At 64.3% G+C, this 56,117-nt stretch carries 56 protein-coding genes and 2 pseudogenes (2 of these 58 running past the window's edge); 29 read left to right on the forward strand and 29 right to left on the reverse strand.

All coding sequences use genetic code 11. From position 1 onward, the window contains the following. From ABIB29_RS17410 to ABIB29_RS17420, 3 genes are all read left to right on the forward strand, one after another. Positions 1–593 carry the 3' portion of a DsbA family protein gene (locus ABIB29_RS17410; protein ID WP_354174063.1) on the forward strand. Its footprint begins 103 nt before the window's first position, so only the last 593 of its 696 coding nucleotides appear in the window; its start codon lies beyond the left edge, outside the window; the stop codon is at positions 591–593. A 74-nt stretch (positions 594–667) separates the two neighbouring features. Continuing rightward, positions 668–1,276, forward strand: coding sequence for a hypothetical protein (locus ABIB29_RS17415; protein ID WP_354174064.1), 609 nt, complete (start codon positions 668–670; stop codon positions 1,274–1,276). Positions 1,277–1,440: 164 nt separating this feature from the next. After that, complete coding sequence (locus ABIB29_RS17420) at positions 1,441–2,046, forward strand: copper resistance CopC family protein (protein ID WP_354174065.1); 606 nt, start codon at positions 1,441–1,443, stop codon at positions 2,044–2,046. 77 nt (positions 2,047–2,123) lie between these two features. On the opposite strand, the gene ABIB29_RS17425 is transcribed toward ABIB29_RS17420, so the two are convergent. The 6 genes from ABIB29_RS17425 to ABIB29_RS17450 form a co-directional block, all read right to left on the reverse strand. Further along, the gene (locus ABIB29_RS17425) at positions 2,124–2,582 is read right to left on the reverse strand and encodes a hypothetical protein (protein ID WP_354174066.1); all 459 of its coding nucleotides are present in this window, start codon (positions 2,580–2,582) and stop codon (positions 2,124–2,126) included. 178 nt (positions 2,583–2,760) lie between these two features. Further along, positions 2,761–4,251, reverse strand: coding sequence for a multicopper oxidase family protein (locus tag ABIB29_RS17430; protein ID WP_354174067.1), 1,491 nt, complete (start codon positions 4,249–4,251; stop codon positions 2,761–2,763). Further along, positions 4,251–4,523, reverse strand: coding sequence for an SHOCT domain-containing protein (locus ABIB29_RS17435; RefSeq protein WP_354174068.1), 273 nt, complete (start codon positions 4,521–4,523; stop codon positions 4,251–4,253). Before ABIB29_RS17435 ends, ABIB29_RS17430 begins: the two co-directional genes overlap by 1 nt. A gap of 154 nt (positions 4,524–4,677) precedes the next feature. Further along, positions 4,678–5,559: a F510_1955 family glycosylhydrolase gene (locus ABIB29_RS17440; RefSeq protein ID WP_354174069.1), complete on the reverse strand. Its 882-nt coding sequence runs from the start codon at positions 5,557–5,559 to the stop codon at positions 4,678–4,680. Between the two features lie 77 nt (positions 5,560–5,636). Next, on the reverse strand, positions 5,637–6,281 hold the full coding sequence (locus tag ABIB29_RS17445) for a DUF305 domain-containing protein (RefSeq protein ID WP_354174070.1): 645 nt from the start codon (positions 6,279–6,281) through the stop codon (positions 5,637–5,639). 136 nt (positions 6,282–6,417) lie between these two features. After that, the gene (locus ABIB29_RS17450) at positions 6,418–6,894 is read right to left on the reverse strand and encodes a hypothetical protein (RefSeq protein WP_354174071.1); all 477 of its coding nucleotides are present in this window, start codon (positions 6,892–6,894) and stop codon (positions 6,418–6,420) included. 241 nt (positions 6,895–7,135) lie between these two features. On the opposite strand from ABIB29_RS17450, the gene ABIB29_RS17455 reads away from it, so the two are divergent. Together ABIB29_RS17455 and ABIB29_RS17460 are read left to right on the forward strand one after the other, a co-directional pair. After that, entirely contained in the window at positions 7,136–7,552 is a 417-nt protein-coding gene (locus tag ABIB29_RS17455) for a universal stress protein (RefSeq protein ID WP_354174072.1), read from the forward strand. A gap of 48 nt (positions 7,553–7,600) precedes the next feature. Continuing rightward, positions 7,601–8,035 carry a hypothetical protein gene (locus tag ABIB29_RS17460; protein WP_354174073.1) on the forward strand — a complete coding sequence of 145 codons (435 nt, stop codon included), beginning with the start codon at positions 7,601–7,603 and terminating at the stop codon, positions 8,033–8,035. A 68-nt stretch (positions 8,036–8,103) separates the two neighbouring features. Here ABIB29_RS17460 and ABIB29_RS17465 read toward each other — a convergent pair whose 3' ends face one another. Next, positions 8,104–8,439 (reverse strand): heavy-metal-associated domain-containing protein, encoded by a 336-nt coding sequence (locus tag ABIB29_RS17465; protein WP_354174074.1) that lies wholly within the window; start codon positions 8,437–8,439, stop codon positions 8,104–8,106. 736 nt (positions 8,440–9,175) lie between these two features. Here ABIB29_RS17465 and ABIB29_RS17470 point away from each other — a divergent pair. Further along, positions 9,176–11,749 carry a heavy metal translocating P-type ATPase gene (locus ABIB29_RS17470; RefSeq protein ID WP_354174075.1) on the forward strand — a complete coding sequence of 858 codons (2,574 nt, stop codon included), beginning with the start codon at positions 9,176–9,178 and terminating at the stop codon, positions 11,747–11,749. Positions 11,750–11,761: 12 nt separating this feature from the next. Continuing rightward, entirely contained in the window at positions 11,762–11,974 is a 213-nt protein-coding gene (locus ABIB29_RS17475) for a hypothetical protein (RefSeq protein ID WP_354174076.1), read from the forward strand. Between the two features lie 213 nt (positions 11,975–12,187). Here the strand turns inward: ABIB29_RS17475 and ABIB29_RS17480 are convergent, their stop codons facing one another. Together ABIB29_RS17480 and ABIB29_RS17485 are read right to left on the reverse strand one after the other, a co-directional pair. Beyond that, on the reverse strand, positions 12,188–12,559 hold the full coding sequence (locus ABIB29_RS17480; protein ID WP_354174077.1) for an ArsR/SmtB family transcription factor: 372 nt from the start codon (positions 12,557–12,559) through the stop codon (positions 12,188–12,190). Continuing rightward, positions 12,556–13,806: an MFS transporter gene (locus ABIB29_RS17485; protein WP_354174078.1), complete on the reverse strand. Its 1,251-nt coding sequence runs from the start codon at positions 13,804–13,806 to the stop codon at positions 12,556–12,558. Before ABIB29_RS17485 ends, ABIB29_RS17480 begins: the two co-directional genes overlap by 4 nt. 236 nt (positions 13,807–14,042) lie before the next feature. On the opposite strand from ABIB29_RS17485, the gene ABIB29_RS17490 reads away from it, so the two are divergent. Next, a complete protein-coding gene (locus ABIB29_RS17490; RefSeq protein ID WP_354174079.1) occupies positions 14,043–14,219 on the forward strand; it encodes a hypothetical protein in 177 nt (58 codons plus the stop codon). 211 nt (positions 14,220–14,430) lie between these two features. Here ABIB29_RS17490 and ABIB29_RS17495 read toward each other — a convergent pair whose 3' ends face one another. Then, complete coding sequence (locus ABIB29_RS17495) at positions 14,431–15,711, reverse strand: MFS transporter (RefSeq protein WP_354174080.1); 1,281 nt, start codon at positions 15,709–15,711, stop codon at positions 14,431–14,433. Continuing rightward, positions 15,708–17,102 carry an MBL fold metallo-hydrolase gene (locus tag ABIB29_RS17500; protein WP_354174081.1) on the reverse strand — a complete coding sequence of 465 codons (1,395 nt, stop codon included), beginning with the start codon at positions 17,100–17,102 and terminating at the stop codon, positions 15,708–15,710. The genes ABIB29_RS17495 and ABIB29_RS17500 overlap by 4 nt, the downstream gene beginning before the upstream one ends. A 107-nt stretch (positions 17,103–17,209) precedes the next feature. On the opposite strand from ABIB29_RS17500, the gene ABIB29_RS17505 reads away from it, so the two are divergent. The 6 genes from ABIB29_RS17505 (at position 17,210) to ABIB29_RS17530 (ending at position 25,210) form a co-directional block, all read left to right on the forward strand. Then, on the forward strand, positions 17,210–17,890 hold the full coding sequence (locus ABIB29_RS17505; protein WP_354174082.1) for an ArsR/SmtB family transcription factor: 681 nt from the start codon (positions 17,210–17,212) through the stop codon (positions 17,888–17,890). A 74-nt stretch (positions 17,891–17,964) separates the two neighbouring features. Continuing rightward, positions 17,965–18,315, forward strand: a complete 351-nt coding sequence (locus ABIB29_RS17510) for a DsrE/DsrF/TusD sulfur relay family protein (RefSeq protein WP_354174083.1) — start codon at positions 17,965–17,967, stop codon at positions 18,313–18,315. 348 nt (positions 18,316–18,663) lie between these two features. Beyond that, positions 18,664–19,236 carry a recombinase family protein gene (locus ABIB29_RS17515; protein ID WP_354174084.1) on the forward strand — a complete coding sequence of 191 codons (573 nt, stop codon included), beginning with the start codon at positions 18,664–18,666 and terminating at the stop codon, positions 19,234–19,236. Positions 19,237–19,416: 180 nt separating this feature from the next. Further along, positions 19,417–19,695, forward strand: coding sequence for a hypothetical protein (locus ABIB29_RS17520; protein ID WP_253033799.1), 279 nt, complete (start codon positions 19,417–19,419; stop codon positions 19,693–19,695). Positions 19,696–19,904: 209 nt separating this feature from the next. Further along, complete coding sequence (locus ABIB29_RS17525; protein WP_354174085.1) at positions 19,905–24,800, forward strand: helicase-like domain-containing protein; 4,896 nt, start codon at positions 19,905–19,907, stop codon at positions 24,798–24,800. 119 nt (positions 24,801–24,919) lie between these two features. Continuing rightward, positions 24,920–25,210 carry a helix-turn-helix domain-containing protein gene (locus tag ABIB29_RS17530; protein WP_354174086.1) on the forward strand — a complete coding sequence of 97 codons (291 nt, stop codon included), beginning with the start codon at positions 24,920–24,922 and terminating at the stop codon, positions 25,208–25,210. A 336-nt stretch (positions 25,211–25,546) separates the two neighbouring features. Here the strand turns inward: ABIB29_RS17530 and ABIB29_RS17535 are convergent, their stop codons facing one another. Further along, complete coding sequence (locus ABIB29_RS17535) at positions 25,547–25,846, reverse strand: hypothetical protein (protein WP_354157463.1); 300 nt, start codon at positions 25,844–25,846, stop codon at positions 25,547–25,549. Positions 25,847–26,069: 223 nt separating this feature from the next. On the opposite strand from ABIB29_RS17535, the gene mobC reads away from it, so the two are divergent. From mobC to ABIB29_RS17555, 4 genes are all read left to right on the forward strand, one after another. Beyond that, complete coding sequence (gene mobC / locus ABIB29_RS17540; protein WP_354174087.1) at positions 26,070–26,462, forward strand: plasmid mobilization relaxosome protein MobC; 393 nt, start codon at positions 26,070–26,072, stop codon at positions 26,460–26,462. 2 nt (positions 26,463–26,464) lie between these two features. Then, positions 26,465–28,105: a relaxase/mobilization nuclease domain-containing protein gene (locus ABIB29_RS17545; RefSeq protein ID WP_354174088.1), complete on the forward strand. Its 1,641-nt coding sequence runs from the start codon at positions 26,465–26,467 to the stop codon at positions 28,103–28,105. A 30-nt stretch (positions 28,106–28,135) separates the two neighbouring features. Next, positions 28,136–29,365, forward strand: a complete 1,230-nt coding sequence (locus ABIB29_RS17550) for a hypothetical protein (RefSeq protein WP_354174089.1) — start codon at positions 28,136–28,138, stop codon at positions 29,363–29,365. A 305-nt stretch (positions 29,366–29,670) separates the two neighbouring features. Then, positions 29,671–30,507, forward strand: coding sequence for an alpha/beta fold hydrolase (locus ABIB29_RS17555; RefSeq protein ID WP_354174090.1), 837 nt, complete (start codon positions 29,671–29,673; stop codon positions 30,505–30,507). 794 nt (positions 30,508–31,301) lie between these two features. Here ABIB29_RS17555 and ABIB29_RS17560 read toward each other — a convergent pair. Both ABIB29_RS17560 and ABIB29_RS17565 read right to left on the reverse strand, forming a co-directional pair. After that, entirely contained in the window at positions 31,302–32,285 is a 984-nt protein-coding gene (locus tag ABIB29_RS17560; RefSeq protein ID WP_354174091.1) for a M56 family metallopeptidase, read from the reverse strand. Further along, positions 32,282–32,647 carry a BlaI/MecI/CopY family transcriptional regulator gene (locus ABIB29_RS17565; RefSeq protein ID WP_354174092.1) on the reverse strand — a complete coding sequence of 122 codons (366 nt, stop codon included), beginning with the start codon at positions 32,645–32,647 and terminating at the stop codon, positions 32,282–32,284. The genes ABIB29_RS17560 and ABIB29_RS17565 overlap by 4 nt, the downstream gene beginning before the upstream one ends. A 153-nt stretch (positions 32,648–32,800) precedes the next feature. On the opposite strand from ABIB29_RS17565, the gene ABIB29_RS17570 reads away from it, so the two are divergent. After that, entirely contained in the window at positions 32,801–33,502 is a 702-nt protein-coding gene (locus tag ABIB29_RS17570; protein WP_354174093.1) for a thioredoxin-like domain-containing protein, read from the forward strand. 157 nt (positions 33,503–33,659) lie between these two features. Then, entirely contained in the window at positions 33,660–34,382 is a 723-nt protein-coding gene (locus tag ABIB29_RS17575; RefSeq protein ID WP_354174094.1) for a DUF4396 domain-containing protein, read from the forward strand. Between the two features lie 27 nt (positions 34,383–34,409). On the opposite strand, the gene ABIB29_RS17580 is transcribed toward ABIB29_RS17575, so the two are convergent. After that, positions 34,410–34,862: a cupredoxin domain-containing protein gene (locus tag ABIB29_RS17580; RefSeq protein WP_354174095.1), complete on the reverse strand. Its 453-nt coding sequence runs from the start codon at positions 34,860–34,862 to the stop codon at positions 34,410–34,412. Positions 34,863–35,005: 143 nt separating this feature from the next. Here ABIB29_RS17580 and ABIB29_RS17585 point away from each other — a divergent pair, with 143 nt between their 5' ends. Then, complete coding sequence (locus ABIB29_RS17585) at positions 35,006–35,710, forward strand: hypothetical protein (RefSeq protein ID WP_354174096.1); 705 nt, start codon at positions 35,006–35,008, stop codon at positions 35,708–35,710. A gap of 813 nt (positions 35,711–36,523) precedes the next feature. Here ABIB29_RS17585 and ABIB29_RS17590 read toward each other — a convergent pair. Together ABIB29_RS17590 and ABIB29_RS17595 are read right to left on the reverse strand one after the other, a co-directional pair. Further along, a complete protein-coding gene (locus tag ABIB29_RS17590; protein ID WP_354174097.1) occupies positions 36,524–37,111 on the reverse strand; it encodes a sigma-70 family RNA polymerase sigma factor in 588 nt (195 codons plus the stop codon). 692 nt (positions 37,112–37,803) lie between these two features. Beyond that, positions 37,804–38,400, reverse strand: a complete 597-nt coding sequence (locus tag ABIB29_RS17595; protein WP_354174098.1) for a TetR/AcrR family transcriptional regulator — start codon at positions 38,398–38,400, stop codon at positions 37,804–37,806. 889 nt (positions 38,401–39,289) lie between these two features. On the opposite strand from ABIB29_RS17595, the gene ABIB29_RS17600 reads away from it, so the two are divergent. After that, the gene (locus ABIB29_RS17600) at positions 39,290–39,970 is read left to right on the forward strand and encodes a haloacid dehalogenase type II (RefSeq protein ID WP_354174099.1); all 681 of its coding nucleotides are present in this window, start codon (positions 39,290–39,292) and stop codon (positions 39,968–39,970) included. 237 nt (positions 39,971–40,207) lie between these two features. Here ABIB29_RS17600 and ABIB29_RS17605 read toward each other — a convergent pair. The 8 genes and pseudogenes from ABIB29_RS17605 to ABIB29_RS17640 form a co-directional block, all read right to left on the reverse strand. Continuing rightward, a pseudogene (locus ABIB29_RS17605) lies at positions 40,208–40,564 on the reverse strand (ester cyclase); the annotation flags it as partial. A gap of 12 nt (positions 40,565–40,576) precedes the next feature. After that, positions 40,577–41,020 (reverse strand): cupredoxin domain-containing protein, encoded by a 444-nt coding sequence (locus ABIB29_RS17610; protein WP_354174100.1) that lies wholly within the window; start codon positions 41,018–41,020, stop codon positions 40,577–40,579. 47 nt (positions 41,021–41,067) lie between these two features. Beyond that, positions 41,068–41,712: a hypothetical protein gene (locus tag ABIB29_RS17615; protein WP_354174101.1), complete on the reverse strand. Its 645-nt coding sequence runs from the start codon at positions 41,710–41,712 to the stop codon at positions 41,068–41,070. A 43-nt stretch (positions 41,713–41,755) separates the two neighbouring features. Beyond that, a complete protein-coding gene (locus tag ABIB29_RS17620; protein WP_354174102.1) occupies positions 41,756–42,436 on the reverse strand; it encodes a class F sortase in 681 nt (226 codons plus the stop codon). 24 nt (positions 42,437–42,460) lie between these two features. After that, on the reverse strand, positions 42,461–43,231 hold the full coding sequence (locus tag ABIB29_RS17625) for a hypothetical protein (RefSeq protein WP_354174103.1): 771 nt from the start codon (positions 43,229–43,231) through the stop codon (positions 42,461–42,463). A 181-nt stretch (positions 43,232–43,412) separates the two neighbouring features. Then, entirely contained in the window at positions 43,413–43,886 is a 474-nt protein-coding gene (locus tag ABIB29_RS17630) for a hypothetical protein (protein ID WP_354174104.1), read from the reverse strand. Next, positions 43,883–44,278, reverse strand: a complete 396-nt coding sequence (locus ABIB29_RS17635; protein WP_354174105.1) for a cupredoxin domain-containing protein — start codon at positions 44,276–44,278, stop codon at positions 43,883–43,885. The genes ABIB29_RS17630 and ABIB29_RS17635 overlap by 4 nt, the downstream gene beginning before the upstream one ends. A 569-nt stretch (positions 44,279–44,847) precedes the next feature. Continuing rightward, a complete protein-coding gene (locus tag ABIB29_RS17640; protein WP_354174106.1) occupies positions 44,848–45,954 on the reverse strand; it encodes an ATP-binding protein in 1,107 nt (368 codons plus the stop codon). A 387-nt stretch (positions 45,955–46,341) separates the two neighbouring features. On the opposite strand from ABIB29_RS17640, the gene ABIB29_RS17645 reads away from it, so the two are divergent. Both ABIB29_RS17645 and ABIB29_RS17650 read left to right on the forward strand, forming a co-directional pair. Then, positions 46,342–46,563, forward strand: coding sequence for a hypothetical protein (locus ABIB29_RS17645; RefSeq protein ID WP_354174107.1), 222 nt, complete (start codon positions 46,342–46,344; stop codon positions 46,561–46,563). 233 nt (positions 46,564–46,796) lie between these two features. Further along, a complete protein-coding gene (locus ABIB29_RS17650) occupies positions 46,797–47,099 on the forward strand; it encodes a DUF4193 domain-containing protein (RefSeq protein ID WP_354174108.1) in 303 nt (100 codons plus the stop codon). Positions 47,100–47,171: 72 nt separating this feature from the next. Here ABIB29_RS17650 and ABIB29_RS17655 read toward each other — a convergent pair whose 3' ends face one another. Beyond that, a complete protein-coding gene (locus ABIB29_RS17655; protein WP_354174109.1) occupies positions 47,172–47,885 on the reverse strand; it encodes a hypothetical protein in 714 nt (237 codons plus the stop codon). A 346-nt stretch (positions 47,886–48,231) separates the two neighbouring features. Next, a complete protein-coding gene (locus tag ABIB29_RS17660) occupies positions 48,232–48,912 on the reverse strand; it encodes a hypothetical protein (RefSeq protein WP_354174110.1) in 681 nt (226 codons plus the stop codon). Between the two features lie 517 nt (positions 48,913–49,429). On the opposite strand from ABIB29_RS17660, the pseudogene ABIB29_RS19995 reads away from it, so the two are divergent. Both ABIB29_RS19995 and ABIB29_RS17670 read left to right on the forward strand, forming a co-directional pair. Further along, positions 49,430–49,609, forward strand: a pseudogene (locus ABIB29_RS19995) (IS1595 family transposase); the annotation flags it as partial. Positions 49,610–50,047: 438 nt separating this feature from the next. Beyond that, on the forward strand, positions 50,048–51,817 hold the full coding sequence (locus ABIB29_RS17670; RefSeq protein ID WP_354174111.1) for an alpha/beta fold hydrolase: 1,770 nt from the start codon (positions 50,048–50,050) through the stop codon (positions 51,815–51,817). Positions 51,818–52,133: 316 nt separating this feature from the next. Here the strand turns inward: ABIB29_RS17670 and ABIB29_RS17675 are convergent, their stop codons facing one another. Continuing rightward, positions 52,134–52,574 carry a hypothetical protein gene (locus ABIB29_RS17675; RefSeq protein WP_354174112.1) on the reverse strand — a complete coding sequence of 147 codons (441 nt, stop codon included), beginning with the start codon at positions 52,572–52,574 and terminating at the stop codon, positions 52,134–52,136. A 5-nt stretch (positions 52,575–52,579) separates the two neighbouring features. Then, the gene (locus tag ABIB29_RS17680; RefSeq protein ID WP_354174113.1) at positions 52,580–52,738 is read right to left on the reverse strand and encodes a hypothetical protein; all 159 of its coding nucleotides are present in this window, start codon (positions 52,736–52,738) and stop codon (positions 52,580–52,582) included. 322 nt (positions 52,739–53,060) lie between these two features. Here ABIB29_RS17680 and ABIB29_RS17685 point away from each other — a divergent pair, with 322 nt between their 5' ends. The 3 genes from ABIB29_RS17685 to ABIB29_RS17695 form a co-directional block, all read left to right on the forward strand. After that, positions 53,061–53,615: a DUF4365 domain-containing protein gene (locus ABIB29_RS17685; RefSeq protein ID WP_354174114.1), complete on the forward strand. Its 555-nt coding sequence runs from the start codon at positions 53,061–53,063 to the stop codon at positions 53,613–53,615. Continuing rightward, positions 53,615–54,811, forward strand: a complete 1,197-nt coding sequence (locus ABIB29_RS17690) for a hypothetical protein (RefSeq protein ID WP_354174115.1) — start codon at positions 53,615–53,617, stop codon at positions 54,809–54,811. The genes ABIB29_RS17685 and ABIB29_RS17690 overlap by 1 nt, the downstream gene beginning before the upstream one ends. Positions 54,812–55,120: 309 nt before the next feature. Further along, a protein-coding gene (locus ABIB29_RS17695; protein ID WP_354174116.1) for a DUF4062 domain-containing protein crosses the window boundary here: on the forward strand, positions 55,121–56,117 show its 5' portion. Its footprint extends 80 nt past the window's final position; only the first 997 of its 1,077 coding nucleotides appear in the window; its start codon is at positions 55,121–55,123; the stop codon falls past the right edge of the window.

Below are 56,117 nucleotides of genomic sequence, written 5' to 3' on the forward strand. Positions count from 1 at the left end.
TGATCTGGTACGCGGTGTTCACCGCCGCTAAACCCGCACCGGCACCCCCGCAACCGGCGGCCGCCGCGGAACTGGTCCGCTCGGACAGCCACCGCGTCACCTCACCCGTCACGGAGAAGGCCCAGCTCGTCGAGTTCCTGGACTTCGAATGTGAATCATGCCGCGCCGCCTATCCCCTTGTCGAAGAACTCAAGAAAGAGTACGGAGACCGGATCACGTTCGTGAACCGGTACTTCCCGCTCCCGGGACACCGGAACTCGGGCACCTCGGCCCTGGCCGTGGAAGCTGCGGCGCAGCAGGGCCAGTACGAGCAGATGTATGCCAAGATGTTCGAAACACAGCCCCAGTGGGGCGAAAAGCAGGACTCCCAGGCACCGCTGTTCAGGACCTTCGCGCAGGATCTGGGACTGGACTTGGCCAAGTATGACGCCGCGGTGGCGGATGAGAAGACTATTGACCGGATCCGTAAGGACGTCGCCGATGGCAGGGCGCTTGGCGTGACCGGAACGCCCACGTTTTTCCTCAACGGTGAGAAGCTGGTCCTGAGTACCGAGGCAGACTTCCGTCAGAAGCTGACCGACGCCGCCAAGTAGCAGCAACAGGTCAGGGTGTCCGTGGAGGACGCCACCGTGGTCAACGGGTCCACATCGGAGAGGAGCGGCGTGCCATGACACGACAGCGTGCGCCGTTCCGGCTGCTGCGCACAGCAGTTGTCGCTGCGGCGGTCATCTCTCTGGCCGCGGGAGCGCACGTCCTGGCCGGCGGGCAGCTGCCACCGGCTACCCTGATGGCCGCTTTGACGGCCTTGACTGCCCTAGGTGTGGTCCTCGTGACCAAATGGGAAATGACGGCGCTGTCCCTGGCCGCGATTCTGGCTGCCGGGCAGGCAGTACTGCACGAAGCCTTCTCCACCCTCTCGGGCCCGGCGGGCCCGACGTCGAACGCCCCGCTGCTCCACGTTCATGAAACGGTCGTCCGCGCCCCGGCGGCCTCGGCAGGGTCGGAACTGCACCGGCACCTGCCGGCTGACCTTGATTCGCCCATGTTGACGCTTCACGTGATCGCAACTCTGGCCACCGCGGTCCTGCTGGCCAGGGGCGAGGCGGCGCTCTGGGCCCTGGCGGCCTGGCTTCGCCCGCTGGCGGGCATTTCCGTAGTCCGGATGCTGTTCCTGCCGAGTCAGCCCCTGCCTGCTCCGCGGACTGTCACGCTGCGCCGATGGAGGGTTCTGCGTCGGCCTCCGCTGCGCGGACCTCCTGCCGCCGCCTGCCCCTAACGGCACAGCGAATTCCCTTCGGCCCAATCCGGTCGTCACCACTGGTGGCGACCGAACGGATCCTGGCACGCCCGTTCAGCGGACGGGCCAGATTTGTGGCCCCTGTGCCGTGGTGCAGCTTAGCTGCGATGACCCATGTCTCCCACGGAAGAACAGAACTGACAATGAATGCACGACTGACCCTCAAGACGCGCCTCCGGCTGGCAGCCGTGGCCACGATCATGATCCCCGCGGCCGCAATATCCTCGCCGGCCTTGGCGCACGACGCACTCTCATCCACGAGCCCGGCCCAGGATTCCGTTGCAACTATGGCCCCGGAAACCGTGACCCTGACACTTTCGGAACCGCCCGCGAACTCCGAGAACCTGAATCTGAGCACCATCACCGTTACCGACGGCGCCGGGAAGACCATCAGCGATGGCAAAGTCACCGTTTACGGCCCGATGCTCTCCACCAACCTCGACGCGGGGACGGCCGGAACGCACACCGTCCTGTGGCGAACCGTGTCATCTGACGGACACCCCATCGAAGGAAAATACTCCTTCACCGTCCAGCCCGCGGCCGGCGCCGGAACCCTCACGCCTTCGGCGGCGCCTACTGCCTCGCCGTCGGCTTACCCTTCAGCGGCCACGGCTCCTGCACCAACCTCAGTCCCGCCGCCCAATAACGACAACGCCCCGCTCGTTCTCGGGATCGCGGCGGCCATCCTGGCCGCCGCCATTGGCGGAGGGCTGGTCCTGCGCAACAGACGCAACAACCCCCAGCCGTAGTTCAACGCCCGTGTCCTATGGCCCCCGCCATGGGACACGGGCAGGATCGGCTCGCGCAGGCGGTTCGGGCGACGGCGTCAGACCACGGGGACAGGACTGCGACGGGAACGCACCATCCGCAACGCCATGGCAGTGACGGCGGCGCCGGCCATGACAACAAACGACACCACTCCGGCGGTAAACAGCGCAGGGGCGAATCCGGGAGGCGGCACGGACGAATCTGCCGCGACAATAATGGCCCCCCAGTAAGCAGCCGTGCCTGCCAGCCAAAGTGCCCCCGCTGCGCTGGCCACCCAGGACAAGCGCGCGAACCACCGCACCCCGCTTCGGTAGGAAAGGGCCACGGCGACCAGGATGACGCCGGCGACGGCGAGCAGCTGGGCGCCCAGAAGATACGGTCCCGCCACCAGGCCGACGGGCACGCACAGTCCGCCAATCATGAACAGCCGCCGGGCACCCAGCGGCATCGCCCCGGGCCTGTCCTGAACTGCAGCCGCCCCCAAACTATTCCGGGCAGTTGTGGTTTCTTCTGTCATGGCAGTACCTGTTCCTGGCTGAACTGCCCCGGCTTTACGCAACGGATGCAGGTGATGGCACGACCAGGTTCGTTCGGACGTTGTCCGGGCCGCACTCAAGACAGTACAGGCTTCGCTTGATCGACCGTCCGGGCATCGCTAAACCCGACGTCAGGCCAGGGTGCCTCAATGAGACGTCTCACCGGACTTCGAGGGCACCCATCATGCCGAGGTCCTCGTGGTCCAGGATGTGGCAGTGGTAGGCCGAGCGGCCGCGGAAGTCCTTGAATGCCACCCTGACCTTCACGCGCCCGTTTGCGGGTACGTTCACCACATCCTGCCAGATGGGGGTGTTCGTCTCTGGGCCGTTTTCCTCGATGATTTGCATCGGCCAGACGTGCAGGTGGAAGGGGTGGTCCATGGGGCTGGTGTTGGTCAACGTCCATTCCTCCACATTCCCGGCCGCTACCGTGGTGTCTGTTCTGGCCTCGTTGAACTCCCTGCCGTTGATGGTGAAACGCATCATGCCCCCGCCCCCGCCCCCGCCTTCGCCCATGCCGATGCCCATGCCCATGCCGGCGGCCAGGACGATCTGACGGCGGGCCGCGACGGCGGCTGACCGAAGGTCGCCCAGCCCCTGTTGAGCAGGCACGGCGGTCAGGGATGCGACCGGTTCGCCGGCTACCCGGAGGGTGGCCAGTGCGGCGCCGTCCGGCTGATCTGGAGGGTTGCGCGCTCCGGATCCCGGACCCATCATTCCCGGCATGCTTCCCCGGCTCTGGTAGAGCGCGCGCAGCACGGAGTCCCCGGCCGTGGTGGTCACGAGGAGGTCCGCCCGGTTTCCCGGCGTCAGGAGAAGTTCATCCACGCTCTTGGGTGTCGGGAAGCGGCCGGAGTCCATACCGAGGAGCTGCAGCTGCTGTCCGTCGAGTCGCAGACGGAGGTAGCGGGACACGCAAGTGTTGATGATGCGCCACCGTTCGCGTTGTCCGGGGCGGGCGCTGAATTGCGGGTTGCTTTGACCGTTGACGAGGATCAGTTCACCTTCCCGGCCCATCATCCGTTCCATCTCCGGGACTTCCGGGATGTTCCCCAGGCCGTCCAGAGTGGTGTCCGAAATGACCAGTACCCGCTCCGCACTTGCCTCGATGGGTTCAGGGTCCTCAACGATGATCGCTCCGAAGAGGCCAGCGAAGATCTGATCGGCGACCATGCCGTGGTGGTGGGGGTGGTACCAGTACACGCCGGGGGGATGGTCCTCGGGAAGTTTGTATTCGTAGTCGAAGGTGCTGCCGGGTTCGACCGAGACGAAGACGTTGTCTCCGTTGCCCTCGGGGGAAACGTGGAGGCCGTGCACGTGCAGGTTGGTGGCCTGGGTCAGCTTGTTGACGAGCCCGATCTTCAGTACGTCCCCGGCGCGTACGCGTAGTGTCGGGCCGGGGATGCCGTCGTTGTAGCCAAGGGCTGCGGCCTGACGGCCTGCCAGCAGAATCTGTCCGGGTGCGGCTTCGAGCCGCACCTGCAGCTGGCCGTTGGTGCTTCGTTCCTCCGGAGGCTGGGTCAGGTCGCTTCCCGTAACGGGAGTCTGCTGCGACGACAGGGTCCAGATCAGCCCGGCACCGCCGGCCGCTGTCCCCGCAATGCCGAGCCCGCCCAGCAGCACCGCCTTGCGGCGGCTGATGGGCTTCACTATGGTCCCTCACCGAGCACTTTGAGTTGCTCGCGGTATTGGTCTGCGGTGAGTTCTCCTCTCGCAAAGCGCTCGTCGAGGATCTGGCGGGCCCTGCTCCCTCCGGCGGGCGGCGGCCCGCCTGGCCCCGGGGGGCCCGGAGGTCCGTATCCATTACGGACGCCGCCGCCAAAGACTCTTACCGCAAGCAACACCAGCAGCGCGATCCCAATGAGCAGCAGAGGAATCCAGAGCCACATCCATCCCATGCCTTGTCCGTAACCCCACATCATGATTTGTGCCTTTCGTTTCTAAAGTTACTTCCGACTCTTCGCGCGGCCTCGGCTGACAGCTAGAGTCCGAGGTCCCGGTCCACTCGGGCCGGTTTTCTACGCACCGCAACAGTCGGCAGCAGGCCTCGGTGCAGGGCCTGCAGTGTTCGTGCGGTCAGGAGGCGTCGGCGGGCCCGAACGTGACTCCTCCGTCGGTGGAGATGACGACCCCGCTGGCCGTGGCGGCCCAGATGGTGGGGTTTGTCTCCACGCCCTTAACTGCTGCCACAGCCTGGACCGTGTCGTCGATTTTGCCCTTTCGGGTCCAGGTCGCGCCGGCATCTGCCGAGGTGTGGACGGTCCCGTCGGGTTCGATTCCGACCGCCTCGGCGGGGCTGGCGAAAGCGGCGAACTGGACCACTGGTCCGGAGTCCACCGTGTTCCAGGTTTTACCGCCGTCCGTTGAGCGGTGGATCCCCTGTGGGGTGGTTGCCAGGACAGTGTCGCTGGTGGGGTTTCCGGCAAGGATGGCCGGGACGAAATCCGCGGCCGCCGCGGTCCAGGTTTTCCCGTCCGGGCTGGTGCGCAGTGCGCCGTCGAAGCCGACGATTCCGGATTTGGTCGCGGTGAGCGCGTGGAAGTCGGATTCACCCTGACGGGAGAGCGTTTCCCAGGTTTTGCCGGCGTCGGTGGATCTGATCAGCCCGAGCGGGTCGGCCAGGTCGGAGCCCTCTCCGGGGTGTCCGGAAGCGTAGAGGACGCCGTGGTCGGTGCCGCCGGTGAAACCCATCAGGTCGTTGGTGGGGCCGATTTTGGCGGCGGGCTGTTTCGTGATGTCGAACAGGCCATCGTGGGTGGCCAGGAGCACCTGGCCGGTTGTGCTGATGCTCAGCCCGTGAACGTGGGCGTCCGGCAGGGGGCTGCTGCCGTTGCTGATTGCGGGGGAGGTTCCGGCCGCGCCGGAGGGCGGGCTGCAGGCGGACAGGGCAAGGACGAGGCCGGCGCCGGCTGCCAGAACAGCTGTGGCGCGGACCCGGGGGCGGGAGGGATTGGACATGGGGGCTCCAGGGATTCAGGTGGGGAAAGGCAGGGTTGGGCGCCGGCCCGCGACGGGCCGGCGCCTAGGGGAACCGGTCAGAGGGTGGCCAGCAGGTCCTGCATTTCCTTGATTTCAGCTTCCTGGGCGGTCACGATGTCTTTGCTGAGTTGAATCGCTTCGGCGTTCTTACCCTGGGATATTTCGGTCTGGGCCATCATGACGGCGCCTTGGTGGTGGGCGATCATCCCGGTCAGGAAGAGCTTGGCCGCTTCGGTGCCCTGGGCGGCCTCGAGCTTGCTCAGATCGTCATCGCCCATCATCCCGTCGCCCATGCCATGGCCGGAAGCCATCTGGGCCGGTTCGTTCCAAGCCTTGAGCCAGCCCGTCATCTGCTCGATTTCGGGGGCCTGCGCGGCCTTGATCTTGGTGGCGAGGGCGGTGATCCGGGCATCCATGCCCTGTTTCTTGAGCATCATTTCGCTCATTTCGACGGCCTGTTCGTGGTGCGGAATCATTCCCTGGGCGAACATGGTGTCGGCCTCGTTGTGTTCGGTAGCGGCGGCCGGTGCACTGCTGGACCTCATCCCCGGGCCCTGGCCCATTCCTGGCGTCGAGCTGGCGGAGGACGCAGGGCTGCTGGAGGTGGCAGACGGTGCGGAGGGGCCGGTTGAGCAGCCCGCGAGGGCGAGTGCCGCAGCGATGGCGGTCGCGGAAAGGGTCAGAAACTTCGTGTTCATCATGGCTGTTTAAGTCCTTCAAGACATCAGGGGGCACGTGGGCGCCAAGGGGTGTGTGCATCAGTGATGCGCCCGGCTCAGAGGAAGAGAGTCAGGCAAGGGGCGTGCGCCGGTCAGGTCACAGCGCGGGGCCCTGTTTTTACGTTCGGCTGATGCAGAGCTCGCCCGGTGAAGGACTCCCGGGGAGATAGGACCACAGCGCGCTAATCGCGCTCTGCGTCCCTGCGTTGGTGTTGCTGGCGATGATTCCGGTGCCGGGCAGCGGTGCGGTCAGGGAGGCCGTCTTCGCCGACGGGGTGCAGGCGGCGGTCATGGACTGCATGCTGGTGCAGGTGTTCGAGTCCGTGCACTGCACGGTCCGGGCACCCGCTTCGTCCTGTGCTGCGGGCGTTTCCGGGGCGGAGGATGGTCCGGGAGGATGAACTCCGGTGTGACCGGCGGGGGATGCGTCGTGATGGGCGCCGGCGGTTGCTGCCGCCGTGGCCGGGGAGTGCATGGCATGGGTGGCGGTCATGACGTGCATACCGAAAATCCCGGCCATGAGGGCCAGGACCGCAGTAAGCAGGCCCGCACGGCGGAGGAACGCGATCGCGGTGGCGTGTGCCGGTGCGGTCATGACGGTCCTCCCTTCCTGTGGCGGGCTATCTGTTTCAAGGCTACCGGCCCTGCGGCAGGGCACGTACCGGTACAACGATCCTGTAAGGGACTTTGTTTCTGTCGCCGGCCGGTGCACGTGGTCGGGACGTTCGATCTTGCGGGTAAAACCCTGCGGGGACCACACTAAGGGCAACAGTTGCGGGACTTGGCGGAGGGCGGCGCTCATGGGCGGCGACGGTGTATTCAGTATCGTGGCCGGGGTGGACGGTTCTGCCCCGTCGCGCCTTGCCCTGGAATGGGCAGTCACGGAGGCCCGGTTGCGCAACGGCCAGGTCAGTGCCGTGACCGCCTGGGAGTTCCCGCCCACAACCGTTGGCATGGAAGGCATGGTCTGGGACCCGGAGGTCTTCCCTCAGACCGCACGTCAGCTCCAGAACGAGGCCCTGAAGCGTGTGGACAGCGAAGGCGTGACGGTGACCGGGGACGTTGTCCAGGGAAACGCGGCCGCCGTGCTCCTGCGGGCCGCGGAGAACGCTGACCTGCTGGTTGTGGGTTCCCGTGGTCTCGGAGGATTTGCCGGATTGCTGCTCGGCTCCGTGTCCACCCAGGTCCTCCATCACGCCCCCTGCCCGGTGCTCGTGGTCCGGAACCGGTCCCGGACCGCAGGCGAGGAATGAGTTACCCGTTGGCCCGCAAGGGGAACCTCTTCGGCGAAAGCAGTGGCCGTGACCGGTGACCACTCCTCCGACCTGCATCCGCCGGCCGGTCCCGACGGCGGAGCCGTTCCGGGGCGGACCGTCCGGGGCAGGTTCCACGCGCTGTGGCACACGGTGGTCGGAGCGGTGGGCCTGATCATGGGCCTCCTTCCACACGTCCTGCACCACATCGGACTGCTTGCCGGAACCGCGCTGGTGGCCGGATCCGGTGGCACCGCACTGTTCGGGGCACTCGGGCTTCTGGCATCCATTCCCATGCTGGTCCGTCTCTACCGTCGGTTCGGCAGCTGGATCGCGCCGGCGCTGGGACTGGCCGTCTTCGCCGCCATGTTCTCCCTGTCAGCGTTTGTCATCGGCCCGGCCATCAGCGGCACCGGAGGCGACGTGACGCCGGGCCCGGTACCCACCCCGGGCCACACAAGCGAGCACACCGGAGGCCACTGAACACCCAGGGAAATCCCTGGACATCCGGGAGACATGGTCCTCGCCGGGGCCAAGGGACTGTGGAGACGCTACTTCGCGCCGGTCAGGGCGTAGCCGGAGGAGCGCACGGCCTCAGTCAGCGCCTCGAGGTTGGCGGTGCCGGTGACGCTGAGGCGTGACGTGCCGCCCGGGACCAGGTCGACGGCCGCTGACTGGACCCCGGATACCCGGGACACGGCCTTCTCGACGGTCTGGACGCAGGTCAGCCCTTCCAAGACGTACTGCGCATCGGACGCCTGAGCCTCTGACGTTCCGGCGGCCGAAGCTGCAGCCTGTGTTTCGGCCGCGGGGGCGCAGCAGCTGCAGCCGTGTTCGGAAGTGGAGGCCAGGGGGAGCTGGGTTCGTGTTTCGGTTGTTCCGCACATGTCAGTTTTCCTTCGAAGCGAGGGATACAGGGGGCTGTTGTGGTTGAACGGCTGTAGCGGCCTGGGGCCCGGACAAACCACGTCACTGACAACACTCAAAGGATACCCCCTGGGGGTATAAGTCGCAAGAGTCAAGGGTGCCGTCCGGCTGTCCCTATCCCCGGAGGGCGCAGCGTTCCTGGCGTTGTTCAAAGGAGCCGCGGGCTCCCGTTTGACCCCTGAGGCCAGGCTCGCGCCCGTCATCCGGTTTAGCGTCCTGCCGTTCCTCATGGGGAATGAGGCAACCTGACCCCGGCCGGCGAGGCCAAGGCGGGGGGAGCAAAGACTCTGATGCGGCAGGCCGTGCGGGTTGATAGTGAACCAGCGGCGCCCGTGCCCCTGCGCGCCGTCAGGAGGCAGCGATGGGCGTTTGGGGCTGCATCCTGGTAGGGCGCCAGGGACGCCGAGCGTCATCCGCCGCCATGTCAAGGCAGAGACATTGACGCATACCCCTAGGGGGTATATGTTCGGCTTAACCGGAAAACGACGTCCCGGGCGAAAGCCCTTACGCAATGAAGGTCCGGCTACGGGTGGACAGAGCTCGCAGCCCTCCCAGGATTCCCTCATTGCCAAAGGACTCACCTTGCCTTCCGACCCCAGCCCCGCACCCGATCACCAACCGGCACCGGCCAACGGCCGCAGCCTGCCTGCTGATGAGGCCGTCCCGCCGGGCAGCGCCGGCGTAGAAGGAGGAGCGGTGACTGCGCTTCTGAAACGCACCGTCGTGGAGGTCCGCGGCCTGCAATGGGCTACTTCCAAGGCAGTCGTGGAACACGTCCTGCTGCAGCGGCCCGGAGTCGCCGCCGTCGACGCGAACCCGGTCGCCCAGACCGCGACCGTGAGCTTTGACCCGTCCGTGACCTCCGTGCAGCAGATCTCCGGATGGATCCGGGACTGCGGATACCACTGCCGGGGCGAATCGGTCCCCGACCACGTCTGCTACCCGATGGAAGACACCACGCGCACTCCCGGGACGAGGCATGACACCGCCGGCAAGGCCGGCGCCGGCCAGCCGTCCGGGCACGTCCACCCGGGTGCAGCACCTCCAATGGAGCATGTGCACCCGACGGAGCCGGATCACCAGACCATGCACCCCGGGCATGCGCCGGAAACGGCGGAACCCCACCCCGGGAATGCCCAGCCTGCAACGGTCAGCCATGCTGAGCACGGTCCGGGCCCGCACGGTGCGATGCCCCGGACCCCGCAGGACACGATGGGCCACGGCGGACACCACGCCGGAATGTCGATGGATGACATGGTCAAGGACATGCGCAACCGCTTCCTGGTCGCAGCCATCGTGTCAGTAGGGGTGACGCTCTGGTCCCCGATGGGCCGGGACATGTTCGGCTTCACCGCGCCGACCCCGTTCGGGCTCCGTGACGACGTCATGGCCCTGATCCTGTCCCTTCCGGTCATTTTCTACTCGGCCTGGATCTTCTTCGACGGCGCCTACCGGGCGCTGAAGGCCCGCACGCTGGACATGATGGTCCTGGTCGCGATCGCTGTGGGCACCGGATGGCTTTACAGCGTCTGGGTCACCTTCACCGGCGGCGGTGAAGTGTTCTACGAAGCCGCCACCGTCCTGACCTCCTTCGTGCTGCTGGGCCACTGGTTCGAGATGCGCGCACGCGGCGGGGCGAACGAGGCCATCCGCACGCTGCTCGAGCTGGCCCCACCAGTCGCGGTCGTCATCCGCGACGGCGACACGGTCGAGATCCCCACCTCCGAGGTCCAGACCGGGGAACTGCTGCTGATCCGGCCGGGATCGAAAATCCCTGTTGACGGGCAGGTCGAGGACGGCCAGTCGGAGGTCGATGAGTCCATGGTCACGGGCGAGAGCCTTCCGGTGACCAAGACCATCGGCTCGGACGTCATCGGCGCCTCCATCAACACCACCGGCACGATGCGGGTCCGGGCCACCAAAGTCGGCTCCGACACGGCCCTGGCGCAGATCGTGGCCCTCGTCCAGGAGGCCCAGAACTCCAAGGCACCAGGCCAGCGGCTGGCCGACCGGGCCGCGTTCTGGCTGGTCCTGGTCGCACTGATCGGCGGAACCCTGACGTTCGCGGCCTGGCTCGCCCTCGGCGCCGGAGTCGAGACGGCCCTGCTGTTCGCCATCACCGTTGTCGTGATCACCTGCCCCGACGCGCTGGGACTTGCCACGCCGACGGCCATCATGGTCGGCACCGGCCTAGGCGCCAAACGCGGCGTTCTGTTCAAGAACGCCACCGCCCTGGAAGTCTCTGCCAGGATCGACACCGTCGTGATGGACAAGACCGGCACCCTGACCAAGGGCGAACCGGAAGTCACCGACGTCGTCGTGGAGGGGATCGGCGAAAACGAACTCCTGGCCTTGGTCGCCGCGGTGGAGCAGGAATCCGAACACCCGCTTGCCGCGGCTGTGGTCCGGCACGCCCGCGAACACGGCGCACCCTCCCTGGCGGCCTCGGACTTCCTCAACGTTCCCGGGCACGGTGCCGGCGCTACCGTGGACGGGCGCCGGGTGCTGGTCGGCAACCGCAGACTCATGGCCAACGAAGGCATCGACCTGGGCCCGCTGGCCGCGGTGCGCGATGAACTTGCAGACACCGGACGGACCGCCGTCCTCGTCGCCGTCGACGGCAAGGCCGCCGCGGTGATCGCGTTGGCCGACGCCGCGAGGGAAACCGCGGCCGCCGCAGTTGCGGCCTTGCACGAGGCCGGGATCGAGGTCGTCATGCTCACCGGAGACAACGAAGCGACCGCCCGGAGAATCGCCGGCCAGCTCGGCATTGACACCGTCATCGCCGAGGTGCTCCCCGGAGACAAATCGGCCAAGGTAGCCCAGCTTCAACAGGCAGGGAAGAAAGTCGCCATGGTCGGCGACGGCGTCAACGACGCCCCGGCCCTGGCCCAGGCCGACCTCGGCATCGCGATCGGCGCCGGCACCGATGTGGCCATCGAAACGGCCGACCTCGTCCTGATGCGCTCGGACCCGCTTGATGTGCCCATCGCCCTGCGGATCGGCAAAGGCACCCTGCGCAAGATGCGCCAGAACCTGGGCTGGGCCGTGGGATACAACGCGATAGCGCTGCCCATCGCAGCAGGGGTCTTCGCCTTCGCCGGCTTTGTCCTCAGCCCCGAGATCGCGGCCCTGTCGATGTCCGGGTCCAGCTTCCTGGTCGCCGTCAACGCCCTGCTGCTCAAGAGGCTCAGGCTGCCCCGGCCGGAAACACCCGAGGCCACCACCGCGCACGCTGACCGGCCGCTGGCCCCGGCCGGGAACCGCTAGGCGACCGCGGCCATGGACCTCCGCCTCATCTCCCGGGTGCTGTTCCTGCGGGCCGCATGGCGGAGGCGGGACCACTGGGACGCAGCCCAAATCACTGCCCACCAGGACCAGGCCCTGCGGGAGCTGCGCCGCGCAGCCTACGCCGGCTCAGAGTTCTACCGGCGCTATCACGCCGGACTGCACGATGCCCCTCTGAGCCAAGCTGCCGTCCGTGACGAAAACTGACCTGATGGACCAACGTCCACGAGGCCGTCACGACACCGGACCAGAGCCTGGCGGATCTGGAGAACCATTTTCGGTCCCTGACGCAGTCTGGATGTGGGGCCGCGGAGGTTTCCGGCGCTGCGGCGAGTTCCAGAACGGCAGCGGTACCGCGCCGGAGCGAGGGAACGGCAAGGGTGCCACGGCCCGTACGGGAGTGGCACCCGGCGGCAGGGGTCAGTCGTGGGTGGGTTCGCCGGTGATCCGGTGGTCGGCGTGGTTGATGGTTTCGCGGATGAGCCGGACGAGGTGTCCGTCGTGGAGGGAGTAGATGACGTGGCGGCCGTCTTTGCGGGTGTCCACGAGTCCGCTGAGGCGCAGTTTGGCCAGGTGCTGGCTGGCCACGGTCCGCGGCACCCCGGCTGCCGCGGTGAGTTCGGTAACGGTCTTGGGGCCTTCGGCGAGCTGCCAGAGCAGGTGCAGGCGGGTCGGTTCGGCGAGCATCCGCAACGTCCCGGCGGCGGTTTCCAGCAGTTGCGGTCCCGGGGTGACCGGATGGACCAGGGACGGAACGTCGGGGGCGGGTGCGCTGTCAGGTTGACTGCTCAACGTGCTGCTCCTTCTCTCTCCGCTTCCTTGGCTGCTGCGGCGTCGCGCCGTGGCCAGGACAGGAATGCACCTGCACTGCCTATCATCGCAATAATTGTCAGCGCCACGGCAGCCCAGCCCAAACCGGCCATCGCCCCAACCCACCCGGCAAGCGGATACGTCAGGATGTAGCAGGCGTGGGAGAGGGAGAACTGGGCCGTGAACACGTATGGCCGGGTCTCCTCCGTAGACGCCTCCTGCAACAGGCGCGCGGAGGGTGTGAGGATGGTGGAGTTCGCGGCGCCGAGCAGGAACCACAGGCTCAGCAGCAGCCACCAGCCCGACCCGGGGACGCCCAGCAGCGTCAGCGCCGCCGCGCCGGCCAGGACAAACGGAATGACGGCGGCGCCGGTGAGCATCACGGCACGGTCACCGAACCGGTCCAGGACCCGTGGCGCAGAGAGGGCCACAATCATCGACCCGACGCCGAAGCAGGCCAGGGCCAGCGCCAGGTCCGTGTCGGGACGGTGCAGGACGTCCCGGACGTAGACGACCGTGTTGACCAGGACCAATGCCGTCGGCGCCGCGACAACGAGGTTCAGGGCCAGCAGGGACCGCAGGCGGCGGTTCCGCCAGAAAATCCGGGTACCCAGGGTCGTCCGGTGCCACAGCGACGTCTGCGGCGCCACGGAAACGGTGACACGCGGCAGGACGGTGATCGCGACCATAAACGCTGAGAAGACGAACCCCGCGACGGTGCCGATGAAGAGGTTGTTATAGCTGACCAGGGTCAGCAGCAGTGCAGCGATGGCCGGACTGACCAGGGCCTCCATGTCATACGCGAGCCGGGACAGTGACAGTGCCCGCGTGTAGTCCCGCTCATCCTTCAGGATGGTCGGAATCAGGGACTGGAACGCAGGGGTAAACGTCGCCGACGCACTCTGCAGCAGGAAGATCACGATGTAGATCTGCCACACATCGGTGATGAACGGCAGGCACAGCGCCATCACGGCACGGATCAGGTCCGCCCCGATCAGGACCCGCTTCTTCGGCCACCGCGCCACGAGGGCATTGATCACCGGGGCCAGACCCACATAGGCCAGCATCTTGATCGTCAAAGCAGTACCGAGCACCGCGCCGGCACTGCTGCCGGCCAGATCGTAAGCCAGCAGCCCCAGAGCGACGGTGAGCAGTCCGGTGCCGATCAGGGCCACGATCTGCGCGGCGAACAGCCGCCGGTAAGCCACATTCCGCAGAACAGACAACATCAGCCAAACCCCTTAGGTACATATGTGCACGTATATGCACTCATCATAGACGATTGCTTTCATCCCACTCGGCCGACGTAAGTTCCAGACACGGGGAGGCATGCCTTTATCTACCCGTCGCCCGAATCCGGGCTCAGGTCAGGCCACCAGGTGCCGAGCGTGGAAAGGGTGCAGGGGCTGTTCCGCCGTGAGCGCATGCGCACCATGAGGATCCGTACTACTCCCATGCCCACCTGATGACCGCGCGCGAGTTGGAGGCCCTGCTGCGCGGGGCAGGTTTCACTCCGGAGGACTCCCGGCAGGTCCTCGTCGGTCCCGACGGCGCACCCGTGGTGCGGCCCGGTGCCGGGGAAGGGTTGTTCTGCGTGCTCCGGGCCCGCGCTGCGGGTGCGGCAAGTCACGTCCAGGGATAGCGAACAAAAGGACGGGCCTCTCACCGGTGCCACTGCAATGCGATCCCCGTGACCGGGGCCGGCAAGCCGTTCGGTCATTGCCTGCTGCTCATCTTCGAGAGAACGCCGCCATACATAAATGGCCGATAGTCACACCGCTCCACTGCGCAGTGTGTTTTGCCGTCAGACTCTGGTCTGTGGCGTTTCAGCGCGGGAAACGCGGGTCATGGACTCAGGCGGCAGGGTGGTGGTCGGTGCCTCGCATACGGACGGCCACGAGGAGACCTGACAGGGCTGTGAGTCCTGCGACGACGCCGACGGCGGCCGGGATGCCGTACGCGTCGGCGATGATGCCGGAGAGCAGCGCGCCGACGGCGAAGCCGCCGTCGCGCCACAGCCGGTAGATGCCGACGGAGCGGGCCCGCCATTCCGGGTGCGCGACGTCGCCGATGGCCGCGAGCAGCGTGGGGTACACCATCGCCGTGCCGAGGCCGAGAAGGACGGCGGCGGCCAGCCAGATCCCGAAGTCCTGGCCGACGGCGATCATCGCCAGGGCGGCGGCCTGGAGGAGCATGCCGCCGACGATCAGCCATTTCCGGCCGTATTTGTCCGACATTGCGCCGGTGACGAGCTGCGCTGCGCCCCAGACGGCGGGGTAGACGGCGGCGAGGATGCCGATCTTTTCGATGGTCAGTCCGGCGGCGGCGAACAGGACGGGGAACAGTCCCCAGGCCAGGCCGTCGTTGAGGTTGTTGACCATGCCGGCCTGGCTGACCGAGGACAGTGACTTGTCCCGGAAGCTGGTGAGGGTGAAGATTTCCCGGTTGCTCAGTTGCCCGTGGGCGTTGGCGTGGGCCGACGTATGGTTGGCGGCTTCCAGCTTCGCGTGGCCCCGGGTTTCCTTCACGGCGAAGACCGAAAGGCCAAGACCGAGCGCGATGTAGGCGGCGCCGAGCAGGAACGGTCCGGGCCGCAGGCCGTAGGTGGCGGCGATGTAGCCGGTGGCCAGGGCGGTGCCGGCGACGCCGAGGTAGCCGGCCGCTTCATTCAGGCCCATGGCGAACCCGCGGCGCTCCGGACCGACGAGGTCCATTTTCATCATGACGGTGGTGGACCAGGTGAGGCCCTGGCTGATGCCCAGGATCACGTTGGCCGCCACGATCCAGCCCCAGGAGGGTCCAAAGATCAGCATCAGCGGGACGGGCAGGGCGATGACCCAGCCGGCGACCAGGACGGGTTTGCGGCCGAAGCGGTCCGAGAGGGTGCCGGCGAAGTAGTTGGTGGCGGCCTTGGCGAGGCCAAAGGCCAGGATGTAGGTCAGCGCGGACGTGTAGAGGTCGAGGTGGAATACCTGCCCGGCCAGCAGCGGCAGGACGGTGCGTTCCTGGCCCAGGGTGCCGCCGACAAGTGCGTTGACGGCGACCAGGAGCACGAACTGGGCCAGGTTCTGCCGCAGGCCCAGCGTGATTCCGGTGCGGCCTGGTTTTCCAGTGGTGGTGCTGTGGTTGCTCATTTGGCCGCCGCCAGATCCGTACCGGTTTCGACGGCGCCGCCCGTTGCGGCCGCCCAGTCGGCGGGTCCGCCATTGAATACTGCGATACCGGTGCGACCGGATCCGGCGAGGATGCTCGCCCCGCCCATCGCGCGTTCGCCATGCCCGCACATCACGATGACCGGCCCGGCCGGTACAGCGGCGAGATTGTCGGCGAGGTAGCCGAGTTCGATGTTGACCGCACCCGGGACGTGCCCTGCCGCGTATTCACCGGACTGGCGGATATCGAGGACTGTTTCCCCGGCCTGCAGGCGTTCGATCATTTGCCCGGGCTCGAGCAGGGCCACTTCTTCCGTGCCGGTGTGTGCCCGGGTCCAGGCGGGGTAGCCGCCTTCCAGTTCCCCGGCAAGGGTGTCGAATCCGACCTTAGCGGCGGCGGTGGCGATGTCGGTCGGGTCCTGTTCCGGGGAACGGACGATGACCACGAGCCGGTCCGGGGTGGCGAGCCATCCGAGCCAGGTGGCGAAGACCGGACGGAAAGGGATCGAGAGGGAGCCTGGGACGTGGCCGGCGCCGTAGTCTGCCGGCTGGCGGGCGTCGATGACCTGCGCGCCGTCCGCGATGAGCGCCGCAACGGCAGCCGCGGACAGGGGCGCGAGGCGGGGCTGTTCGTGCAGGACGGCCGGGCCGCGCTTGTTGATTTCCCCCAGCCGGAGGAAGTACTCGGGAAAGGTCCCCAGCGTTCCCAGCAGGGCATCGACGAAGGCGTCTTCGCCGTGGACTTGCAGCAGCGGGTTGGTGGCGCGTTCGGCGCCGATGGTGGTGACCCGGTCACCGCTGCCGCCGGCGGAGCAGAAGGAGCCGGCTCCGTGGGTGGGCCAGACGGGGGTGGTGTCAGGGAAATCCATCAGGCGCTGCAGGGACCGGTACTGTGCCCGGGCCAGGGGTACCGTCATGTCCGGGCTGACCAGGTCGGTGCGCCCGGCGGTGCCCACCATCAGGGACCCTCCCGTGAAGATTCCGGCCAGGACCCTGTCGTCCAGCAGCAGGTACGACAGGTGCTCGGGAGAGTGCCCCGGGGTGTGCAGAGCCTGCAGGGTGAACCGGCCCATGTCAACGCTTTGCCCGTCGGTGAGCCCGGTGTGGGCGAAGCCGAGGTGACCGACCTCTGGGGCCAGCACGGTGGCGCCGTCAATCTCGGCGAGCTCGGCGACGCCGGAGATGAAATCGGCGTGCAAGTGGGTTTCCACCGCGTAAGCGATGCTCAATCCGCGTCGGGACGCTTCGGCGCGGACCTGGCGCAGGTCACGCTCCGGATCCATGACAAGAGCGCGGCCCTCACCGAGGTCGAGCAGGTACGTGGAGTTGCCCAGTCCCTCGTCCACGACGGGGATCAGATTCAAGGGGCCCATGGTTCTCATTCCTTCCGCACCGGGGCGTTTCCCGGCGGTGGACTGGTATTCCAGATATACATGGAATAGTATTTGTTCCAGTATTACATGGATCTTTGGAGGAGCAAGTGGGAGACAAGGCCAGGAAATCGGAACTCTTCGAAGAGTTCGCCCGGGTAGGCAAGGCCCTTGCCAACGGCAAGCGGCTGGAACTGCTGGACCTGCTGAGTCAGGGGGAACGGAGCGTGGAGACCCTTGCGGCCGCCGCCGGGCTGGGGCTAAGCACGGCCTCGGCGCACCTGCAGGCCCTGCGCCAGGCCGGACTGGTGACCACCCGGCGGGACGGCAACCGGATCCACTATGACCTCGCCGGCCCCGATATCCTCCAGCTCTACAGCCTGCTCCGGTCAGTTGCACAGGAACATGTGACGGGGGTCGAATCCAAACGCATCGCCTACCTCGGGCTGGAAGGCGCACGGGCCGACGACGAGGAAGTCACGCGCGAAGACCTCCTGACCCGGGCCGGCGCGGGAACGGTGACAGTGCTCGATGTGCGCCCCGACGAGGAGTTTGGTGCTGCCCACATCCCCGGGGCCCTCTCCATCCCGCTCGAACAACTCCGCGACAGGCTCTCCGAACTACCCGAGGACGGCGAAATCGTCGCCTACTGCCGCGGCGCCTACTGCGTCCTGGCCTATGAGGCGGTGGACCTGCTGCGTTCCGCCGGCCGCAGCGCCTCCCGGCTGAACGAAGGAATGCTGGAATGGAGACTCCGCGGACTGCCGGTGGCAACAGGCCGGGCAGCCTGAGACCGGTGGCGCAACAACCCGAAGCCATCCTTGCCACCCGGTACACAAATTTAACGAACGCAAAAGTCTCCCCCATGAAGATCCTGATGATCATCAACGGTGCCGCCTACGGCCAGGACGCCACCTACAACGCGCTGCGGCTCGCCAAAACCCTCGCCCGGCGCGATAACGCTTCCCTGCAGATCTTCCTCATGGGCGACGGCGTCACCGCCGCCATGGCAGGACAGAAAACCCCGGACGGCTACTACAAACTGGACAGGATGCTGACCGACACGGCCCGACACGGCGCGCAGATAGGATGCTGCAGCACCTGTATGGACGCCCGCGGCATCACCGACGAACTTCTCATACCGGAAGCCCGGCGTTCCACCATGAACGAACTCGCCGACTGGACCATCGAGGCGGACAAAGTACTCGTCTTCTAGGTCGTATTCAGAGTCGAAAGCCATCGAAGCAACGCTTGCCCGCCTAGCCTGACGCGCTCAATTCATAATTCGCAGGGCCCCCGATTTTCTGCTCAGGAGATTCTCCGTAGCCTGACCAGGCGCAGGCTGATCCCGGCGGCGAACATCAGGGGTCAGGGCTCGATTTACCTAAGGGAGCACCGTCTTAACCTGAGTGCAGACGACTTCTGAAACTGACACCAAAAATTCGGTTTTGCCAGTGCTAGGCTGTGTCAGAACTCGACTACGAAATCTACGGGCCAGCTGTTGGTCAAAACTCCGTGGGTGACGGTTTTTGAATGACGGAAGGGGAGTGCGTTGGCTACGTTGATGGGTTACGCCCGAGTGAGCACTACTGAGCAGTCGGTGGACTTGCAGCTGGATGCGTTGAACGCTGCCGGGTGCTTCCGGATCTGGACAGATTTCGCGTCCGGTGCGACGGCGGAACGGCCGCAGTGGCAGGAGTGCCTGGACCACCTCCAGCCGGGGAACATCCTGGTGGTCAACGATTTATCCCGGCTCGGCAGAAACACGGCCGACCTCGCCGGCATCGTGAAAACGCTGGCCGACCGGCACATTGGCCTCCGGTCACTGACGGAGACCTGGCTGGACACCACCACGTCCCAGGGCGTGCTGATGTTTCACTTCTTCTCCGCCATCGCCGAGTACGAGCGGAACCGCCTGCGTGAACGGACCATGGCCGGCCTTGCAGCGGCGAAAGCCCGCGGCCGCGTCGGCGGGCGGCCGACCAAAATGACGCCGGACAAGGCAGCCACCGCGCACCGGATGCGTGGCGAGAGGCGGACGATCAGCGCCATCGCCAAGACCATTGAAGTCAGCGAGGCCACCGTGGTGCGTGAGCTCGCGCGGCAGCGGAAGAGCCTGCAGGTACCGCAGGGGTAGGGGTGCGGCTGTTAATCCTCCGGTGCCTTCGCTAGCGTGGAGGCAAACGGAGGGGGACGGCGCACATGGCACCGAGGAAATCTAAGAACCACATTGAGGGTCAGCTGAGTCTGGAGTCTTTGTGGGCCGAACCGGAAGAGGTAGTCAATGAACGAGCACGGCAGACACGCCATGGAAACCATGAAGAATCACGACCCGGAGAGCTTCGCGCAGATAGCGGACCCCGAGACACACTTTTCGACTTTGGGGGAGGAGATCCAGCAGGCGATCTGGGACCTCAGCGAACAGCTGACACCAACCAGGGGATCGGAACCGCCGCTGGAGTACATCGGGCTGGCGAACATGGCCAAGCTCCGGGCACGCGAAATGGTGTACCAGGAGATGATCTACGCCAGCCTTCCCGCGGAGCCGGAGGAGATGGAGCCGACCTACGGGGCCCAGGAGGACGAGGAGAGCTAGAGGCCGAACCTCAGCCGGAGTCGGCAGCGGTTGCGGCGGCCGGACGGTTCCGCCCAGCATCCCAGACTGACCTTGCCCCCTCGGGACAGAAAGCCCGCTTCGCAGCAAACGTAGAAGCAATCCGCATCGTCCGGGAGCTGGAGGACCAGCAGAGGCCGGCCACCGAGGCAGAACAGCGTTCCCTGGCGCGATGGTCCAGCTGGGGAGCGGTGCCCCAGCTGTTCGATAAGGCCGAATGGGCGGCCGAGCGCGCCCAGCTGCAGGAAGTCCTGAGCGAGCGCGAGTACGCCGCAGCGTCGCGGACCACGACGAACGCGTATTACACCGACGCCGCCCTGGTGAAGGAAATCTGGTCCGCCGTCGACCGGCTCGGCTTCACCGGGGGAGAGGTGCTGGAACCCGGATCCGGCGCGGGAACGTTCATTGGTTTGGCCCCGGAAGGCGCCCGGATGACCGGCGTGGAGCTTGATCCGCTGACAGCCTCAATTTCCCGAGGCCTTTACCCAGGCGCGACGATCCGCAGCGAGTCCTTCGCGGACACCCCGATCAAGACCAACTCCTTTGACCTCGCCGTCGGCAACGTCCCGTTCAGCAAGAACACGCTTTACGACAAGACCCACAACGCCGACTCCCGGCACTCCATGCACAACCACTTCATCCTCAAGAGCCTGGCCGCAGTGAAACCCGGCGGCTACGTCGCCGTGCTGACCTCCAGCTTCACCCTGGACGCAACCAACCCCACCTCGAGGCGGGAGATGAGCGCCATGGCGGATCTGGTGGGAGCCGTGCGTCTGCCTACCGGCGCCCACCGGCGAGCAGCGGGCACCGAAGCACTCACTGACCTGCTGCTGCTGCGCAAGCGCGAGCCTGGCCGGGAACCTGCCAACACGGACTGGGAAACTGTCGGGCCCGTCATCATCGACGGCCGCAACGTGAAGATCAACAACTACTTCGATCTGAACCCGCAAAACGTCCTCGGGCAGATCACCGTTGGGAACGGCATGTACGGCGAGGAAACCGTCAGCGTCAAAGCTGACGACCTCGCCGCCGTCCCGCAGCTGCTCGCCCAGCGGCTCGACGCCGTTGTCCAGGAAGCACTGGACCGCGGCCTGAACCACGCCCCTGCCCAGCTGGCCCCGGGGAAAACCCCAGCCGCACTCCTGCCGTCCACGGGGCAGGAATGGGACGGCACCATCACCGCCCAACAAGACGGAACCTTCACTGTTGCCCGTGCAGGGGAACAGGTTCCGTTCCCGGTACCCAAAGCACACGCAGCGGAGCTAAGCGACCTGTTGGGGATGCGGGACGGCGCACGCGCCCTGTTGGAGATGGAAGCTTCAGACAGCGAAGACACCCCGGCGATGGCGGCCCAACGAACCGCCCTGGCTGACCAGTACACGGCATATGCCGCCAAATATGGACCGCTCAACCGCTTCACGGAATCTGTCCGCACGGACAAAGAAACGGGCGAAGACATCATCACCCGCCGTGCAGCACCCGCCGTGCGGATCCTGCGCCAGACGGACCCCTTCGGCACTCTGCCGCCGGCCCTGGAGAGCTTCAACGAGGAGACGCAGACCGCGACACCCGCAGCTCTGCTTCAGCACCGACAGGTGGTGGCCCGCAAGCCACTCGTGGGTGCGGACACCGTAGACGAAGCCCTTGCCATCGCCCTGGACACCTACGGCGCCCCGGAGCTGGAACAGATCGCGGACCTGCTGGGCGTCACGGAAGAGGAAGCCCGCGAGCAGCTGGGCACGCTCGTGTTCGATGACCCGGAAACCGGCAAACTCGTCACAGCACCGGAATACCTGTCCGGGAACGTCCGGACCAAGCTCGAAGCTGCCCGCGCTGCGGCGGTCGAGGACGAGCGCCTGAGCGTGAACGTCACCGCACTGGAGGAAGTCCAACCGCCGAGGGTCGGCATGGAAGACGTCGAGGCGCGCATCGGTGCGGTCTGGATCTCCCCCGAGGAACACCAACGCTTCGTCCAGGACATCCTGGCCGATCCCAACGCCAGCGTGACCAGCGTCGGCAGCGGCATCTGGCGGGTCAAAGCCAACCGGGGAACAGTCCGTTCCACGAACGAGTGGGGAACGGGCCGCCGGCCCGCCCCGGACCTGCTGCAAAGCATCCTGGAACAAAAGAGCATTCAGGTCGAGGACAAGAACGAGGACGGCAAACCCGTCGCCAACCTCGAAGAAACCGAAGCAGCCCAGGAAAAGGCCGAGGCCCTGCAGGAACGTTTCGCCGAGTGGGTCTGGGAAGACCCCGAGCGTGCCAGCCGGCTCATTGACGAATACAACCGCCGCTTCAACTCCCTGGCCCTGCGCGACTACACCAAGGAAGGCGGCCGCCTGACCCTTCCGGGGCTCGCCAAGTCCTTCACCCCGCACCCGCACCAGCGCACCGCCGTGGCCCGCATCATCTCCGAACCGGCTGTGGGCCTCTTCCACGAAGTCGGGGCCGGCAAGACCGCCGAAATGGTGATTGGAGCGATGGAACTCAAACGCCTGGGCATGGCCTCCAAGCCCATGGTTGTCGTCCCGAACCACATGTTGGAGCAGTTCACCCGTGAGTGGCTGGAACTGTACCCGCAGGCCCGCCTGCTCTCGGCAGGGTCCGATGACATCAAGACCAACAGCGGAGACCTGGCCGCGCGCAGGCAGTTCGTCGCCCGCGCCGCGGCGAACGACTGGGACGGAATCATCATGACCCAGCAGGCCTTCAAGAGCATCGGCGTGAAAGCCGAAACCATTGAGGCCTACCAAGAGTCGATCATCGCCGACGTCCGGCAGACCATCGTCAACGCCCAGGCCGAAGGCGAAGACCGGACCACGGTGAAGAAGCTTGAAACGAAGCTCCAGGCCGAAGAAGAGCGCATGAAGAAGCTCATGGACACCGCACCGGACCTTGGACTGACATTCGAGGACACCGGGGTGGACTACCTGTTCGTGGACGAAGCCCACGACTACAAGAACCTGCGCACGGTCACCAATATCAAGGGCGCAGAAATCGCGGGCTCCATCCGGGCCACCGACATGCACCTGAAGCTCGAATACCTGCGCAGCACCCACGGGGAACGTGTCGTCACGATGGCAACCGGCACACCGATTGCCAACTCCATCACCGAAGCCCACGTCATGCAGCGCTACCTGCGCCCGGACCTGCTCCAGGCCGCCGGTGTGGAGAACTTCGACGTCTGGGGAGCGACATTCGGGGAAACCGTCACCGCCATCGAGATGGACGCCGGAGGGCGGCTGAAGAACAAGCCGCGTTTCGCGAAGTTCAAGAATGTCCCCGAAATGCTGCGGTCCTTCCACGTCTTCGCGGACGTGAAGCTCTCCGAAGACCTGACCTACCTCAAAAAACCGGACCTCGCCCGCCGCACCGGCGACGGGGAACGACAGCCGGAACTGGTGCTGATCCCGCAGCCGCCCGAACTGGCCGAATACATGAGGGGCCTCGCTGACCGGTTGGACTCCCTCTCCGGCTGGGCTGAGAAGGGCGCGGACAACGCCCTTTCTGTCTACAACGACGGCCGCAAAGCAGCGCTGGACCTGCGCATGGTCGGCATCGAACCCGAATCCGGGACGAAGCTGGACCATGTTGTGGCCAAGACCCTGAAAGTCTGGGAGGAGAACCGGGAGAACGAGTACGAAACCAGCTTCGAATCCGGGATCCCTTCGGCCAACAAGGGTGCGCTGCAGATCATTTTCTGCGACCTCAGCACGCCCTCCAAGAACACCGGTCCCGACGGCAAACCGGTCTGGACCGCCTACCAGCAGATCAAGGACCAGCTCGTTGTCGGAGGCATCCAGGCAGATCAGATCCGGTTCATCCAGGACGCGCCCAAGCCCGAGCAGAAAGCCCAGCTGTTCTCCCAATGCCGTACCGGGGAGGTGGCCGTGCTGATCGGCTCCACCGCCATGATGGGAACCGGCGCTAACGTCCAGCTCCGCGCCAAAGCGATCCACCACGTCACGTGCCCCTGGCGGCCGGCTGACTTGACCCAGCGCGACGGGCGCATCATCCGTCAACGGAACGCCAACGCGGAAGTCCACAACTTCCAGTACGCCACGGTCGGCAGCTATGACAGTGCCGCCTGGGACGGGATCCAGCGCAAGGCCACCATGATCCAGCAGGTTCTCCGCGGACGCCTCGACATCCGCGAGATCGAGGACGTTGGAGACCTTGCCCTCAACGCCGCACAGATCAAGGCAGCGACCAGCGGCAACCCTCTGGTGATGGAGAAGATCGAGGCCGACGCCGCCCGGACCAAACTCGAACGGCTCAAACGCGCCCACGAGAAAGGACAGAGCACCCTCTCCTGGACCAGGGCCGCGGCCGCAACCAGCATCACCAAAGCCGAAAACAAGCTGCCCGCACTGCAGGCAGCTCTCCCTCGCATCACCCCGACCGCAGGGGATGCCTTCACCGCGACCATCGACGGCAAGAGCTACACCAAACGCCCGGAGGCCGTCGCGGCCATCTCCGAATGGGTTCGTACTCACACGCCGGAGTACGGAAACTACTACCGCCAAAAGCAGGACCACGGCACGATGGCCACCCTCGGCGGCCACGAGTTGCAGGTCCGCAATGCGGCGGACGACTCGCGGCTTGGTTCTTACCAGGACCTCGCTGTCACCCTCAGAGACGTGCCGGCACCACCGCTTGTCTTTACCCGGCTGGAGCTGCTGGAAGGAAGCGCCGGGATTATCACCCGGCTGGAAAACAAAGTGACGGGGCTTCCCGATTACGAAGCCCAGCTGCGCCAAACCATCACGGAAAAGCAGGCGGTGCTTGCCGACGTCGAGAGCCAGGCTGGGAAACCCTTCAAGTACGAGGCCAAACTCGTCACCGCCCGCGCGAAGTGCGCGGAACTGGACGGGAAGCTCAGGGCATCCATTGAGCCACCGAAGCAGAACTCCGCCGACGCGCCTGACGTTGCGGATGTCGTCGATCCTGCACTGGCACGCTTTAGAAAGCTTCACGACGCCAGCTTCCCTACAGGCCCCAGCCCCAGTCGGCCATCACCGGCGTCAACCCAGGCACCTTCAACCAGACACCCACACCACGAGAGAAGCGGAGGGCTGGAACGATAGATCATCCGTCCGTCAAGAGCTGGGCTGGAATGACTCCGGAAGCTCCACGGCGACCGGATCCTCTGCCGCGGACATCACGCCAGGGACGAACTGCAACACCGGAACGAGGTGGACTGAGAATGCCGAAACGGACAGAGGACGTGACCGAGGAACCTGCGTCGACGACGGTACCGGTGTTCCCCAGGATGCTGACCCTGGAACAAGTTCAGGAGGTCCTGAACGTCAAAAGTGCACTGGTCTATTCGCTCGTTCGCAGCGGTGAGCTCCCCGCCGGGCAGTTCGGTGGACGGGGTGTGTGGAGGGTCCGGGAAAGTGACCTTGCGGAGAACATCGAGGCCGCGTTCGCGAAGACCGCAGAGCGCATCGCGGCCGGTCAGATCAAGGATGACGACGTCACCGCGGAAGACTAAAAGAACACGGATACGACGAAGGCCGGCACCTCGAAAAGGTGCCGGCCTTCGTCGTATCTGCCCACCGGAGCCGCATCTGGTCTATGGCTGAAAAGAGCCAGCCACAGCGCCCTGCCGACGTCGGAAGCGGCATGTCTTGGACCATGGGAAACGTTGCCGTTGGTGACCGGCCAGTTTCCAGGCTGTGCATGGCCGCCGGTCCCGCTGGTGAGGTGCGAGGCAGAGGTTCCCTGGCGGTTGTGTGCAGCCGATCAGCTGGGTCCCGTCGTCCCCATGTGTGCGGGAAAAGCAGCGGAGCGATTGGGCTTTTGCCGTGCCCATGGGGGCGAGGGGCTACTACTCAGGTCCGCCGGCAACCGGAACGGACTCCTGCGTGGTTTTCCGGCCACGCGGACGCCCGCCGGCCTTCTTGGCCGGAGCGTCCAGACCGAAGCCCCGCAGGTCCGATTCGGTCCAGTCTGCGCGCAACGCTGCCTGATAGTCCTTGGCATACTTCTGCTCAGCTGCGGCAAGCAGCTGGGCGGCCTCCTGAACCTCAACTCCGCTGGCGGCGGCCCTCTTGACGGCGTTCACTTTGGTGTCCCTGGCGGCGTCGATCTTCGCGGCGGCTTTAGCGGCAATGTCGTTGATATCCATACCCAAACCCTATCGGGCACGACCGACACCCCCAAAGCAGGTTTTCGGTGATCAAGCGCGAAAGGCGAAAGAACCCTCAAAGAAGACGGTTCGGAGCAAGCTATACACTTACACGGGTGTAAGTGGCATGTCGCGCTCGACACTGGCGGTCGGGTGCGGCACACTGGTCGGTGTGGTCCCCGGTTCGGGGTCGCTGCGCTGGGCCTTTGAAGGGATGAATTGAATGTCGGATGAGGGATTCACTCACCGTTTCAATCTGTCGCGCCGACGTCGGGAGAACACTCCCGCCGGCAGCAAGAAGCGCCGTGACCTGTGGGTCACTGTTGAAGAGGAAGCCGCGCTTGTCGCGAGGGCTGAGCGCGAGAAAGTCACTGTCCCGAACCTGCTGCTTACATCGGCATTGTCCGAGACCCAGGAAACGACTACCGAACGGCGTGCCGCCATCGCGGAACTGATGTCGCTGCACAATCTCCTGGCCCGTTCCTCCAACAACATCAACCAGCTCGCACGCCAGGCCAACGCTATGAGCGAGTTCCCCGACGAGGCGCACGAAGCGTTGAAGCACCTCCGGTCAGTGGCAATGCGGATCGACCGCACCATTGAGGGGTTGATGTAGGGATGATCCCGAACATCACCCGCGGTTCGCGCATGGGCGGGCTCATGGTTTACCTAGCGTCGACGGATGCCAACAAGACCAAGAACGCACACTCCGATCCGCACCTGGTGGCCGGCGATGCTGCGATCATGGCGTGGTACGACGACGGTGTCCTGGACCGTGACGATGCGCTTGCAATTGCCAAGCATCTTGACCAGCCGCGCAGGGCATATGACGTATCGGTTCAGATCAAGGACATGCAGTGGGATCTGGCCAAGAAGGAGCGCGTCCACGTCGGCTACAAGGACGCCAGCGTGTGGCACTGCTCGCTGAGTCTGCGCGCCGAAGGGGGCGCATTGACGGACCAGCAGTGGGGCGATATCGCCAATGATTTCGTGGACTCCATGGGCTTCACTGAAGCCAGCGGAAAGGCCCGCTGCCGGTGGGTTGCGGTCAACCACGGCACGAGTGAGAACGGCAACCACCATATCCACCTGGCCGTCTCCCTGGTCCGCGAAGACGGCACCAAAGCATCTACCCACGGCGACTACAAACGAGCACAGCAGACCTGCCGGGAACTGGAGGTCAAGTACGGGCTGGAACAGCTCTCCACCGTGCACGCCACCCGTGGCTACGACCGGGCGGAGAAGGCCACCGCTGTCCGGGACGAGCGGGAAATGCACCGCTCATCTTTGGCGCGGAAAGTGCGCGCCAGCGCCAGCGCCTCGGCCACCGAAGGTGAGTTCGTCCGGCGCGCCCGCGACACCGGCATGCTGGTCCGTCCGCGCTACGCGAAGAACACGACCGACGTCATTGTCGGGTACTCCGTGGCCGAACGTCCAAAGCAGGGCGAGCGGCCCATCTGGTTCGGCGGAGGGACACTTGCATCCGACCTGAAACTCGGCGCTTTGCGTGAAGAGTGGATGGACTCACCGCACCTGGCGACCGAAGCTGCAGCAGAGTGGAACGCAGCGGCCCGCAACAGGCGCACGGTGTCCAGGGCTGGCCCCGAGACCGGAACACCGCCGGCGGAAATGTGGGTGGAGTACACCCGCAACGCGACCGCGCTGGCGGATCAGTTGCGGACCATTCCGCGTGACGATCACGCGACCTGGGCGAAAGCAGCGAGGGAAGTATCAGGGGCGTTCGCGGCATGGTCCTACCGGCTTGAACCGACGCCGGGTCCGTTGGCGGCCACCGCCGCTGAACTGTCCCGCACCGCGCAGCTCCGCGCCCCACGGGAGCACAGCAAGCCTGTTGCTCTGCCGTCGATTGCCGGGACTGCCATGTTGTTCATGGCCGCTTCCAGTAAGAACAAGACGGCCGCCCAAACAGCACTCATGGTTCAGCTGATCAACACCGCCTTCGCCGTCTATGAGATGCATCAGCAGTCCGGACGAACCCGTGAGGCGCAGCGCATCCGGGCAGTGGTCGAGCAACAGCTTGCCCCGTTCACCGGCACCATGCCCAAGGCGGTGCTGGTGGGTGCGGAACAGCAGTCCGCGACGGAGGCAGCACTGCCGCCCAGGGCAATCGACATCGCCCGGCGCGGCATGGTCCCCATCCGCCCGGGATCAGCAGTGCCCGCAACGCCAACACCGGCGACGCCGGCCAAGACCTACCAGCCCAGCCGACGCGATTCCGGGCCGAGCCTGGACCGATAAGACTCACACCACTAGTTCAAGGGGAACACGATGAGTGAATCAGATGGAATGGACGACGTTGTGGACGGCGGGCTGCGGCAGTCGCTGATGATCGCCTCACGCATTGCCGAAACGCTGGCCCGCAGCCGGCAGGAATCCCAGCGGCAGCAGGAACACCAGGACGCCCAGACGGCGCACGAAGCGCAGGCCCGTCTCGCCGCCGAACGCAGCGCCGCCCACGCGGCGCTTGCCCCTGTGGAGAAGGACCAGTGGTGGGACAAGGCCCAGCCCCACGATATTGCCACGGCGCACGCAGTCGCTGAAGGCTGGAAAGACCACGACACCACCGCACTCGCCGCCTCGGAAAAGATCCGTCAGGAAGTGCTTACCCGCTACGGCATCGACACCCGCGACGTTGGCACGGACGCCGCTTACTTGGAGTCAGGGATCCAGACCGCCGCCACGGACAAGGCCCGGCAGGACGAGCTGTCCCGCAGCCAGGAAGAGGCACGCAAGGCGTCCGTAGAACACGAGAAGGCCATGCAGCTGCTCGCAGCGGCCCGCGCCGAAGAACTCCGCGCACAGGCCGCCAAGCTGGCCCCGGAAATGGAACGCCACCAGGTTCCCGTCGAGTACCTGGCCAACCCCGAACTGGCCCAGGCATTGCAGACCGCGCACAGTGCGAAGACCCCCGCAGCGGTGGCGGCCGCCGATGCCACCGTGCAGGAACGCCTGTTCCTCATCGGCAAGGACGGCATCAACGGTCCCGACATCGACCAGCTGCGCAAAGAGACCACCGCAAACGTCAACGGCGCCGGTGACTCCCACTTCGAGGACCCCGCGTTCGTCAAAGCCGCCAAGGACATGCACGAAGCCAAACTTCTGGCCGAGGGCGGCTTCACGGGCTCCGAACGGACGCCCGTGGAGCAGCGCTACGAACAAGCCGAAAAGGAACTCTTCGCCCGCATGGAGGGCATTGGCCGCGAGATCGAAAACCGCGTCACCGGGAACGACAGCAGCCGGCTCAAAGGCCAGGGCCTCAAAGTAGAGAGTACGTCGGCCGCCGGCTACGGCTCAGCCGAACACCACGAGAAGTTCGCTGAGACCCTGTCAAGCACCGGCGCGAACGAAAACCAGATACGCGGACGCCTCGCCGCAGCGCGCAGCGAAGGCACACACCCCAGCGCAGCAGTAACCACGGGCAAGGCCGCCAAGGCCAGGAAGACCGGAACTGGGGCAGCAGTTGGCTCTGAGAGGGGCAGGAATGGACCCAGCCGATAGTTCAGCGCTAACGAAGAAGGCGGTTGACTAAGACAGCCCGATTCAGGACCACTGAGGCGGGTGGATTTTTACGATTGTCGCAACTCCAGGGCGGTTAGTTGCGGGTGTTCCGGAGCTCAGCAAGCGCTCCTCTGCGGTTTCGTCGTGAGATGTTGTTTCGTATGTCAACATGGTGCAGGCACCCCTGCGCCGCCTCTGGCCAATTGATCAACCTATCGGGGGGACCCATCCAAAAGACAGCCTGCTGACGAATTAGCTAGAGTCGGCGTTGTACGCCGATCCCATCTCACAGTTGGAGGCTCTTCATGACTGAAGTTACTGCCCATCACGGCCTGTTCAAGGACACGAACCTGCACGTCGACGACACGGGGGGCACGGGCCGGCCGGTTGTCCTCATTCATGGGTGGCCCCTGTCGGGGGAATCCTTCGCAGCCCAGGTGCCTGCCCTGCAGGCCGCCGGTTACAGGGTGATTACCTATGACCGGCGGGGCTTCGGACGTAGTGACAAGCCCCGTACCGGCTACACCTACGACACGCTCACCGAAGACCTGCACGCCCTCCTCGAGGCACTTGAGCTTACTGACACGACCCTGGTCGGATTTTCCATGGGCGGCGGTGAAGTAGCCCGATACTTCACCAAGTACGGTACTGACCGGGTGCGCAGCGTCGTTTTCGCCGCCGCCGTCCCCCCGTACCTGATGCAAGGCCAGGACAACCCGGACGGGCCACTGACCAAGGACGCGGCAGCCGAGATGACTGCTGGCCTGACGAAGGACGAAGACTCCTTCTACGACGAGTTCACCCGTCAATTCTTCTCCGTCAACGGGGAGCTTAAAGTCACCGAGCAGCAGCGTCAGGAAGCCCTCCGGCTCTGCAAGCAGGCTGACAAGAAGGCGGCGCTGGCCTGCATGGAAGCTTTCGGCACAACCGACTTCCGCGGCGACCTGCCCCAGGTCACCGTCCCGGCCCTCATCCTGCACGGTGACGGCGACGGCACCGTGCCCTTCGAAGGATCCGGTGCCCGGACCCACGCAGCCCTGCCCGGCAGTGACCTGCACGTCCTCCGCGGCGCACCGCACGGCTGCAACGTGAGCCACCCCGATGAGTTCAACCAGGCACTGCTGACCTTCCTCCAGCAGTAGAAGTCCAGCGCTGCCGCGAGACATCACTGCAGCAAAGCGGGGTGAGGCGACCGCAAAGGGCGCCTCACCCTCGTCTCGGGGCTTTACCCCTGCGGACGCGATCGCTTACCTCATCGTGGTGGACCTCATGCTCCATGCCGTGAAGACGGCCGGTTCCGTGTACCCGATCGGCTGGGCGCTCAGTTCAGCAGCGGAGGGCCTCGCGAGCATCATCGCTCTGGCGGTTCACTGGATCCAGAACAATGTCCGAAGCTGCCGGAGGGCGGTCCCAGCAGCAACGGCTCGGCCCAGATCGCTGGGAATCTGTTCAGCGAGGCCGGGATCCGAGAGACGTTTTGAGTCGCTGCTTTCGGTCGACGACGCGTCCGCCTGAAAGCCGGCCCGGGCCTCCTTATGAATATTCCGGGGCCCGATCCGGCCGGCGCGTTGCGGGTGGCCGTGCATCCCCGGGACATACACCTGCTGATTTGAAAGGTGAAACCGCAGACCGGAGGGAAGGAGACCGACGCTCCCTTCCACCTGCTTGGGGTCTCAGGCTGTGAGTTGCGGGACGGCGGGATGGCCCAGTTCTCTTCCGGGGCAGTGGTTGAAGTAATTGGTCAACAGGTTTGCCGCGATGTGGGCGAACGCCTCCGAGAGCACCTCGATACTCCAGCCCTCTCTCAGCCCGACCGTTACTCATTCAGCGGATTTGACTGACTGCCTGCGGGCCGATGGCCGACGAATGGATCCGCCACGCCTCCCTGGCCATCCGGGTAAAAATACGTCCAGCGGGGACGGGCCGCTGGTCGGCTTCAGGGGGCGAGGGAGCCGGCGGAGACGATCGTATCGGGGCAGAGGTTCTGTCCGGCCGCGGCGGCAGCGGGTCCTCCCAGCAGCAGAACCGGGAGGGTGAACAGCGCGGCGACGGCAAGAGAGCCGGCCGCCGTCCGGGCGCGGCCCAAGGGGTTGTGCGGGGGGATGAGCCGGCGCACGCGGGCGGCAGCGCCGACGCCCCCAGCTGCAAGTGCAACGGCCGGGAGCGGGGTCTTTCCCGGGGAGGCGACGGCCAGAAGGGCCCCCGCTACAGTGAGTCGTCCTGATCGGGCGGCCGCTGCATCATCGGCTCGCAGTTCGATCAGCCGGGCCGTCTCTGTAGAGGCGAGCCGGAACAGTGCGATCCCGGGGAAGGCCGCTGCCAGCGCTCGGGAAAAACCCAGGATCAGATCGTGCCGCTCCGATAGATGGGCTTGCTCGTGGGCCAGGACGGCGTCCAGTTGCGCGTCGTCGAGGGCCTGCAGGGCCGCCGTTGTGATAACGGTGCGCCGCCGCCTTCCGGGGAGGCAATAGACCGTCGATTCGTCCGAGTCGAGAACAATAACACCAGAGTGTGCGTCGTCGCGTCCGACGATGTCAAGGATCCGTCCGTGCCGGGCGCGCTCCCGGGCCATGTCGCCCAGAATCGAGCCGAGGCACCACAGCGTGCGCCCGAGGATGACCAGGGCCAGCCCGGCGCCTGTGGTGCCGGCGGCAGCTCCGCCGGGGGATGCGTACTGCTCTTTAATGGCCATGATGCAGGCGCGCAGCAGCCCGGCGAGGTCCCTGCTCACGCCTACTGTGGGGAATGTCAGGGCCGCTCCGGCGAGGGTCACGGAGGCCAGCACGGTAACGGTCAGAGCCTGCCACGCGGCGATGGCCAGCCGGGGAGCCCTGTCCGTCCAGGACGCTGCTCGCAGCAGCCGCGGTCCTGCTAAAGCGAGAGTGAGTGCGTAGGCGAGGAGGGACAACGCGGGGATCATGACTTCGCGTCCTGCTTCCTGGCCGCGCTGAGGAGCCGGTGCAGTTCCTCGGCTTCCTCGGGCCGTATCCCCTCCACGAAGCCGACCAGGGCGGCGGCCCGGTCATCAGTTAGGGAGAGTGCTTCTGTGACGAGTCCGGCAACATAGCTGTCGCGCCCCGCGGCTGCTCCGTAGCGGAAGGCCCGGCCGTCACGTTCCTTCGTCAGCCATCCTTTGCGGTGCAGGATCTCCGTCACTGTATGCACCGTGTTGTAGGCAAGCCTCCGGTTCAGGCCCTCGAGGACCTCGCGGACCAGCAATGGTCCGTTCGCGCGCCAGATCTGCTCCATGATGGCGCTCTCCAGATCACCGAACTTTGGCATGCTGCCTCCTTGGCCCTTGTTCCTATCAAGGATAGGAGATGCGCCGAAGTATTGCACCTAAGCACCTAAGTAAGTTAGGTTTGTGCGGGAATGCCGGGCCTCCGGTGACCAAACCGTCTGATTTCCGGCACCACCTAAGCAAAGGACCCATGGATGTCCCGACCAAAGAACTCCGATGGGCCTGCAGAGAGAGTCGACCGGGAATCTCAGTCGGTTCCGGGCAGTCCGGGCCTCAAGCAGCAGCGTGCCGCAGACATCCAGGAGAAGCTTGCCGGACACAAAGCCCGACAGCGCGGGCAACGGCGCAACCGGCTTATCCTGATCATCACGGCCTGGACTGTGGGCATCGCCCTGGTGGCGGGCCTGGTCGTTTTCGCCGTCATAAGCGCCATGCCCAAAACCCCGGCCGCCATTGAGGGCGTCCAGACGCTTTCAGGGCTGAGTGCCAACCACGTGAACGGGCCCGTCAAGTACGAGCAGGTACCGCCGGCGGGTGGGGATCATTCGCAGATCCCGCTCAATTGCGCCGTGTACACGGAACCCGTGCCGAACGAAAACGCGGTGCACTCCCTTGAACACGGAGCCGTGTGGGTGGCCTACGACCCCCAGGCGGTCACCGGCGCACAGCTGGAGGTGCTGAGCAAGGACATCCCCTCGACGTACGCGATCCTCTCGCCATATGAGAGCCTTCCGGCCCCTGTCGTCGTTTCCGCCTGGGGTGCGCAACTGAACGCCACGGGCGCTGATGACCCGCGGATCAAGGATTTCATCTCGAAATACCGGAGCGCAAAATCCGCGCCGGAGCCCGGCGCACCCTGCACCGGAGGACTGGATGGACCCGGCAAGCTCGAGTAGGGGCCGGTGGAGCTTTCTTCTCTAGGCCGGCACGGCGGGAGAACGAGAAGCGGTGACGGGTCATGACGGCTCGTGGGCGGGCTGAGAAGTCCCCATGAGCGGTGCCACTGAGGCACGCAAGGTCCAGCAAGCTTCCGGGGCTCGACTGTAGGTGCGAGTGAACAACGACGAGAGAGTGAATATTGGTATGAATGACGATGCTATGGATATGAATTCTATGGAAACTGCACTTCCGGGCTGGTTGACGCCGGTGTCCTGGTTCTTTGTTGCGGTAGGAGTAATCAGCGCAGCGCTGGTGCTGTACGACATTTACGGGAGGCGCCGCCACCAGCCCAACGCTGCCATTGGATTGGTGTGGCCAATTTCGGCCCTGTACCTCGGGCCTTTCGGCCTCTGGGTCTATAACCGTTGGGGTAAGAACGCCCCGGGGGGCACGATAGACCTTCACAGGAGAACACTCGCAGGCGGAGTCCCGGGCGGGGCAGCTGCGACCGTGGGCCACTTCATCGGGGTTCCACTCGTGGTGGCCAGCGGACTAACCATCGCAGGGACGAACCTATGGGTACTGATTATTGTCATCGCTTTGCTGGCCATCGCCTTGCTGTTCGCCTTTGAGTACTTTATTGCTTCCGCAGACCGGCACGGCCCGACGGGAAAGAACGCCGGCACGGCCCTGCTGACCGCCATCGTCACTGTCCTCGCCTTCGACATCGGCATGGGCGGATGGATGCTTCTCATGCACTTCGGAAACTTCATGCCCGCCCCTACCGACATCAGCTTCTTTTTCCTCATGCAAATCGGTCTGGTCCTGGGGTTCCTCACCGCATACCCAGCCGTCCGCTGGCTCATACTGCGCCGCGTCAAAGTCGTCTCGATGTAATCGTTACGGATGCAATGCGAGAGAGTCTTATGGCACGGCATACGACATACCGCATGCATGCCACTGCATCGTCTCCGCCGTGCCCGCCGCCGATGCGAACAGGCTTGCAACGAGCTGCCGGCCCCGCTCGGCTAGCGCACTATTCTGGTCGGTTGCAGTCGGCACGCTTTCGGCAACATACGGCAGAGATTGGGCCCTGCCCGCTAGGTGAGACAGCTCGGGCAATGCGCCAGGCAAAACACTCCAGTGATATTTCACGGTGAGGGTGCCTTTCATGTTGCCGCGGAAGATGCGGTGGTACGTATAGGTTCCTGGTTCTGTTGGGGCGGCGAAGGTGCCGGTGCTGACTTTGATGATGGCGTCGAACGCGTTCCCGGTGTCCGCGGTGATGGTGTGCGCTTCGATGTCTTCGTTGGTGACACTGACTGTCGTTCCGGGGCTTACGGTTTCCGCACCCTGGTATTGGAAGCCCTTGATCATTATTTCTGCCGGAGCCGCAGCGGATGAAGTGCCCGGGCTGTCAGTTGAGTCGCTTTATTGCTCGCGCCAATCCGAAGCGGCATGTGTTCCGAATCACAATAGACCAGCGGGATTTCCTCACTGGCCTGATGGAGGAGTGCATTGTGAATCGAACATCTGTAGTGGCCCTTGGGGCCTCAGCCGTTGCTTTACTCGCTGCTGCCACCCTGACGGTGGTGCCCGCCCAGGCCCATGATTCCAAATCAGAGGAGAAAACTGTCACCCTGACCGCCAAGCTGAAGCAGCTCAATGGCTCCGGAGCCTCAGGCACTGCGACCGCTGTCGTTCGCGGTGAAACGATCAAGCACATTGAGGTGCACGCCAAGGGCCTGACCCCTGATGCCCCCCACGCCCAGCACATCCACTACGGCGAGCAGGCTCTGAACGAGTGCCCCACGCTTGAGCTGGATACCAATAACGACGGGCGCTTGAACACCGTGGAGGGCGTTCCCGCTTACGGTCCGGTTGTCGTGTCCCTGAACACGAGCGGCGACACCACGCCAGCGAGCTTCCTTGACGTCACGCGTTTCCCGGTCTCGAAGGATGGCCGCTACAACTACAGCCGCAATAACATCGCGTTCACCGACGTGGCGGGTACGGGTTACCCCGGTACCGGCGGTACGGGCACCGCCAAGCAGATCGCCGAGGCCATCCGCGACGGTGAGGGCGTCCTGGTCATTCACGGATTGGACTACGACGAAAACGGCACGTACAACTTCAGCAACCCGGAAGGCGCCAGCGAGCTGAACCCGGATCTCCCGGCAGAGGCCACCGACCCGGCAGTATGCGGAGTCCTCGAACGCCACTAACCCACCCCTCGGGCCCTGATCCAGCACAGGTGTCGGTGCCGATGCGTGCAATGGGTGCGTACAACATGACTCCGATGGTCCGCCCTGCCGTGTGGGGCGGACCATTGACTTGTCTGGGCGCGGCAGCCGCGGCGACGGAAACGGTTCGTGAGGCGTGTCGCAGTCAGTGCCGTCCGCTACTGGGCCGGATCCGAACGGCAGACGCAAGCTGTTCCGGCACTCGGGCCCAGGCTGCCGAAAACGGCAGGACGTAGTGGCTCGTTGAGAGATAGCAACACTTGCCGTCGGCACAGGCCCTCCCGGCCGATATCCTCGGCTTCGTCCCTGGCCGCACCTGCCAATACGACCAGCTTGAGTTCGCGGGGCAGCAGCCGGGGGCGATGCTGCTCGGCTTGTTCCAAGGGTCGGTTCCGCAAAACACAACATCGTCCAGCCCTGACCCGCCGGATTTCGACGTCCAGGAATGGCACGAACGAGTTCCACGCATTCTCTTACAGCCGAGGGGCGGCTGGGTATGGACGGGCCGATTACCGGAGAACTCGACGCTGCGCGCTCCCCGGCGTCGGATACGGACGGCCCAGTTTGGCCGTAGGGTGGAGCCCCGCCGAGTGGCCGAGCAAGTTCGTTAAACAATCGGCTTTCAGTCCTCAGGGATCCGAACGGGTCCGGCTGGCGTCGCGGCGGGACGGCAGGGCACACCGCATGCGCGGCGCCATCAAGGCATGGACTGAGACGGACTAAAGATATCGTTCGTTAAGGCGCTGCTGGCGGGCCAGATAATCCAGAGGTTCAGCCGCTTGGGGTGTCGCCTGGCTATACAGCTTCGAGTTGCGTCCTGAGCTTTTGGAGGCCACCCCTGATTCTGGATTTGACCGTGGGCAGCGGTACGCAGAGTTTTACGGAGATCTCCCGGTAGGTCAACGAACCGAAATAGGCAAGGACAATGGATTCGCGCTGCAGGTCCGATAGGCATGCCAACGAGGCGATGAGGATCCGGGCGTCCATCTTCTCTGCCACGGCATCGAGTACGCCGTCGTAGGCGTTCGGCGCGGTCGTTGCCCATCGATGGTCACGGTTGCGGCTACTTTGGTTTGCCCGGACTTTGTCGACTGCCCGTCGGTGCGCGATGGTCATCAGCCAGGCCATCGGAGTGCCGGTGTCCGGCCGGTATTTCGCTGCGTCCTGCCAGACGACGATGTATATTTCCTGGACCACTTCCGCGCTGAGCTCCCGGTCAATGATGACGCGCTGGACCAATCCTGTGACCTGGCGGGATGTGCGAAGGTAGAACTCACTGAATGCCTGATGATCGCCCTGTGCTGTGAGCAGCAGCAGACCGGCAAGAAAGTCACGGGCCTGGTCGGCCGGAGGTGGAACATTCTGCTCAGCTAAACGGGTCATGGTGCCTTCAGATCTGGGAACCGAGAACCACGGGTTGGCTGCGCGGACAGGGCAGCCAGATGCTCTGCTGTGGTGTCCAGCACCCGGGATCCGCGGCATTTGGAACAGAGGACGGCCACCGCGAGAGTGCCTGCCTGCCGACCCGGAACGGTCGGCGAATCAACCTCGAGGTGCAGGTCGGTGTCACACACTGGGCACCAGGGGCGTTTTCCCCGTGGCTGATGCGCGTTCCGGGGTATGTAACTGCTTGACGCTGTGGTCATGGTGGGGTTCACACCACGGCCCGGTAGCTGGTCAGGATGTAGTCTGCAGCCGCCGGTCCCTTCATGCGCAGGCACTGGCCGGGACCGACGCGATGCCTCATCGCGGCCCAGAAGGTGTGCTCTGTCCGAGGGGAGTTGTGGGACCCGCTGCACCAGCTGGTGTAGAGGCCAAACAAGGAGTCCCCATCAAGAGTCGAGTCTGACTCCTGTTCACGATAAGTGGCTTCCTGAAGGAACTGGTCGAACTCTGCATAGGCCATGATGGCTCTTCTCAACAAGATGCGGTGGTCCGCCGTTCGGCTACAGCGGCCTCAAAACTCGGCGCCCTGGATAAGGACGCCAAGTGGAACTGCCGGATCATCGTCCGGCGCAAAAACAGAGGTGAGGCGAATCAACTACTTTCCGGCGCGGGCGCCGGACGAGCGTGTGTCAGGTGGGGTTGTTGTGGATTCGGGTGCTGGCCTTCGCCAGCCCGCTACCGGCCTGAACGGCGACGCCCCCGTGGCTGGAGATGAGGGAAACGGCCATCCGCTTGGCCAACACGGCTGCCTCTCTGTCTCCTTCGACCGCTGAAATAATGGAGCCCTTCGTCAGGATGTGGCAGGACCGCGCAAAAACGTCCGGCTGGTCGAGACCCGCCTCCTCGGCGAGAGTTCGCATGAAGGCCCTTACTTGGGCCAGATAGCTGACGGAGGCCTCTCCCAAGGGATGGGTGGGGCCCATTTCCAGCATGGTGCTCACGAAGGCGCAGGCCTGGAAGTCATCCCGGCGAAACCACCCGTCCAGAACATCGAAAATAGCCAGCACCTGGGCTGTTGGGTCGTCGGATCTTTTCCTGCATTCAGCGATGATCTGCTCGACAGTAAGGTCCTGATGGCAACGTTCCAGGAAGGCCAGGACCAACTCATCCTTGGAGGTGAAGTGTCCGTAGAACGTGGCCTTGGCAACCCCGGCGCGCGAAATCAGCTCAGCTATGCCGACATCGCGGATGGCACGCTGTGAGAATAACTCGTAGGAGGCAGCCAATATGCGCTCCCGCGCGCCAACAGCGGACGGACGGGAAGGGGCAGAGGTGCCAATTGGGTCAGCTAATGAGCTTTGAGGGTGTTCCACACCAGCAGACACTACATGCAAACCAGACAGACCGGTCAGTACGGTTCTAAAATCCGGTTGGGAAATCCATGTTGCATCCGACCTAAACTGCTCCGCGTCTGAGCTGACACATTCACAAACTGGGGAACACGACCGCACCTGCTACATAGAACCCACTGCTGAGTTCGGCCGCCTCGCGATAGCCTCAAAGCACCGGAAAAACGACCCGAAAAAACGCATCTGTTGCGTCGACCCCTAGAAGCCGCCCATCCATGCGGGCAGTCGATGCAACAAACAGGTTCAGGTCAAATATGGTTTGACAGCCCTGCCGCCGGTAACGACGAGCCCGGAAAGGCAATGGGCGTCTACCTCGGAATTCGGGTACCGGAGTGTCCTTGCGGCTTCCGCCTGCTGCTCCCGGGCTGGGGCCGCGCCGTTGTCATCAGGCAGCCCACACTAGGTCGAGTGCTGCATCCGCTCGGAATGCTGCCCGCCACGCCCCGGGGTAATCCTGTCGGTCGCGACATCAAAACGCTGGCCGTACCCGGCTGATCGGCGGAGTGTTCGCTGCGACCGCAGGCGTCATCGCGGCGGCGGTTTCGGCGGACTCCAGCGATGACCCCTCACAGTGATTTGGTTTGAACCGGTGCTTCCTGGAAGCGCGCTCCCGACCACGCCCGGAACCGGACGCCGGTTTGTCCGTAAGCGTCCATTACCGGGTGTCCGACATGGGCTAAGCACCGCACATATCGCAACTCAAGGCGGTAAGTTCGCGGTTACGATCGGTCCGCGGATGCTTTCTGCTTGAACGAAATGAGCCCTCATGCCTGACATGCCCGCAGTTATCGTTTTTGACGTCAATGAAACACTGTCCGACATGTCAGTCATGGGGGGACGGTTCGCCGAAACCGGGGCGCCGTCCTTTCTGGCCAAGGTCTGGTTTTCCGGGGTGCTGCGGGACGGGTTTGCAATGACTGCGGCGGGGGACGCAGAACACTTCGTGGAGATCGCGACGGGGCTACTGCGGGTGAGCCTGACAGGACTGCCGTTGAACCGTGGTGTCGAGGACGCCGTCAAACACATCATGGACGGATTCGACGATCTGGTGCTGCACCCTGACATTGTCGGCGGAGTCAGGGACCTGAAAGCGGCAGAATTCCGGCTGGTGACACTGTCCAACGGCTCCGCCCAAGTGGCGCGGAAGCTGTTCGATGACGCCGGAATCGCTGAGGACTTTGAGGCCCTGCTGTCCGTTGAGGACGGGCCGGCCTGGAAACCGGCTCCGAAGGCATACTTGCACGCTGCGCAGATGTGCGGTGTGGAACCAGGACACATGCTCCTGGTCGCTGTCCATCCCTGGGATATCCACGGGGCAGCACGGACCGGGCTGCGCACGGCGTGGATTAACCGCAGCGGCGCACCTTACCCGCCCTATTTCACGCCACCGGAGATCACCATCGGGTCGCTTCGTGAACTCGCGCCGCTCCTAAGGCCGGGTTCCTAGCCAGTAGAGGTGCGGGGATAACCCGGATTCCAGCGAACGTGAGGCAGTGCCGGCCGGCTGATGCCCTCTGTCCTGCCGGTGCGAGGAGCCTGGCTACCCAGGTCCGGCTGTTTCTGTTCAGGAGCGGTTGGCATGAACTGGGCGTGGCGGGCGCTCGATCAGACGGGCGGGCCGGGCATGAACTCTCGCGGACCTCTTGCGCACAGCGGCAGGGATGGCGATCTTGGCCGCTGGGGGTTACCCGCTGAGGTCCAACTGCTCGAGTTGGTCCACGACGTCGTAGTAGCGGAGCTCGTTGACGATCAGGCCGGGATCATCAACGAGCGTGAAGAATGCCATCCCGAACCTGAGGGACCTGCCGGTGGGAGGAATCTCCCCGGACGGCAGTGTCAACGGGCCGGTATGCGTGCTCGCAAGGGTCATTTCGGCGGCGAAGGTCGAGCCGCTGACGACGCTGCACGTCACCTCGGCCCGCAGGTCCGGGAAGGCGGTGAAGAAGGCCGAGGCGTCGTTTGCCACCGCGGCCCGTCCGAGCAGCGGTTCGGGGTATTGCGGGCCGCGGACGACGGCATCCTCGCTGTAGAAGGCAGCGAACCGTGCGACATCCTATTTCACGGTGAGGGTGCCTTTCATGTTGCCGTGGAAGATGCAGTGGTAGGGGTAGGTTCCTGGTTCGGTTGGGGCGGTGAAGGTGCCGGTGCCGACTTTGATGGTGGCGTCGAACGCGTTGGCGGTGTCCGCGGTGATGGTGTGCGCTTCGATGTCCTCGTTGGTGACACTGATTATCGCTCCGGGGCTGACGGTTTGCGCGCCCTGGTATTTGAAGCCCTTGATCAATATTTCGGCCGGGGCCGCCGGGGATGAAGTGCCCGGGCTGGAGGTTGGGGGAGTGGTGTCTGTGCTGGTGGCTGGAGCTGATGTTGGCTGTGTGGTCGGCGCTGATGCCGTGTCGGACGCGGACGTGCCGGGGTTCCCGCAGCCGGAGAGGGCGAACAAGGTCATTGCCGCCGCGATTCCGAGTGTCCGCGTCGTTCTGATGTTTGTCTTCATGTTGAAACCTTTCGTGGAGCCCGGCTGTGGTCGCGTGCTGAGGGCTGTCAGGGGTGTTCGACCCAGCAGGCCAGGATGGTGGTGGAGAGCTGGTAGGCCAAAGCGTTCCTCGTGATGTTGTTCGGGCCCAGGGTCGCGGGGAGATCGGAGGCGTCCACGTGCAGGATGAAGCTGTCCTTTTGGAAAACGGCTGACCCATCGGCGGTTTCGAAGGCCGGGAATCCCAAATTGGCGAGCCCTTCGATGGGTGTGGCATCTTCCGCCAGGGCCTGCGTCGCCTCAAAATACTTCAGCGCCGATGCCTTGTCGGCGGCTTCCTGAACGGAGATTTCCAGTGCACCTTCGTTGAGGTGATAGGTGCAGGTGAAGGTGCTGTTGGCCCAGTCGTTGACGGTGTGCGGTTTCTCTTTCAGGCCCAGGATGGATGTGAGCCTGTCCATTGGCTGGTCTCCGCAGACCATGAGGGCGGCCTCGCTGGGCCCGTCCACGGCTGCGCTGGGCGAAGACGTCCCGCCGCCGTGGTGACCGCCTGCGTGTCCGGCCTGGGCAGAGGGGGAGCCCGGCGGCACGGCCTGGTCCTGCCCGACGTTGGTTTCCGTGACCGGTGTAACGGCACCACTGGCGGCCGCGCAGCCGGAGAGCAGGACGGTAGCCAGCGTGAGGGCGGCCAGTCTGTGATTTCGTGACTTCATTTCCTTGTCCGTCCTTGCCACCGTCAGGGGTCAGTGGCCCTTGTCAGGCTTTGAGTTTTGCGTAGATGACGTAGTTGTCATCGAAGAGCTTTGTGGCGGGGTCGTAACCGTCGCAGGTGATGAGGCGGAGCTCAGCTCCGGGGGTGTTGCCGTAGACCTCGAGGGTGGGGAAGTTGTTTTTGCTGTACTGGGCGCCGTGATCGACGGTGAACACCGCTGTGGTGCCGTCGGCCCGGGAGACGTTGATATCGGTGCCCGGTGTGAGTTTGCGCAGGCCTGCGAAAACTCCGGTGGATCCACCGAGTGCGTTGACGTGGCCCAGCATCACGGAGGGTCCGCGTTCCCCGGGAGTGGGGGAGCCGTTGTACCAGCTGGCGGGCGCGCCGCTGCCGGTGGGAGGTACATCCAAGGAGCCGTTCTCCCGGAGCCCAAGGTTCAGGAGGTCGGTTTGCACGCCGATGGCCGGGATTTCCAGGGTCACCGGCTCGGATCGGGTCAGCACCGCGGGTTGTGCCACGGCGGGCACGGCAACCGGACTCGACGGAAGAGGTGCGGGGGAACCGGGTGCGGCGGTGGTGGCCGCCGCGGAGGCCGAGGGTGGGGAGCCGGCGTCGGGTGTTCCGTTGTTTCCGGCCCCGCAGCCGGTCAGGGTCAGCAGGAGCAGAACCCCGGCCGCCGTGGCGGCACGGAGGCCCCCGCGGCGGCCGGGATTCCTGGTTCTCACAGTAGCGATCCGATCAGCCGGTGCTTAGGCTGCTGCGCCGGCGGTGCGGCGGCGGACAACGTAGGCTCCACCGGCGAGGGCAACCAGGGCGAGGCCGCCGCCAACGGCGAGGGCGCCGGTGTCGGTCCCGGTTTCCTGCGTGACGCCGGTGTCAGCGCCGCCGACCGGCATGGCCATCTGCCCCGCCTTCAGGGTTCCGCACAGGGCGGGGGAGGTGGCGGCCAGCGGAAGAGTCGGTGCAAGGTCGCTCTTGGCGGCCTGTCCTGCCGCGCTGAGGGTGGCGGGGTCAAGGCCGTGGACGACGACCACAGCGGTGCCGGCCTCCAGGGCTGCCTTGGTCTCGGCGTTCAGTTCGAACGTCCGGTCTACCGTGTAAGCCGCGCCCTGGCCGCCGACCTTCAAGTCCAGACCAGCTGCGGGGCTGGTATCACCGCTGGTGGACAAGGTGGTGACGATTCCGCCGTAGAACGGGGCGCCTTCGGTGGTGGAGATGACTTCGTCGCCGTCCTTATCGGCCGAGGGCGCCGGGCAGACACCCTGGGCGCCACCGTGAATGTGCTGGACGTGCGGGTACGGAGCATCCATGAAGGTCGCCGGCATGCCCGAAACTTTCAGGACAACGTGGGCCTGATTGCCGGTGACATCAACACTGATGGTGCCCGAGCCGGCGCTGCCGTTGAGCTGGCCCAGGGTGGACTGGTAGGACTGGTCCGCTGCCATCGCAGGGGAACCGGACAGGGCAATGGCGGCCAAAGCCAGAGTGGGTACCGCCATGAAGCGAAGGGTCTTTTTCATTGGATAAATCTCCTCATACACGCGCGTGTGATGTTGGCACCCCAGGGAAGGGGACAGCAGTACTTCGGAACAACGCCGGGAAAAGACGGGTATGGATGTGGCCGGGTTCACATATTTTTTGGTGAGGTTACCGGCGGGCAGGCACCCGGGGCGCCTTCCCGGGCCGTAAGCCCGTCCGGGGTCAGGCCGGTGAAGCCCCGCGGCGGCGGCCCCTGGCAGCAGATCCTGATTCGGGCCGGGTCTTGCGCAACAGGGCGTACCCTGCCAGAGCCAGGCCGCCGGCGGCCGCTTCGGCCGCCGCTGTGATGACCTTGGCCGCGTACCAGACCGGTTCATACATCGAAGGCAACGGCCCCAGTGCAGGGACCTGGACATACCGGTACAGGATAACCGCGGCCAGGGACGAGAACGCGACCACGGCGGCGGCCGCGAAAGCGGTCCGTGAACCTTTTAGCAACATAAAAACCGCAGCGACGACCGAGGCTCCGGCCTGGACCAGAAACAAGGTGCCTTGCCCGAGACCGCCAGGGGCCGCCTGCTGATAGCCCGGGGCGAGCTGGACATGGACCACGGCACTGACCACCAGAGCCGCAGCAACACAGACCCGCAGTACCCAAAAAGACCGTGCCCGCGGTATTAGTTCCTGATGGCTCATTTCACGACCAGCGTCCCCGTCATCTGCGGATGAAAGCTGCAGATAATCCCGTACTCACCCGGGGCATCCGGAGCCCGGAAGCTCACCGTTGCACCCCCCGGGACTTCAACGTCGAAACCGCCCCCGTCCTTGGCCGTCAACGTATGCGGGGCGCTGTCCGCGTTCGTCACCGTCACCATCGCCCCCGGCTTTACCGACGCGGGAACCTCATACGCGAAGCCTCTGATCGTGATGACAGCCTCACCGGCCGAGGCCGATCCACCAGCTGACGGGACAGAGGAACTGGTGGCGGGCGGAGAAGAGGAGAGTGCTCCTTCCTGGGCGGCGCACCCGGTAATGGCCGCCAACGACACGGCGGCAGCTACGGTCAAGATGCGATTGATCGTTCTCATGACAATCCCTTTCCCAGGGATGTGACCTCCGCGCGCCGGAATGGTGCGCCTGTCAGGAAACTACCCACACACCCTATTCGTCACCCCCACCCTCACGGACTGCCCGGGCCTCATAGGTCGAAATGCCCCCAGACAGCATGCGGCGGGCCTGTGTAGGAAGGCTTAACCGGCCCGATAGGAACATCGAAGGGCGAGTCGTGCCCGAAGTCACTGCACATCACGGACTGTTCAAGGACACGAACCTGCATGTGGACGACCACCGGCCGGCACGGCCCGGCCCACCGGCGATGACAACAAACGACTCAAAGACCAGGGCGAAGAGACGGAGAGCGGATCAGTAGCCGAGTACGGCTCCGCCGGCCATCACCAGGCGTTCGCCGAATCCCTCGCAGGCACTGCCAGCGAGGAACGCGTCCAGGGAAGACTCGCAGCAGCACGCAGTGAAGGAACCCGCCCCAGCACAGCACTCGCCCCCGGCAAAGCCCCGACCAAGGCGCGGAAGTCGAACCCCGGAGTAGCGCTCGGGGCGCAGAAATCCAGGAGCGGCCCAGCCGCTATGGCTGCAGGTTCTACAGCGGATTCTTTCGCAGGTACTGGCCAAGGCCGGGTATGGCGAATGCGACTTTGCCGTGGCCGGTGGACTCGATGAGTCCTGCCGCCAACAGACGGGTGCGGTACTTGGCGACGAGCGTCGGTCGGGAGCCGGTCCGCTGGACGATATCGCCGACGGTTGAGGGGCCCTCGTCCACTGCCATGGCGTGCAAGAACTCCAGGTCTTTCGCCGACGCGGTGGCGAGAGCGGCTTCAATCACCACGCGTTCGTTGCGGCGTATGGCAGCTGCTATTGCGCGGTCGACCGTGGCGGATGAGAGGGAACCGTCATGGTTTTCGGCTTCCCTCCACAGGAAGTAGCCGACCAGCTGAATGAGGAAAGGGTACCCGCCGGTAGCGACGGCTGCCTGGTGTATCAGCTCCGGTGCGACGGTGATCCCGGCGGCGCCGAATGTTTCCGTGAACGATTTTTCGACATCGCGTATCGCAGCGGCATGCAGGTCTGTCTTGTCAGCCCGGCGAAGGAACGTCGCGACGCCCTCGTTCAGGAGGTCCGACACCGCAGAGGGAAGGCCGGCGAAGATCAGTGAGATGGGCAGCCGGTCCTGAATGAAATGTTGGACGTTCGCGGCCAACTGGGACAGTTCTGCCCGGTCGGCGGCATGGATCTCGTCCACGGTGATCAGGAGTCCAGTTTTTCGATCGTCCAACAGCCTGAGGAGGTTCTCCCCAAGTTCCCGCCAATCGACTTGTCGTTCCGGCGAAAGTTGAGACGTGACGCCAAACCCCGCAACGGTAACCCCCGTGACACGTCGTCGGGGGTCGGGCCCGTCACCGAGCTCGTCTGCCAGCCGACGCATCTTCTCGCCTATCCGACCCATAAAGGCTCCGGTGGCGGTCTCCGAAACCACCGCCCACCCGTGTTCCCTGGCCAGATCATGGGCGGCTCCCAGCATGACGGTCTTGCCGATCCCGCGCGCGCCGGTGAAGATGGACAGCAGGCCGGGGGCTCCGGAGCCCAGTTGAAGGCCGTACTCGAACTCGTCAAGCAGTCCCGCCCGGCCTATAACCTCGGGCGGGGTAGCTCCGGCAGTTGGGCGGAACGGATTTTCCACGGAAAACATGAAGCCAGCCTAACAGGTGAATGTGGGTGAATTTGGTGAATTTAGACCGAAGGGTGAATTTGGTTAACTGCGCTCCTTAATCCTGTGACGTTCGGATCCTGTGAGACGCTGCAGCGATTGCCGACCGCACGTGAGATCGTTCCGGACCGGCCCTGACGACGCACAGCAGCTGCCCCTCCCTGCGGGGAAGATGCTCGCATACGCCCGGTGTTTCCACCTTTCACGAGAGACCCAGCGAAGAAAAAAAGACAGTCATGATTTGCCCGGACACGTCCGCGCCGCCTCTGCACCACAGCGGCCATCAAACGTGCCGACCACCGACCACCCGGACGCAGTCCGCCTGAACGCCTGAGACGGGAAGAGCTTGAACGAGAAAGGAACAACATCGTGACCGGATCCGACGCCACTGGCGACTGGCCAGGACGGCTGCCACCTGAGGTCCAAGCCTTGGTCCTGGAGACGGTGGAAATGATCCAGGAACTCGACGACACCGGCCTGCACGAGATGACCCCGCTGTTCTATCAACACGGATATGAGCAATTAAGGATGTCGCTCCGGGATCTGCTCACAGTCCTCGGCCACAACCCCGACCTGACACCCTTGGAGTAGGTCTCCGGGTTCGTCGCTGGTGACAAAAACTCAGGATCATCGCCATTCCTCCCGCTGCTGCTGGCCGTCCAAGGCCGCCCGAACCGGGCGAACGGCGATTCCACCTCAGGGAATGCCCAACGACCGAAACGTCATATCAAGGCGGTGCCGCGCCCCGCGGCAGGGGACCAGCGAGGCAATGGTGTAGGTTGCATTTCCGTCAGATAAGAACTTCAGAGAAGAGAAACACGGCAGTGGCAACCGATTACGACGAAGTACGTTCCGACGTCAAGGAATCACAGGAGCGATCCCTTGAGGCGCTGCAATCCGCGAACGCCCCGGACGCCAGAAGCGTCGTCCGCGACCTGGATGAGGCCGACGCGCTGGATGACGCGATGACCCCGGGCGGAGAGTTCGTCGCCGAGGAACTGACCGTCCAGGTGATTCCCCAGGCCGGGGACGAATTCACCTGCTACTCCTGCTTCCTGGTGAGGCACCGTTCCCAGCTCGCACGCGAAAAGAACGGCCACTCGTACTGCATCGAATGTGAAGACTAAAGCGCCGCCCCTCCCGCTACGGAATCAGCGTGAACCAGGCGGACTTCAAGACATTTGGAACGGGGGAGTGGGTCAGCGGGCGTAAGGGGTCACTTGGCCGTCTTCGTTGAAAGGTTCGAACCAGTATTCCAGTGCCATGGGTGCCAGGCGGAGCTGCCGGGTCAATCCTTCGTCGTGCTGGAATCCGTCGAGACTCCGGTCGTAAAGCAAGTCGCTGTCGGTGTCTTCGAGGAGCCGGTCGGTCAGTGTGCTCCGCCAGTGCGGGTCAAGGTCCAGGTCATAGGTGTCTGCGGTGATCTCGATCTGATCCAGGAGGCACCGGACGGCGAGTTCCTCGGCCACGCAACTGGGAGAGCTCCAGCCGCTGGTGAGTTTTAGGGTCATGTCAGCGGCCACCACCAGGAATCGCTGGGCGAAGAGTCCGTTGTATTTTTCCGCGTACTGCGGTGGCAGGCCCGAGAGAATCCAGGTGTCGTTGATGTCCTCGCGCGTGATCGACTCCTTTCCATGCAGCGTGTGAACGTCCTGGAACAGCTGATCGATGAGAACTACGGAGGCGTGCCAGATGGCCCCGGCCAGAAGACGTGCCCGGCTCAAACTCCGCCGGCGGTCCTTCGCCGAAATCCCAGCCATCCATTCCATCGTTTCGGAATCGATACCGGCCAGGTCCTCGTCGGAGAAATCCCGGGGATCCGGAACGTAGCCGAGGTCTTCCAAGCTCAGACCTTGCAGACGATCGGCGTCGGCGTCCAGCTCAGCAAGAATCAGCTCTCGCTCCTTGTCCATGCAGCAGATGCTATCGCGACCGCCGGTGCAATACTCGCCTCAACGGGATCCGGTGAGCCTCCGTTGGAAGCCTGTCGTGTTCGCACCGGCAGCGGTTAACCGAACCCGTCGGGTGCGGTCCGGCGGGAGCTTCCTGTCCTCCGGCGGCCCCGTGGCGGCGATCGGACATGGCTCAGTATCCGGGGTTCGGCCAACAGCGAAGCTACGGTTTACTGGTGCGTATACAGCGCTGTCAGCGGGACGTGGGAGCGGGAAGCCCGGACGGGGATGACGCTGTTGTGACTCAGCGTGGACGTTGGCCCGCGGCCATCAGCCGGCCGGTCCTGACATTCGGTTCCGGATCAGCTCACCGTGATGCGATCGAGGCCACCGCGCCGACAAACGTCGGCAAGAGGGCCAGCGACGCCAGAAGGAGCATGCCGCGCCCCGCCCACAGGGCGGCCCGCGGATGCCGCGAACGGGTGGCAGGAACGACCTTGGACCAGGCCAGCACGAGCAGCGCGCCGAGTCCAAGCACGATCCCGGCCGGCGGGAAAAGAATCGCCGCCAGCAGCGGCAGATACGACTTCCAGGTCGTTCTGCTTAAGGGGAGGAGACGGTCACTGACCGTCCCGGCCACTGCCACGACGAGCGCACCGTGGAACACTGCGAGGGCTGCGAAGAGGACGACGGTCAGCCACCCGGGTTCGACAATATCGAAGTCAATATTCTCTGGCCGCAGCGGCTCCACGGAAGCTCCGAAGACCAGCAGAAGCACGACGCCCAGCGCCGGACCCGCCCACCTGCCTTCGGGCAGCCACCGGCGGATCAGCATGTAGATAAATGCTGCTGCGAAGCCCGCCGGGAGACCCGCGAAGATCAACAAAACCAGCGTGCCCCCGACCGTGGGGAGACCCACGATCGCCTGAGCCTCGGTAAGCCTTCCCTGCGCCGACGCCGGTGATGTGAGGGCCAGGATGCGCATCACAAGCCGTCCGCCGGGCCACGCAACCAGGAACGCGGACGCGACTGCGGCTACAGTCGCCACGTTCGCCCACCACAAGTACCGGCGGAATACCGAGGCAGGGGTCTCCGGTCCGGTGGCAGGCCGCGCCAAGGCGGCCGGTAGCCGCACAGGACGGTGTCCAAAGCCAATGACCAGTCCCGCGCCGATGACCAGCAGTAAGGTGCAGCCCGCCACAATCATCCAAGACACGACGCCATCACCACCCAGAAACCGGTGCACTCATTGTGGCCTGCAGGCCGCCCGTTTCCCAGACCGGCGGGAGGCAGCTGCAGACATGACTGCCTACGCCGAAATGACCGGTTCGTTGGCGTCCCGGTGTCCGGACCCGGCATCGCAGTAACTAGTCCAGGGTGGACGAGGGGCTTGAGGACCAATGCTCGGGAAAGTCACGCTAAGCCGGTGGGGCCAGGCAGTAGGGGTGCTCGCGGAGGTTTTCTATGAGTCATCGCGATTTCTATAAATGGGGGTTCCACTTCAGTGACGTTAGTTGACCGGGCTTTTGTGGCGCTCCCGCCATGGAAGCGGCCTCGGACCAGCCGGCGCACCTGTTCCTTCCTGGGTGCACCGGCTGATCTCCCTGCTCAAGCGCGTGGCCCATCTGGACGAGTTCGTGTTTCGCTTCAACCGTCGCCGCTCGACTGAACGGGGCCTCTTGTTCTTCCGCCTCCTTGAAGCCGCCGTTGCCGGCGCCACGGCCTCTTACGACGACCTCGCCAACATCGACCGCAAGCCACTGTCCGCACCCATGCCGCCTTCAACCACACACCAACTACCGCGCACATTGACCGGCCCACCAGCCCAACGACCTTGGCGAACCAAAAATCCCTTGATCCGGCAGTTACATGGGTAGCCAATTAAGTAAAGACATACCGGTCAGAACGACCGTCAAACACGAGGGGCCAGGATGGACGCAGCAGCAACGGTCGATCTCCGCGACGACGAGCAGGCCAGGAGGACCGGTCAACGGATCGTGCGGACGCAAGCCGTGCTCCGTTTCGGCGGACGCGACGAGACGGGCGGCGCGCGCCAGCCGCATCCGCGAAGGGTGGCCACGAGGATGCGGACAGCGGCCGGAATCGTCATCGGTTGCGGCCTTGTCCTCGGGGCTTCCGCGTGCGTACCCCCGTCGGGCCAGCGCGACGCCGGGGCGACATCGGTGGCGCCCCAGACCAAACCCGTCCAGGAGGACTTCGCCCGGATGGTCGACATCGGCGGGGGCCGCCAGATCTGGGCGACCTGCAAGGGACAGGGGTCGCCGACGGTGGTCCTCCTCTCCGGCCATGGGAACGGCGCCGAGGACTGGTCGCTCATCCTCGACCCCAACGACCCGGTGCACCAGACCCCGCTCGACGACGTCTCCGCCGGGCTCGGCAAGCTCGTGACGAGCGACGCCGCCGTGTTCCCATCGGTCGCCCGAACGACCCGGGTCTGCACCTATGACCGCTCAGACATCCGCTTCACCGGCGAAGTGACCACGCCGAGGCCACAGCCGCACACGGTCGACCTCGATGTCAGCGATCTCCACTCGCTGCTCGCGGCGATCGGAGAACGAGGGCCTTACGTGTTCGTCTCGCACTCCTACGGCGGCTTGATCTCGACCCTCTACGCCCGCACCTACCCCGAGAGCATCGCTGGCCTGGTGATGGTCGACACCGTCAGCGAAGTGATGCAGGACCTGGTCACCCCGGGCGCGCTCGACTGGTGGGACCAAGTCAACGCGGCGACCAACGACGTGGTGCGTGAGGGGGTCATGATCAAGGACGCCTTCGCCCAGATCAATGCCGCGGGGACGATGCCGAAGGTGCCCTCCATCGTCCTCGTGGCCGACAAGCCGTTCCATGAGATCCCGCCGGAAACGCTCCAAGGCGAGCACACGACATTCACCGACTGGCTGGCCATGGTCAACAAGCTGGGCGCCAACCTCGGTGCGAAGACGATCACCAAGACCAACAGCGGCCACAACATCTACCTCTACAACCCGAAGCTCGTCATCGACTCGATCGACGAAATCGTCGACGACGTGCGCACGACCAGCACCGCGAGCACACCACAAGCGACCGATCCGGCTGCGCGCCCAACGGCGGCCGGCCAGGAGGACATCGCCGGCACCTTCGACATCGGCGGCCGGAAGATGTACATGCAGTGCACGGGGCACGGCTCACCCACTGTGATCCTGATCTCGGGTGGAGGGATCGCCGCCGACCTGTGGGACAGCCCACTCGGCAAACAGCCCACCGTGTACCCCACCATCGCCAAGACGACGCGGGTGTGCGCCTACGACCGGCCCGGGACGACGCGGGCGAGGGCGGAGGGAGGGATCAGCCGGAGTGACTCCGTCCCCCAGCCGGTCACCCCGTCAAGCTCGGTTGCCGATCTGCACGCGCTGCTCGCGGCGGCCGGCGAGACCGGGCCATTCGTGCTCGCCGCCCACTCCTACGGCGGGCTGGTCGCTCGCCTCTTCGCCCACCAGCACCCGACCGAGGTGGCCGGCATGGCGCTCGTCGACAGCTTCTCGCCCGAGCTCCGCGAAGCCATGGCCGATCTCTGGCCGTCGTGGATCGCCTGGAACACCACCCCCGCCGCCATCGTCAAGGACTACCCGGACTACGAGCGGGTCGACTTCGACAAGGCCCTGGACGAGTTCGTGGCCAACAGGACCATTCCGCCGATGCCCCTCGTCGTGCTCACCGCCGACAAGCCCTACCCGGCACCGACGCAACCCGGCATCCCCGCCAACATCAACATCGTGACCCGCGAAGCCCAAGACGTCTCCCAACGTCAGGTCGCCCAGCTCGTCCCCGGCGCCGAGCACATCACGAAGACCGACAGCGGCCACGACATCATGCTCGAGAACCCCGTGCTCGTATCCGACGCCATCGTCGACGTCATCACCGCCGTCCGCAACGGCCGCACCAGCATCAACTGACGGCCACACCCTTCAACACCTGGCGTCCATCGACACAGCCGGCGACCTTCGCTTCGCATCAGCACCCCCTGCACAGAAGATGAGATACGCCGTCTGGAGCCTTACGTAACGGCCACTATCGGTGGCTGGGCACGGGGGAACATTCGGGTTTGTTCTGCAGGGCTCAGGCCGATGAACCGTGTCTGGTCAGTCGACTGGCACGGCGTTAAAAGGCGGGCGATAAGCCGGGAAGTCTGCAACTTCGGTTTATCGCCTGCCTATCACCATCTTCTGGTCACGTGCTCGGCCCGCGCTCAACTGGCCGCCCAAGGCTCGCTCAGGGGACAGCTTTGTACCAGAATTCGTCGGAGTGGGCGAAAAGATTGGTACCGATGACGTCAATTTGTCCACGGACGAAGAACAGCCCTTTTAGCCTCTCAGGTCCGAGAATCTCATGGACGGCGTCACCATAGCTGGCCCAGGACACCCATGTGGCGAAGTTGTCATAGCGGAACGGTTCGTTGTCCCAGTGAACGTCCTTTGTCGGCAATGTGTAGGCGCGGTTTCCCGAGGCGATGAACCAGCGGTAGTCGGGATCCAGCCTGGGAGTTACCATCTGAAAGACAGCGTCGTACGAGAGCCCCGCCTTCACTAGGTCGCTGGAGGTCTGTACCCTCATGACGATCGAAAACGGATCGGACGAGTCGAAATATGACTTGGGAGTCCACACGTCTGCAGGGTCCGCTGCATAAGCCGCTGGTATCTGAACGAATGCCATATCGCTTACTTTTCGCTCTGCGGAGACAGTGAACCTGGCGCTTCCTCGACGTCCCGCTTCGGTTTAACTGGCCCATCATCAAAGTCCACGCGCTGCATCTTGACAGCCTCGGTATAGCTCAGCTCGGCCTTCGGATCGGGTTTCGGTGCCGATGAATTTGTCATCAGACTTCCCTTTCGATTCTGGAATCGTTTTGTTCCACGTCGGGAACAGTACGGAAGACAGATCCTGCTTAAGGGTGGCGGAAGCGCTTCGTTCCCTGATGGTTTCGCGACCGTCTCACTATCGGTCGTGGGTGTCAATAGGTCGACGGTCAGCGGCTTACGGCAAGCGTCGATCCATGCCTCCCGCACAATGAGAACCGCGTATGGAAAAAGGAAGACACCCGGTGCCATCCATCCCGAGCTGGTCGCACAGCCGGCGTCAAGTGGTCCGAAGTGAATCCATGCTTTAATCGCCCAACAGCAACATTCAATTGGGGGACACATGGCATCGGCGCCGACTCACACCGTGCCTGACGGGTCCATTCCGCTGAGCGCGATGAAAGAGGAAGTCAGCCGGGCGTACGTACACCTGGTGGCATCCGCAGCCGGCCTGACGCTGAGCGATTGGCGTACGGACTACGACGGCATAGACGTCACACTTCGCTCGAAGGTGGACTACAGCGAAGCGGGCGGCTGTTTGGGCCCTCAAGTCGATATACAGCTGAAGTGTTCTGGCCAGGAGCGAGTCGTTCACGATGACCATATTTCTTGGAGTCTCGAAGTAAGGACGCTTCGTTACCTCCGCGACCCGAACCGCTTCAGCCTTGGTGTTTTCTGCGTCATGATCGTCGACGACGACAATCCTGGATTATGGCTGCGCCATGACACGGATGGCCTGCTGGCAAGAAGCCAAATGTATTGGGTAAAGGGCGAAGACTTGCCGGAACCAAAGTTGAATCAGCTCAAACAGACTGTTCACGTTCCCAGAGACAACCTGTTCACCGCTGGGAACGCCCTCCTGCTTGTTGAGGAATCTAGTCGCAGGACGTGGGGATAATGAGCGCCAAGTATGGGCAGCTCGGAGACTACTCTGAAATCCTGAACCCCGAAAACTTGGCACAATTCCTGGCGACACAGAATTGGACCTGCCAGATTGATCGTCCTACAGGACAACTCTGGACGCGAGGGCCTGCCGGAAGCGATCGTCCCGTCAGCGTACTTCTTCCGAAGGACCGCTCCTTTGCGGACTTCGATCGACGTCTTCACGACGCGCTGGATACGCTCACGACAACTTATGACTGGCATGTGGCTACATTGGCGGAACAAATCTCGATGGTTCACGCCGATCTCTTTTTTGTGCGTGTGGACCAATCCATGACTGATGGGACGATACCCCTGCGCCAAGCATCAAGGCTCTTGGAGAACATCGATCAGTTGATTAGAAGTGCGGCGATCGCTACCCACAACCCGCATCATTCGGGTGCCGGCAGAGCCCCGCGCGTTGTAAATGACTTCCTGAACGAAGACGTCCGCATGGGTCACACCAAACGCGGTAGTTTCATCATCACAGTGGCCGCCAAGTTGGACACTCCCCAGCGCCGGGAGAGGCTGAAGCCGAACGTGTCCAGGGAAATGTCAGAGGTGGACCAGGTAGGGAGCTTTACTCGCCAGGTCATGACGACACTCTCGAAAACTCTTGACGCTACTCGACGACATGTTGAGCGGAAAGGAGACTTTGTAGAGCTCGAAAGCGCAATACAGACCGGACTGCGACTACCAATGGTGGAGGCTCTCAGAGGTATGGGCAAGGCCGAGGGTCTCAAGAGCCTCGTCATGAGCTTTGAGTGGGCAGCCTCCGAGCCGGTGAAGGAAGTCCTTCCCGAGAGAATTCAGCTAGGCCGCCACGAATTGGACGAGCTATCCGCGGTAGAGCAGAAACTGAGACGCCAAATTGTGCCTACTTTGGAAACCCTTGTCGGTCCAGTCGTCGAGCTGAAGCGCTCTGAGGAACGACCCGGGAGCGACCAAGAGGGTGAAGTAGTAGTTCGGGCCGACGTTGAGGGACGGGACCGACGAATTACCGTTCCGTTGTTCGGCCGTCAATACGATTGGGCAATTCGGGCTCACCGAGCACGCTTGCCCCTGACGGTGACGGGCGTTTTAGCGAAGGAAGGCCGCTCGTGGAGGCTCGAAGATGCCAGCGCGGATACGGAGATTCTCGAACTCTATTTCCGGGACCGAAGCGACAAGTAAGAACCAGTGAACGGCAAACTGGTTACCACACCTGACCAAACGTCGGGTGCCGGCTCGCAGCGGATGACAGCGAAACTTGCGGCTAAGGCCCGTTGTCAGAGACCTCGGTTATGCTGCCGCCAATAGAACCGACAGGCCTGCGCGAAAGTTTTGGGGTGATGGCCTGGCAGTCCCCCTTGGGTCTGGATAGCAGCGGTGGCGACCGCAGCCGGGACAAGGCGGAATTTCGGGGTAGCTGACTGTGATCCATGCGGTTCTTGATGGATATGATGCGATTTGCAGGTGGTAGCTGAACTGAAAGCTGGGGAAATGGATAAGCGGGAACAGGTCTTCGTTAGTTCGACCTTCGTCGATTTGCGAGACGAGCGCGAGAAGGTAATTCAAGGTCTGTTAGAAGCAGACTGCTTCCCCGCGGGTATGGAGCTCTTTCCAGCCACGAATGACGAAAAATGGGAACTGATCCAGGGTGTCATTGACGATTCGGACTACTACCTCCTTATTTTGGGCGGCCGATACGGATCTGAGGACGACGAGACGCAGTTGAGCTACACCGAGATGGAGTTCGATTACGCAGTGAAACAGGGTAAGCCTGTCATGTCCTTCGTCCACGGGGCCCCGGACAGTATTCCTGTAGGGAACACAGACAAAGACAGCAAGAAGGCCGCAAAGCTGGACGCCTTCCGCGACAAAGTCCAAAAAAAGATGGTCAAGCCGTGGACCGCTGCCGATCAACTGCCCGGCTACGTGGCGCAAGCACTCATGAAGACGAGGAAGTCCTACCCTGCCGTTGGGTGGGTGCGTGGCGATCAAGCCATGACGCCGGAGATGAGGGCCGAAATGGCTGAACTTCGAGCCAGAATCGCCGAGCTGGAAGCAGCCAAAGCACCAGCGATCGGACCAATTTACGCGGACTTGGCGGGCGGCGAGGACAGAGTTGAGTACGAGTTCCGGCTGACGTATAGGTCGGCTGAGGGCAGTCATCAGGCGACTGAGTACGTCGACACGGTGACGTGGGACCAGATCTTCACGGCTTTGGGGCCCAGACTCCTCCACGAAACGACGGAGGGGGACATGAACTCGACGCTTAGAGCCGCGCTGGTGAAACTTGCCGAGGATGAGCTCACGCCGGAGTCCGTTCCAGACGACTTCGAATCCCTGCGGCATATAGAGCTCATTAACACGGGTTTGACAGACAAAGCACGAATTCAGCTGATGGCCCTCGGGCTGATAGAGCGTGGGACACAGAAGCGAACCATCAGTGACAAGGGAAGGTACTGGAAGCTCACACAAGTGGGGGAAGACAGAC

Origin of the sequence: Arthrobacter sp. UYEF36 (assembly GCF_040547025.1) — a bacterium.
Classification (GTDB): Bacteria; Actinomycetota; Actinomycetes; order Actinomycetales; family Micrococcaceae; genus Arthrobacter.

What these genes read in the sequence shown, in the direction of transcription:
- ABIB29_RS17560 (WP_354174091.1), bottom strand. Translation starts at nt 32,285, where the DNA reads ATGATCCCCGCGTTGTCCCTCCTCGCCTACGCACTCACTCTCGCTTTA.
- ABIB29_RS17565 (WP_354174092.1), bottom strand. Translation starts at nt 32,647, where the DNA reads ATGCCAAAGTTCGGTGATCTGGAGAGCGCCATCATGGAGCAGATCTGG.
- ABIB29_RS17445 (WP_354174070.1), bottom strand. Translation starts at nt 6,281, where the DNA reads ATGATGAACACGAAGTTTCTGACCCTTTCCGCGACCGCCATCGCTGCG.
- ABIB29_RS17635 (WP_354174105.1), bottom strand. Translation starts at nt 44,278, where the DNA reads ATGAGAACGATCAATCGCATCTTGACCGTAGCTGCCGCCGTGTCGTTG.
- ABIB29_RS17530 (WP_354174086.1), top strand. Translation starts at nt 24,920, where the DNA reads ATGCCGAAACGGACAGAGGACGTGACCGAGGAACCTGCGTCGACGACG.
- ABIB29_RS17425 (WP_354174066.1), bottom strand. Translation starts at nt 2,582, where the DNA reads ATGACAGAAGAAACCACAACTGCCCGGAATAGTTTGGGGGCGGCTGCA.
- ABIB29_RS17610 (WP_354174100.1), bottom strand. Translation starts at nt 41,020, where the DNA reads ATGAAGACAAACATCAGAACGACGCGGACACTCGGAATCGCGGCGGCA.
- ABIB29_RS17520 (WP_253033799.1), top strand. Translation starts at nt 19,417, where the DNA reads ATGAAGAATCACGACCCGGAGAGCTTCGCGCAGATAGCGGACCCCGAG.
- ABIB29_RS17500 (WP_354174081.1), bottom strand. Translation starts at nt 17,102, where the DNA reads ATGGGCCCCTTGAATCTGATCCCCGTCGTGGACGAGGGACTGGGCAAC.
- ABIB29_RS17435 (WP_354174068.1), bottom strand. Translation starts at nt 4,523, where the DNA reads ATGATGTGGGGTTACGGACAAGGCATGGGATGGATGTGGCTCTGGATT.
- ABIB29_RS17630 (WP_354174104.1), bottom strand. Translation starts at nt 43,886, where the DNA reads ATGAGCCATCAGGAACTAATACCGCGGGCACGGTCTTTTTGGGTACTG.
- ABIB29_RS17690 (WP_354174115.1), top strand. Translation starts at nt 53,615, where the DNA reads ATGAGCGCCAAGTATGGGCAGCTCGGAGACTACTCTGAAATCCTGAAC.
- ABIB29_RS17640 (WP_354174106.1), bottom strand. Translation starts at nt 45,954, where the DNA reads ATGTTTTCCGTGGAAAATCCGTTCCGCCCAACTGCCGGAGCTACCCCG.
- ABIB29_RS17535 (WP_354157463.1), bottom strand. Translation starts at nt 25,846, where the DNA reads ATGGATATCAACGACATTGCCGCTAAAGCCGCCGCGAAGATCGACGCC.
- ABIB29_RS17440 (WP_354174069.1), bottom strand. Translation starts at nt 5,559, where the DNA reads ATGTCCAATCCCTCCCGCCCCCGGGTCCGCGCCACAGCTGTTCTGGCA.
- ABIB29_RS17655 (WP_354174109.1), bottom strand. Translation starts at nt 47,885, where the DNA reads ATGGACAAGGAGCGAGAGCTGATTCTTGCTGAGCTGGACGCCGACGCC.
- ABIB29_RS17580 (WP_354174095.1), bottom strand. Translation starts at nt 34,862, where the DNA reads ATGATCAAGGGCTTCCAATACCAGGGTGCGGAAACCGTAAGCCCCGGA.
- ABIB29_RS17490 (WP_354174079.1), top strand. Translation starts at nt 14,043, where the DNA reads ATGACCGCGCGCGAGTTGGAGGCCCTGCTGCGCGGGGCAGGTTTCACT.
- ABIB29_RS17590 (WP_354174097.1), bottom strand. Translation starts at nt 37,111, where the DNA reads ATGACCCGTTTAGCTGAGCAGAATGTTCCACCTCCGGCCGACCAGGCC.
- ABIB29_RS17600 (WP_354174099.1), top strand. Translation starts at nt 39,290, where the DNA reads ATGCCTGACATGCCCGCAGTTATCGTTTTTGACGTCAATGAAACACTG.
- ABIB29_RS17415 (WP_354174064.1), top strand. Translation starts at nt 668, where the DNA reads ATGACACGACAGCGTGCGCCGTTCCGGCTGCTGCGCACAGCAGTTGTC.
- ABIB29_RS17475 (WP_354174076.1), top strand. Translation starts at nt 11,762, where the DNA reads ATGGACCTCCGCCTCATCTCCCGGGTGCTGTTCCTGCGGGCCGCATGG.
- ABIB29_RS17570 (WP_354174093.1), top strand. Translation starts at nt 32,801, where the DNA reads ATGTCCCGACCAAAGAACTCCGATGGGCCTGCAGAGAGAGTCGACCGG.
- ABIB29_RS17625 (WP_354174103.1), bottom strand. Translation starts at nt 43,231, where the DNA reads ATGAAAAAGACCCTTCGCTTCATGGCGGTACCCACTCTGGCTTTGGCC.
- ABIB29_RS17465 (WP_354174074.1), bottom strand. Translation starts at nt 8,439, where the DNA reads ATGTGCGGAACAACCGAAACACGAACCCAGCTCCCCCTGGCCTCCACT.
- ABIB29_RS17545 (WP_354174088.1), top strand. Translation starts at nt 26,465, where the DNA reads ATGATCCCGAACATCACCCGCGGTTCGCGCATGGGCGGGCTCATGGTT.
- ABIB29_RS17550 (WP_354174089.1), top strand. Translation starts at nt 28,136, where the DNA reads ATGAGTGAATCAGATGGAATGGACGACGTTGTGGACGGCGGGCTGCGG.
- ABIB29_RS17420 (WP_354174065.1), top strand. Translation starts at nt 1,441, where the DNA reads ATGAATGCACGACTGACCCTCAAGACGCGCCTCCGGCTGGCAGCCGTG.
- ABIB29_RS17555 (WP_354174090.1), top strand. Translation starts at nt 29,671, where the DNA reads ATGACTGAAGTTACTGCCCATCACGGCCTGTTCAAGGACACGAACCTG.
- ABIB29_RS17680 (WP_354174113.1), bottom strand. Translation starts at nt 52,738, where the DNA reads ATGACAAATTCATCGGCACCGAAACCCGATCCGAAGGCCGAGCTGAGC.
- ABIB29_RS17515 (WP_354174084.1), top strand. Translation starts at nt 18,664, where the DNA reads ATGGGTTACGCCCGAGTGAGCACTACTGAGCAGTCGGTGGACTTGCAG.
- ABIB29_RS17495 (WP_354174080.1), bottom strand. Translation starts at nt 15,711, where the DNA reads ATGAGCAACCACAGCACCACCACTGGAAAACCAGGCCGCACCGGAATC.
- ABIB29_RS17675 (WP_354174112.1), bottom strand. Translation starts at nt 52,574, where the DNA reads ATGGCATTCGTTCAGATACCAGCGGCTTATGCAGCGGACCCTGCAGAC.
- ABIB29_RS17615 (WP_354174101.1), bottom strand. Translation starts at nt 41,712, where the DNA reads ATGAAGTCACGAAATCACAGACTGGCCGCCCTCACGCTGGCTACCGTC.
- ABIB29_RS17510 (WP_354174083.1), top strand. Translation starts at nt 17,965, where the DNA reads ATGAAGATCCTGATGATCATCAACGGTGCCGCCTACGGCCAGGACGCC.
- mobC (WP_354174087.1), top strand. Translation starts at nt 26,070, where the DNA reads ATGTCGGATGAGGGATTCACTCACCGTTTCAATCTGTCGCGCCGACGT.
- ABIB29_RS17450 (WP_354174071.1), bottom strand. Translation starts at nt 6,894, where the DNA reads ATGACCGCACCGGCACACGCCACCGCGATCGCGTTCCTCCGCCGTGCG.
- ABIB29_RS17485 (WP_354174078.1), bottom strand. Translation starts at nt 13,806, where the DNA reads ATGTTGTCTGTTCTGCGGAATGTGGCTTACCGGCGGCTGTTCGCCGCG.
- ABIB29_RS17685 (WP_354174114.1), top strand. Translation starts at nt 53,061, where the DNA reads ATGGCATCGGCGCCGACTCACACCGTGCCTGACGGGTCCATTCCGCTG.